Origin of the sequence: Cohaesibacter sp. CAU 1516, from assembly GCF_005771485.1 — a bacterium.
Lineage (GTDB): Bacteria > Pseudomonadota > Alphaproteobacteria > Rhizobiales > Cohaesibacteraceae > Cohaesibacter > Cohaesibacter intestini.
On record NZ_VANT01000004.1, the window covers coordinates 10,039 to 67,490 of the forward strand.

Sequence of the window (57,452 nt, forward strand, 5' to 3'; positions counted from 1 at the left end):
GAGTTACCTTGTTGCAAGGACCCACGCGTTTTTGATATCAAACGCCCGTTTCAGCTTCCAGGATGCGTTTGATGCCGTACAAATACAATGATGCCAACCGCAGCAAGTTTTCCAAAGCCAAATATCGGGTCACGAATTGGGCTGCTTATAATGAAAGCCTACGCCGACGTGGTGATTTAACTGTCTGGATAAGTCCGGACGCGCTTGCTCAGTGGTCCGCGCCACGTCGCAAATCGCCGGGCGGTCAGCCGAAATATTCTGACCTCGCGATTACGCTGTGCCTGAGCCTGCGGACCGTCTATGGTCAAGCGTTGCGTCAAACCCAAGGTCTGATGGGCAGCATTGCGAAACTGATGAGCGTTGAAATTGCCATTCCGGATTTCACCACATTGTCACGGCGGGGCAAAGGGCTGACTTTGCCAACCGTGCAGCGGCGCGTGACAAACCGGGATCCGATTCATCTTGTGATCGACAGCACCGGGCTGAAAATCTTCGGTGAGGGTGAATGGCTTGAAAACAAACATAAAATCAAAATGAAACGCAAGAGATGGCGCAAGCTTCACCTTGGTCTTGATCTTGCCAGCGGCGAGATTGTGTCTGGCGATCTGACCACAGATGATATTGGTGATCCGACAGCTTTGCCTGATCTTCTGGATCAAATTGATAGCCCAATTGCCAGGTTTATTGCCGACGGAGCCTATGATGGCGCACCAACCCGGGAGCTTCTCAAAACGCGTCTTGGCGAGATCGCCGAGGTCGTTATCCCGCCTCCCAAGAATGCAGTTCAAAGCCAGCAATCGGCACAGGGTCTAACGGTTCGTGATCGTCATATCGCAGAGATTGAAGCCAAGGGCCGCTTTGCCTGGCAGAAATCCACTGGCTACAATCAGCGCAGTCGTGTTGAAAGCCAAATGAACCGATGGAAGGTGGTCATCGGGCCGAAACTCAAGGCCAGACGCTTCGCAAATCAGCAAACCGAAGCAAAGATCGGCGTTCGTGTTCTCAACAAAATGACCGACCTTGGCCGCCCGAAATTCGAGCGCACCGCCTGAAATCCGTCTGGGGTAAGGGGAGCCTCAAACAAAATTTGGTCTCTGCAACAAGGTCCTATGCCAATCGGCCCTAGCGGAACCTCACGTACTCTCGACCGCGCTGCGGACTTCAGCGATGAGGCCGTCCAAACTGGGTTCCGACAGTTCGCGCCCGTTTAGAAAAAAGGTGGGAGTCTGACGGATACCCACCGCTTCGACATCTGCCTTATCCTGGTTCAGAATTGCTGTAATTCCGGGAAACAACCTGTCGCTCTTGGCCCGTTCCAGATCAAGACCGGCAGCCGCCGCGATCTGCCAGGCCAAGTCCATACGCGGTGCACCGTGCACAGCCCATGCTGGTTGCTGCTTCAGGATGGCATTGAGCACAGGTTCAAACTTGTCCTGCATTCGTGCGGTCTCCAGGATACGCACCGCCTCGTCCGATCCTTCATGAAACACAGTGTAGCGCATGACGACGCGCACCTGCTCCGGGAACTCTTCGCGTATTGCCTGAACTGCCGGATGAAAGGCCCTGCAGGCCTCGCAGGAGGGATCAAAAAATTCAACAAGGGTGACCGGAGCCTCATCGGGGCCGAAGCTTGGCGAATAATCTCGAATCAACTGCGCCTCATCAACTGCCGGGGTTACTGCCTCGGCCTCGGTCAATTGTTGGCGCCGGGTCAGGAAGAAGGCGCCGCTACCGAAAGCGGCTAGCCCGAGAGCCGAAGCTCCGATCAAGAGAGTGCGTCTGTTCATGCGCGTCTTCCTTTCGATAGAACAAGGCAACTGAGGATCGCTCCAAAGGCGATCAGGGATAGATAGGGAATGGGCAGGCCAAGGATGGTCTGTGCCTGATCGGTGCAGGACGGCCCGGTTTTTGCACAAGGCGTGACAGCCTCTTGGATCCAGCCGGAGTAAAGGCCGGAATGCCAACCCGCCAACATCAGGCCGGCCGCTGCCAACGGCAGGCCGTAGGGTCGGGCCATGCCGTCGGCGCGCCAGATCGAAAGGCCGACGATGGGCACCAGGGGAAACATGGCAATGCGTTGGTACCAGCAAAGAGTACAGGGCATCTGTCCGAGCACTTCCCCAATGAAGAGAGCGCCAAGTGTTGCGGCCAGAGCGATAACGAACGCCGCCAGCAAGGGCATATCCTCGCCGGACAATGATTGAGGGTCAGGATTGGTCAACGACGGTGTCCTTAGATCGGTGTGAAGCGAATGTGGCGAACACGATAAACAGAGCGCCAAACGTAATCGCAATATCGGCTGTGTTAAAAGTTGGCCAGCGCCAGCCCTGAAAAGAGAGATCTATGAAATCAGTGACTGCGCCTTGTCGCAACCGATCAACCACATTGCCAAGCGCGCCACCCACGATCAGAGAAAATCCGATCTGTTCGACCGGGTGACGCGCCCGAAATGCCATGATGGCGAGGATCCCGGTCAAGGTGCCGGTCAGCGCGGCCATGACCAGCGGTTTACCAGCCATGAGGTCAGAGAACAGACCAAAGCTCACCCCTTCATTAAAGCTGAGCGTCAGATCCAATCCGGGAAAAACTGCCACTGAATTAACCTGCGAGAGCAGCGACAAGGCCGCCGCCTTGGTCAGTTGATCAGCGGTTGTTGTGGCTCCGATCAATGCCCACACCCACCGGGCGTTCATGGCCTTATACCGCGACGCATGCTAACCCAACGCGGCACAGTTGCGACATACTGCTCATAATCCCGCCCCAACGCTTGGCTAAGTATAGCCTCCTCGGAACGAACCTGTATCGAGGCTGACCAGAAAAAGATCAGCGGGGCAAGAATCGTCGGGATTGCTGGAACCGCTAGACTGATACCGGCCAAGAGCATGAATTGACCGACAAAGGTGGGATTGCGGCTGAACCGATAGAGTCCGTCCGAGACGAGGTTGCCGGTCGCTCCCTCGGTTACGCCAACGCGCCACGAACTCCCCATCGACATTTGCGCCGCGAAGGCAAGCATCGCGCCAAGCCCCGCCACAAACACCCCGATCAGGCCGAGAAGGACAGCTTGCCCTTCGGTCCAAAGCGGATCGACCATTTGCAATTCCGGCACGGCGCGCCAAAGGAGCGGCCCGGCCAACGCCAGCGCAAATGCCAGACGGAAACCCATGGCGGCCAGCCTGTCGCGCCCTTTGGAGCGGGATAGCAGCCAGACGCTGTGACCTGCGGCTTGCGCTGCCAGCGAGCTGCCCCAGAAGAACAGCACCAGATACCCGGCCAAAAGGACCAACGCGGCCCACCCAAATGACGCGATCATGTCATTGCTCCTGCTTGAAGGTTTTTGAGATTGGGCCGGAAGGTTTTGGCCACCCCAGTATGCGATGTGTCGAACGACGGTATTGCTCGAACGTGTCCCCGTGTGTCGCCGCCAGCGCGCGTTCCTCAAGCGGAATCGCCAGTACATAGAGGATTGCCCAGGTCCCAAGTGCCGCCAGCACAGGTGGTTCCGGGATCAGTGCCGCCCAACCGGCAAGGCCAAGCCAGGTCGCCAGATAAATTGGATTCCTGCTGAACCTGAACACGCCATCGACCTTCAGTCCTTTGTCTTCTCCGAACGCTGTAGCCCAACCCAGGCTGTAGGTCGCCCCGAAAGCAACGCCAAAGCCCACAACGGCCAATACGCCGCCGATCAGTTCGCGCGGGCCGACGGAAAGGGGCAACCGCCCGGCCAGCGAGACTGCCGTCAGGACAACCAGCCCCCAGACAAGGCCTCGGAACAAGACAATGAATGACATGTATTCAGCACTGTCGCGCCCTTTGGGGGGCCAGATCCGTTCATCCGCGCGCCAAAGGGCAAGTGCTGATCTGGCAAGCAACGCACAGCCACATGCAAACGGTATCCATGCAAATCCAGCCGTCCACATATCCTATCCCTCCGGTTCCGGGTTGAACCGCAACAGGCGCAGCGCGTTCAGCGTTACCAGAACGGTCGCGCCTGTATCGGCCAGAATCGCGATCCAGAGACCGGTCAGCCCCAAAACGGATGTCACGAGGAAGACCGCTTTCAGACCGAGCGCAATGGTAACGTTCTGGCGAATGTTGGCCATTGCCGCACGGGTAAGCCGGATGGTCGCCGGAATGTCGGTCACCCGGTCACGCAGGATGGCCGCATCGGCCGTTTCGAGCGCGACATCGGTCCCCGATCCCACGGCTACGCCAACGCTTGCCTGCTTGAGGGCTGGGGCGTCATTGATGCCGTCTCCGATCATCATCACGCCGCCATGTTCGCTCATGTCGCGAATGGCTTTAAGCTTGTCTTCGGGCATCATGTCGGCCTGATATTCCATGCCCAGGTTTTGCGCTATTGCCGCTGCCGTACGCGGATTGTCTCCGGTCAGGATGATGGGTGTAATACCGATGGCTTTCAGCTGGCGAACCGCTTCGGGCGCATCGGAGCGCGGTTCGTCACGCACAGCGATAATGCCGAGCGGGGTCTTCTCGCGGAAGACCACCACAGCGGTCTTGCCCTCTTCCTCAAACGTTGTGGTCTGGGCGAGGTCAGACTCGTCAATGCCGGCGTTCTCCCTGGCATATCCGGGCGAAGCCACCCAAGCGGAAGCGCCGCCCACCGTGGCGGTCACACCCTTGCCCATCAGCGCCTTTGCATCGCGTGCCGGTGGGATCGCTATGTCTTCTTCCTCGGCCTTACGCAAAATTGCGACAGCCAAGGGATGGCTGGAGCCGCCTTCAACGCCCGCCGCGACAGAGAGAAGTTCGGCCTCGGTTGTTTTTCCCAAAGTCACGACATCTGTCACCACCGGTCGCCCATGGGTCAACGTCCCGGTCTTGTCGAAGGCCACGCGGCTCACCTTGGCAGTCGCTTCAATCACGGCGCCGCCTTTCAAGAGAAGGCCCCGCCGCGCACCGGTGGAAAGTGCCGAAGCGATGGAGGCGGGCACCGAGATCACGAGGGCACAGGGGCAACCTATCAACAAGAGCGCCAGCCCGCGGTAAACCCAGGTATCCCAAGGCTGGCCAAAAGCCAGTGGCGGCACGAGCACGACCAGCGCCGCGACAGTGACGATCGCAGGCATGTACCAGCGGCTGAAGCGGTCGATAAACCGCTCGGTCGGCGCGCGAGCCTCCTCCGCCTCTTCCACGAGGCGAATGATGCGTGAGATGGTGTTGTCTTCGGCGGCTTTGGTTACGGTAATCCGCAGGGCGGCTTCGGTATTGATCGATCCTGCAAATACAGGATCGCCCGGACCTTTGTTCACCGGCACACTTTCGCCAGTTACCGGACTGTCGTCCACCCCGGAGGTGCCTTCTTTGATCTCGCCGTCTGCCGGAATACGATCGCCGGGACGGACGAGCACGATCTGTCCTATAGCAAGACTTGCTGCCGGCACTTCGCGCGTGACGCCGTCCATTTCCAGAAGCGCCGTTTTCGGGACGAGATTGGCAAGCGCCCGTATCCCGTCGCGCGCCTTGCCTGCCGCTACGCCTTCCAGGACTTCGCCCACTGCAAAGAGGAACACAACCAGCGCCGCCTCTTCCGCCGCATTGATGAACAGTGCGCCGATAGCTGCAACCGTCATGAGGCTTTCGATGGTGAAGGGCTGCCCCATGCGCAACGCGGCAAACGCACGGCGGGCAATGGGGGTAACTCCGATCAGACACGCGGCGACAAAGGCCCAGTTTCCCACCTCTGGCACAATCAGTTCCACTCCCCAGGCTATCATGAGAAGCAAGGCGGTAAAGATCACCAGTCTGCCCTTGGCCGTCTGGTACCACCGCTTGCCTTGATCTGCGGGATCGTCATGTACGTGTCCGGGACTGCCATGACCGGAATGATCTTTTGCCTTGCCGCCGGCCTGGGAGTGGCCGGTACAGCTTGCACTCTGATCGACAGCTTCGTCCTGCACCGCCGTCGCGACGCGCGGTTCGATACCGTAACCGAGCGCACGAACAGTTCTTTCAACCTTGTCGCGGCCGGTTTCACCTTCGTCCAGCGTCAGGCGCAGGCGTTCGGACATAATGCCGACCTCGACGCCGGTGACTCCTGGCAGCCTTGCCACGGCGTCCTTGACCTTCGTCGCACAAGACCCGCAGTCCATGCCAGATACAGTCCAGTCGCAACTGATTCCCTTTTTTGCTTCCGTTTCCGACACATTTTTTCCTTCACTCAACAGGGGTTTCTCGGGCTTGATATCGTCAGTCACCCATTTTAATGTCTCTAGCTACTGTAGCTTCAAGAGAAAAGTTATGCTGACCATTGGAAAACTTGGGCAGGCGGCGGGGGTCAAGGTGCCGACCATCCGCTATTATGAGCAAATCGGCTTGTTGCCGGAGGCTGAGCGTAGCGCCGGAAACCAGAGACTCTACAGCCGTAAGGCGCTTGACCGTCTAATCTTCGTCCGACATGCGCGTGAACTTGGTTTTACGCTTGACGCAATCCGCGATCTGCTCAGCCTCTCTGACCATCCTGATCAGCCGTGCGCAGCAGCCGATGCGATAGCCAAAGCTCAATTGGCGGAAATAGAGAAACGCCTCGCACGTCTCGCCTCGCTGAAAGTTGAACTCAATCGCATGGTCGTGCAGTGCGCAGGTGGCAAGATCGCAGATTGCCGAGTTATTGAGGTGTTGAGCGATCATTCGCTTTGTGCGACCGATCACCGTCACTTGCAGGACGAAAAGGATCATTAATCCGTTTGGACTGTTTATCATCCATGCGGCGGCACCGCTGGTTGAAATGGGTGGCTTATTGCCTGCTGGGCTTCGATGGCGCTGGGGGGAGAGGGTCCTGTGGCCGCTGGCAGCGGCAGGACAACGGCTGGACACTCCGTTCTGAAAGGCGCTGAAAACAATGTTCTTGGGGCTGGCATGTATGCACCGCGGAAGCGAGAGAGTTCAGAAATATCCGTCGCTTAACGGTCGGCGAACAAGGTGAGGTTGAACAGCATGAGAAAAAACAGATTGTTAGCCGTTGACGCAGCACGAGGGACGGCAATTGCCGGCGTGGTTCTTTTCCATTTCGTCTGGGATCTGGAATTCACGGGATTTGTATCGGGCGTGGCTTTCCATCCGCTGTGGCTCGCATTCGGGCGTTTGCTGGCCGGTAGCTTCATGTTCCTTGCAGGAGTGAGTCTGGTTCTGGCGCATGGCACAGAGTTGAGAGCTCGGACGTTTTTCCGCCGGTTGGCCATCATTGTTGTTACCTTGTTGCAAGGACCCACGCGTTTTTGATATCAAACGCCCGTTTCAGCTTCCAGGATGCGTTTGATGCCGTACAAATACAATGATGCCAACCGCAGCAAGTTTTCCAAAGCCAAATATCGGGTCACGAATTGGGCTGCTTATAATGAAAGCCTACGCCGACGTGGTGATTTAACTGTCTGGATAAGTCCGGACGCGCTTGCTCAGTGGTCCGCGCCACGTCGCAAATCGCCGGGCGGTCAGCCGAAATATTCTGACCTCGCGATTACGCTGTGCCTGAGCCTGCGGACCGTCTATGGTCAAGCGTTGCGTCAAACCCAAGGTCTGATGGGCAGCATTGCGAAACTGATGAGCGTTGAAATTGCCATTCCGGATTTCACCACATTGTCACGGCGGGGCAAAGGGCTGACTTTGCCAACCGTGCAGCGGCGCGTGACAAACCGGGATCCGATTCATCTTGTGATCGACAGCACCGGGCTGAAAATCTTCGGTGAGGGTGAATGGCTTGAAAACAAACATAAAATCAAAATGAAACGCAAGAGATGGCGCAAGCTTCACCTTGGTCTTGATCTTGCCAGCGGCGAGATTGTGTCTGGCGATCTGACCACAGATGATATTGGTGATCCGACAGCTTTGCCTGATCTTCTGGATCAAATTGATAGCCCAATTGCCAGGTTTATTGCCGACGGAGCCTATGATGGCGCACCAACCCGGGAGCTTCTCAAAACGCGTCTTGGCGAGATCGCCGAGGTCGTTATCCCGCCTCCCAAGAATGCAGTTCAAAGCCAGCAATCGGCACAGGGTCTAACGGTTCGTGATCGTCATATCGCAGAGATTGAAGCCAAGGGCCGCTTTGCCTGGCAGAAATCCACTGGCTACAATCAGCGCAGTCGTGTTGAAAGCCAAATGAACCGATGGAAGGTGGTCATCGGGCCGAAACTCAAGGCCAGACGCTTCGCAAATCAGCAAACCGAAGCAAAGATCGGCGTTCGTGTTCTCAACAAAATGACCGACCTTGGCCGCCCGAAATTCGAGCGCACCGCCTGAAATCCGTCTGGGGTAAGGGGAGCCTCAAACAAAATTTGGTCTCTGCAACAAGGTCATAGAAATGTGTTCTCAATTTTGGACTTGATTGAGTCTGCGGCGCATCGATGTTACTTTCGAATGAAATCTTGTAAAATTTGGTTCTAACGAACTTGGCTTGATCGACGTTTTCACACAGCCTCGACCCTGAGCTGACTTTCGTGCCGGGCCAGAAAATTTCAGCTCCGAGCCCGTTTAGGTCCTTGAAATCGGCAGTTTTTTACTCACCCAAAATTGGCTCTTGGTATTCGCAGCCCGCAGCGGGCGTTGGGCAGAGAATATCGACCGCAAGCAGAATCCGTATTCCCGTCATTCGAGCGAAGTGCAAATTTTCAGCAGCAAGATGACGGTTGAGGTAAAAACGACAAAACAAGAATCGTCAGTGCTCAGTCTCACACTGTTGGTGATCTGCAAGTGTTTCAATAACGGCGCAGTTTGAAACGCTATCCGCATCACATTTTGATATGCGCATTAGTTCACGTTCCAAACGGCGAAGTTTGGAAATTCTATCCTGGACGTTTTTGAGATGCTGAACAGCGATATCGTGCGCATTTTGGCATGGCTTATCTGGTTGCAGGCTTAAGCTCAACAGCTCTTTGATATCTTCAATCGAGAAGCCAAGATCACGTGAGTGGCGGATGAACGAGAGCCGAGCTAGACCGTCTGCCGAATAGCGCCGTTGATTGCCTTCAGAGCGTTCGGGCGCATCAATCAACCCCATTTGCTCATAATAACGAATGGTCGGAATCTTCACACCCGTGCGCTTGGAAAGCTGGCCTATCGAAAACATAAAAATTCCTCTTGAACCTATAGCTACTAGAGAGACTATACTATGGAAAGTGGAAATTGAAAGTATAGAAAAATGAGTGTTCCTCCTGTTGCCTTACTAGCCATATGCACGGCAATAACTGTCGCTTTTGCCAGATATATTCCTATCATGAGTTTCAATGCGCCGATCTTGTTGGTGCTTGTTTGACGTCAGCGCGTATGGGTCCAAATAGGTTGATTTGCTAAGAGAGAGATTTTGTCTCATCGTAACCCCCGTAGGAGTGGGTATGAGACAGACATCAGGCAATGGGCGCAGCTCGTCCGAGAAGATCGTCAAAGACATTAAGCGCGCAACGCGCAAGCAGTACTCTGCTGAAGAGAAGATCAGGATCGTTCTTGATGGTCTGCGTGGCGAAGACAGCATCGCTGAGCTTTGTCGCAAGGAAGGTATATCCCAAGGCATTTATTACAAATGGTCGAAGGACTTCATGGAAGCAGGCAAGAAGCGTCTTGCAGGCGATATAGCCCGTGCCGCGACTACAGATGAAGTCAAGGATCTGCGCCGTGAATCTCGCGAGTTGAAGGAAGTTGTCGCCGAGCAAACCCTGGAACTCCGCCTGCTCAAAAAAAGCGTGATGGGAACTGGGGAAGACCAAGAATGAGATATTCCCAATCTGAGAAGCTCGAGATCATCAATTTGGTCGAAGGCTCGCATCTTTCTGCCCGCCAAACATTGGACAGACTGGGTATTCCGCGCACGACTTTCTATCGTTGGTATGATCGCCGTCGACTGATGGAGCTCATCGGAAATATTCCTCCGGCAGAAGCTGAGGAACAATATTATGCCATGCTGGACGAACCAGCCGTGGCAGCATAACTTAAACCAAACAGCCTCCGGCAAACTCGGCGCGGTTCAGGGCGCTATAGAATGAATAATCGCTCGGGCGAACCAAAAGGCATGCACAAATTCTTGACAAAAGACATCAGAGCGGCGTTCAGACCCCACTCTCAGCCCTCTTCTCCCTCTTGGCATCAAGGCGCGCCAACTCAGCTACGTAAACCTCATGGTGCCGCACAAAATACAGAGCCGCCTTCCCGTCAGCCAGCCGGAAACAGGTTCTTGAACCTCTCCTTGATCGGGGGCATTTCCCGGTTCTTAAAATGTGCTCTGGCGCATTCCGTCAAGTAGCTTTTCAGATACTCGTCTGGAGAAATCCTTTTCTTCTTCCGGCTTATGTTGTGTTCATTTTTCAAATGACAAGAATATTTTCGACCCTTGCCAGCCAATCACCTGTCAATGGTAACAAACACTATGCATTCCTTCTGCCGGACCATCATATTGTCGATCCCTGAGCTGATGTCATAACGCACCTTGCAATCGTCCTTTTCATCCACCGTGGCAGTCTCAATAAACCGGTCATGGAAATGTCGCCTGTGCTCGGCAGGTTCCAGGATCAGTTCCTTACACAACTCATGCTCTTTCACATGCCGCTCAATCTCGCGCCCCTGCCCATTGGCATTGAGATCTAACCGCTTTTCAGGTGCCCAGACCACCGTCAACCTGTCGACGACTACATCCAAAGATTTCAACTTCATCAGAAAACTCGCAAGGCGCTCGATATTCTGTGGTCTTGCCGCACACCACGGATCCTCAACATGCAAATCGACTTCCCTATTCGAGATATCCTTGAACACCATGGAGAAGTCACGAAGCATTCCCGGACGGAAATCAAACCTTTGGATCTTCGCGTTAAATGCATCGAAAATATTCACCCGTTTAGGAAGAGAGCCGAGATTGGTATGAAGCCAACTCTCGCCAGCCGAACGCTTGAACAAATGCGTCACTCCCGACAGAGGCCCGGATAAGATAGGCGTTTCAAATGCCTCCCCAAAATACTCCTCGACATCCCCGCCCTTGAGCACTGTCAACCGTGGCGCATCCTTCAGAAGGTTGGACGGGCCGACATGCATCATTATTTGCCCATTCCGTTCGTATTCCACAAGCCCATCGACTATGCGCCGATCCAGACCCGTAGCAGACGACCCAACATGATCACCCTCGGCAGAAAATATGAAGGTCAGCCTACGGTTCCTGTCATCATCAAGCCACCGCCTTACCCCCCTCAAACTGCTAAACGCTGCACGGGGATCATCTGCGCCCCAAAGCGCATCTGCTGTAATAACAACCAGATTCGCGTTCTCCAACCGGATCGGCAACGTCTCGGCCGAGACATTATCAATCGGCACAGCCCCAGACGGCGCATGATCGGGAACCGGTCTTGTCTTATCCAAGAGCCGGCGCAACCACCCTCTCACCGGATGACGGTCTAACTTGTCCCAATAAAGCTGGTTCGAGAAATCGTTCAGGCAGTGAGAACAACTCGTCTCACAACGGTCTCCACGCACGCAATTCAAGATTTCTAGCGCCTTACCTATCAATGACCTCGCAGAAAATCTCGGCTCGTCCTCACTCAATAGCCTGCGACAATAGCCTGCACCACCAGGAACTGCGTCCGATAAGACAATTACGGGCTTTCCATCCGGCATCTCCCCAGTTGCCCTAATGTCCCTTGGGTCAGTCTCCAAAAGATCTGCCGCCGCAAGTTTCATTGTCTCGGCAAGTGTCCGCATGAAACTCTCTCGGGCATCATGCTTTGCCTTAGCCTTTTCCGGCTGGGGAAGCGGAAAATCAAACCGTATCGCCCTAAGATCCGTCTCAAAAGCATGGGACAAATCCGTAGGATACTTCAGCTCCTCTACCGGACATTGATCCCCGTTCCGGGGATTCTTGTGCGGGGCTTTCTCCACCTGGTTCCCTATGAAACCACGAGGTGCAGGCATGGCGAATTCGCATTTCGGACAACAAAGATAACCCGTTCCATTGGGACCCCGATTGACGATGAACATCTGCCCGACTTTTTCTCCCGAGCGAGGCACCGCAGGAGCAAAGAAACTCTTCACCCCCATCAAATCAGAATCCTGGAAATCGCTTTCGCTTGCTTTCGTGAGCAAACGGGCCTCATCGACCGGACGCCCCCTCAACCGGGATGAACCAGGATCTCTCCCCTGCCTGTTCTGATAAGAAGTAAGAAACCCAATCGGCTCAATGAATTTTCGCTTCATCCCTCCCGGGACACCACCACATTGAGGGCAAAAATCATCAAAATCCTCCCATTCCTTCTCGATTTCGACATGCCCGCAACTACTGCATATCCGATAGAACCCCTTTTCCGTCCATGCCTCGTCGCCACCTATGTTCGACCGCCTCGATATGCCGGCACTTGTCCATATGCGCCCGCCAGCGACAACCTCCGCGCCGGGCGCATATTCCGCAATGGCCATGCTCGCGTCCCTATCCAACTGAAGCGCCCTGTCGTCTACCCCATGCGGGTCGCGCTCGGAAATTATGTCGAGATGAATGGAGTGAACCGGGAAACTATAAGTCGGAATGACCGCCCCCCTAGAAAGGGTCTCCACCACGAGCCTATCCAAATATTGCTTCATTTCGCGCCGACTTCCCATAGCCCGACCAAGCGCCCTTGTCCTCTCATTCTCGGTATCGGCACTCTCCTCCAATGCCCTTGCCGTCTCATATTGTTCATTCATCATGCGCCAGCGCGAAGCAATGTTGGCTATCCATCCTTCTACCTTGCGCAGGAAATGATCGGAGAGCTCCTCTCCCCGCAATGCAACCGTGGAAAGATTTGGATCGAGCGTTCCAGCCAGCGCATTCCCATTCGCCTTCGCATCAGCCCCCTCATCAGAGGCAAGCCAGTTCCTGAGATCAGTCAGAATCTCCTTCTCATCGGCACCCGTGAGCCGCTCACCCAGAATGTCTTTCAAACGGGGAGCGCCCGTCTTGTCCGATGATGCAAGACGATGATCTAGCCACCCCGCCAACAAAACGGAAACCTGATGACGCCTAAAGAAATCAGGATTGTCCAATGTCAGATAAGGCGGAGACGGCAATGCCTCCAGATATGCCTGAATATTCCTAAAGCTGGATTGGTCATACCGGCTAGATCTGGCCATCATCAGAGCAATGGGGGCAACCTGCGCTCTACGTCCAGCCCGGCCTGCGCGCTGCTGATAGTTCGCAATACCGGGTGGCACATTTCGGCAGAAAACGGCCTCCAGATCTCCCAGATCTACCCCCATCTCCATGGTGGTGGTGCAGCTGAGGAGGTTGACTTCCCCTCTTCGGAAATTTTCCTCTATCTCTGTCCTTTCAGTGACCCCGATCGCTGCCGTGTGCTCACGCGCAATGGCACTCGACGGCTTCGACCTGTAGCGTTCCACATAATGATTGGACCTCTCCATCTCATCGACGAACTCCTTCGGGATCGGTTCCGTCTCACCGGTGCACTTCCAAGCTGAGCATTTGCCATCAAAGTCATATCCCGACACAGCTCCGCAACTCTTGCAGCGATAACGGGGGCCGGTCACTGACGAAGACATCTTCAATTGCGCCAGATTTAAAACATGTCCAAATGCCTGAGAACGAAGCAGCTTGTATTTTGGCCTTGTCGCCGCCTTCCAGAAGGCGCTCAGGACCTCCTCCGCTTCCTGGCTCGAAAAATCAAGTCTATCCTCGAGCAACCACGAAATCCTGTTATTGGAACCCGGTGCAGGCCTCAACGTATTAAGCCATGAAGAGGAATTGGTTCGCGTCTCCGACCAGGAAATCTGCTTGTTATCCTTCCCAGGCCCCCAAATAGAAGAATCCGTCAGATCTATGATATCAAGATCGTTGATCGCCCGCGAAAAACGCATCCGGTCCAACAAGAACCGAACAATGGCACCCGCCAAGTGGATTTTATCATGGGGTAGAGCCTTTTCCAGATCCCGAACAATCCGCTCCTCGCCTTCATAACGGACGTCCATCAACCCGAGCGCCTCGAGAGACAGCCTCATATTGCCAGAACAGATTTCGGCGGCAATCAAAGCGAAAAGCCGATCCTTGACCTCATCATTGCCGAAGGGCTCCGGATTCCTTCGATCATATAGCCTAAACCCCTCTTTTCGCAGTTCACGCCAAACGCCGTCCTTAAGCCCCTGAAGGCTAAGGGCCTCTTCTCCGGCCCGATCCAAAGACCTCACCATCGCGGCACGCAGAGCCTGATCCCTGGAGGTCCTTTCAAAAAACGGCGCAAAAAACGCGGCATCCTGGCGGTTATCGGCGAACACAAGCAAGTTCCGTCCCTTCATGGGAGCATCTTCTTCCGCTCTCTGAGGTTCCGGCAATGCTTCCATCAAGGACTGTGCGATCACGGACCCCATGGCATCATCTCCAGGATTCACCATCGTAATCGGTTCAGCGAATCTTCCACCCCCCTGGCCGCAGGAGACGCATTTCTTGACATATTTGCGCTGTTCCTCCTGATCCTCCTTCATCTTGACCTCTTCGAGGCCAATAAATCCTTCATCTGGCCCGTCAGCGATCTCTCCCGTCTTTGGATCAAACCACAAGATCTCGCCAGATGGCTCCGTGTCATCATCCTCTTCTATATCGTCCTCGAACGCACTCTGGCCCGCAGCCACCAACCGCAGCACAATGCGTGACGCCTTCACCCCCGCGTCTGCTCTGGGATGCAACGTCCTTCCGTCATCCCATGCCTCTATATAAGGCTCGCCACAATTTCGGCAGACGAACAAAGGATAGGCAGGCACCCCACTATCATGTGTCCCAATTCGACTCACGATAAGATTCCCTGACCAATGTTCTGACGTATCTGGAGACAACTTCAGTGCAATACCCTCAAGGCCTGAAGCCGCTAAATGATACCTCGCCGGCAATAATGGAAATGCACCCGGCGTCTCCGGCTTGGCCAGAACACCCAAAGAGATGAGTGCGGTCAATGCCTGCCTAGAAAGATCCGGAGACACATCCCCGAAAACCTGTTTTGCCAACGCATCAAAAGGCAATGCTCTTCCCATCAGTGCACTCGAAACCCGTCTCACTTCAGGGAACTTCGCCATTTTGCCGATCAACCCCTCGCCAAAACGCAACCCCTCAAGCATGAGACCCGGAATTCCGGCCTCTTCAACCGCTTCGTTCCAGTCTTCCACCAAATAGGGCACATTCTCTTGTGAGAATGCTTCATCATTCCTCAGCCTGACAACGATCTCGCCCAGCTTGATCCAATCCTCCAGAGACAATCCATCAATCCCATCACCTGAAACAAGCAATGGATGCTGTTTTCTCTCTGAGGTTATGACCGCACCTTCCCCGCTTGGAAACGGTTCTCCAAAGAGTTTCTCTGCAAACCTAGCTAATTCCTCCCGCCTTGCCGGATCCAAGCTCGCAGACGTTCCCACACAACGAAGATGTCCGGGTTCGACCCCCAATCGGGTCTTCAGTTTGCGTAACAGGAAAGCAACCTCGATAGCCTGCGCGCCGGTATATGTATGGATTTCATCAAGAACAATCCATTTAAGCTTGGCATTCTCAAGAAGCCTGCGGTTCCGTGGAAGGAGCATGATATGCTCGAGCATGGCATAGTTGGTGATCAGGATATGGGGTGGAGCATCGAGCATCTCCTCACGTGACAACATCCAGTTCTTCGGTGCCTTAGTGATATCCGGAAAATCTGACTGAAATGTCGGCGTGTCCACCAACGCCCGTTCGATATCGATCCTTTTGGCACCTGACCCCACCTGACCCGTATACCGACCCATCGTAATTCTCGGATCCCCGAGATCATTGAACAAAAGCCTGGCCAATCTGTGCATTTGATCATTCACCAGGGCATTCAACGGGTAAATCAAAATTGCCCTTACCCCTGGCTCGGAAAGGTCCGGATCCCTCAAAAGACTGTCAACTAAAGGAAACAGGAAAGATTCCGTCTTGCCGGAACCCGTGCCAGTCGCAACAAGATAATTCTCGTCAAGCCCGATAGTCGCCGACTGATGAAGGTGCAGGGCACGATCATAAAGGCTTTTGCCAGCTTCTTTATCTTCAAGTCCTCCCCATGCAGGATGAAGCAGGCCTTCCTCAACCAATCCCCTCAACGACGGCCCTTTTTCAAAATCGGGAAGACTCTCAACAAATGGCCCCTTCACAAGATCAACATCGTTTACCATCCTCCGGATCGTTCTCGCCAATTCCGGGGCACGTGCAGAGGAAACAGCAGCAGCAGTTGTCGTATAACGTCCAAGAGTTTCCTCAAGACTGTTCTTGAATGTGAGAGGATCAAGTTCAAAAGTCATGGACGCACCTTTGCCAATTGCCATACAAGCAGATAATAGAAAAACAGTTCCGGAGCCAAACGAAGCAGAAAACCCATATTCTTCCGGACGTCGGAATTGCGCCAATCCAATGCTTGGGCAATACCGTAAACGAACGAATTCATTGTTCCGGCCCGACTAGCTCTTGCGAATTCCGACAATGTGGTCGCCACCCATCTATCCAATTCCGACGACCTATCATCATTCTCATTCCTTTTCGGGATTTCCGGTCTGCGCTCTGCTTTGCATTTAGAGTAGACATGGCTGATTAGAACTCGCAGATTCTCACGTCGGAGACTGTTGTTTCCAGTTTCCGGCTCATCTGAGACGAACATCCGTGCGATCTCGATACGATCCAAATACTGCTGGAATACATTGCGCAGATGGGCAGGGCCAAGCAATGGCCTACCTGTCCAGAACCATCCGCATGATGGATCAGTATCGAAAAATTTCTGCCATTCGAAGAATTTTACAGGACTAAAATGCTCCAACCTCTGGTCTTCCTTCATCGTCGGCCCAAAATTACCAAATGCCGCCAAGGCTTGTTCATGCAACAAGCCGTCCCGAAGCCTAACCCTTTCCAAAGACAGTAATTCAGCACCAACACTCAATCCTTTTTCCGCCAGGTTCGCCAAATGGAAATATGCCTCCGGTAAATGACCGAACAAATCATGATCTATTTCCAAAGGATGGTTAATTGGAACCCAAGTCGGAGAGGCTTCATCAGGAAAATCATCCAATGTCGCCTCGATAACAGCACCGGCGCCCATCGGATCCTCACAAATCCTACGCCCCAGATCCTTCCATCGATCCACCATTCCCCTTTCAAGAATTATCCAGCATTCAGGGGCATAACAATCAGAAATCCAACGGTTGACGGTCCGAAAACGCTCCACTTGGTTCACGGTTGAAGCCTCGGCAAGACAATCGTAGGCCATGCGCGGCACCGCATAGGTATCGCCCCGAGAATTGCGCAAAGGACACCATCTTTGGTTCGAATTAGCTGTTTCGGGGCGAATGTAAATCCTGCCGATCAGCATGCCTACACTGGATCTTTCCTCATCGATTTCCAGATTGATCCGGTCCGCAGAACCAGAGGAATAAGAAGCCTTCAGCCAGGCAGGCGGCGGATCATCAGTCGGCCTCCGGTTCAACGCGATCTCATAAAAATCGCGCTTGCCAAATTCATCCTCAACCTCCACCCCTATGGCACTGATGGGAATCCCCATATTGATGTCTGCCCTAATCCCACGTCCGCTTTTCATAATCGTGAAACTGACAGGTTCCAGCGCATCCACCAGTTCGAAAAGAACCACCTCAGACCCATTTCCCCTTCGAAGGATGACCATATTGTCATCCTTGTTTCCCAACAGATCAGAAACCGCCAAGTTCCTGGTCATCCCCATACCGAACGGCCTCTCCTCGATCCTCCCACAAGTCAAAAGGGAAGCCTCACGATCTGGACATCGGATGGAAATACTATCGAACCTATCCTCCTGACCCACACTTACCTTGGATCCGGTCCTTAACAATGATCGGGTTCCATCCAGCCGGCAGCGCGTCAACATCACATCAGGCCATGGCAAGCGAAAACTGACGATTTCATCTTCATGCTCAAATGCCATCGTCGCAAAATCATATCCCCCGGAACCGTCAAGAATGAGCCCCTTATCCCAGCCCGACACATTCGAGGATCGATCAGGCAAGAAATTCCTCGGCTCTTGGCTTGCAAGGATGCTGGTATCCTCTGTGCCCTCATATCCAGGCCAGATCCATAGATTGAAAGAAACACCTGATGGTATCGGCATCTCGCCACTAATGGATGGCCCCATCAGATCAATGCGCAGCGGTCGGGGGTCGGGTTCCGGCCTCTCAACAAAACAATCCTCTATGACAACCCGACCAGAACCGTTCTCGATCATGACATCCATGTCCCAGCACATCGAACCGGTCGTAAACCTCAATATCCTTGTTTCATCAACATCAAGACCGGTCTCGACATGAATGGAAGCACCAAGCCCAAATAATCTATATTTCGACCCTCTCGCAATCTCACCATCCTTGACTATCAATCTCCTGCGAGGCTTGGATCCCAAATCGAAGCATCGCCCATCCATCAACAACGCCTTACCCTTCGCGGACAAGCTCGCATCCATTGCGAATGCGCCCTCACCAATAGGCATCGCCTTTCGGCCATCAAATTCAAATGGCCTTCGAGCCAGAACAACCACATCAATGCAATCAACCGTCACAGTCCTGTCCGAGTTCATCAGAATCTGTCTGTCCATATGCCCGTCGACCGCATCAAAAACCGCGAAAGAACAACCCTTCCCGAGAAAATCTTCTGGAGGATGCCGATGGCCACTTACCTCGGCATCAATGCTAACCGGCCATGGCTGATCTAACACCCAATCTGTCCCTCCCTTCAGGCGCAATGGGCGAGCATCATCATCAATCCGAACCAAGATGCGCCCCTCAGCAGTTGGAAGCCTTAAAACGAGACCTTCTTGGCTCCAGCAAATCTTAGGTCGGGGAGGTAAGCGCACATGATCGGAGGGAGCCACTCCCCCTTTGCTTACATTCATGAAACAAGCATGGAATTCCTTTTCAAACTCGCTTCCAGGTTCAAACCTGTCAGGATCGGAAGCAATCCGGGCATATAAGGCGGCATGCCACGCAGTCTCGTCCCAAAGCACAGCACGTCCCAACGTGATGATGCCTGGCGGAAGAAATTCAAGAGCGGCATCCTCCCACCTGTTCAATGCAAAGGTAGTCTCAATCGGAGGTGGCCCATAAATCGCTTCCTGACGGGAAAAAGCGGAAACCAAGTGAGACAATTGGGCTTTGGAAACCCCAGCATGCAACAGGTACAGATCAACCCGGCGATCCATTCCTCTGCTGGGTAGGCCCAATTTATCGCAGACATCCCTAAACCCATCATAAAGATCATGACGATCAGCATTCTCGAACCGAACCCCCAGCTTCTCTTCCAGCACAGGCCAAACAGCATGCCCTTCCTTGCCGTATTGCTCCGTCAGTGAATGTGAGATCAACCATGCCGAAAAATATGGGTAGTTGCGAAACAATGCAGAAATCCGCCCCCCATCACCATTGAGGAATTTTCGGGCATCCTTTAGCGCTTCTTCCGCTATTTTGTCCGATAGTTTCAAGTGGCTTATGAATGGTGAACGGTTCGGCTCCTTCAAACCTCGAGCCAACATGAAATCAGCACCTCTACAATCCATCACTCACAAACCTCCAACCAAACAAATCAACAAACAGTGTATCCGGCCTGAAGATGCAATCATTCGAAATCATTACACTTTCTGATATTATTCACTAAAAAATTCCCGCAGAGAATGCAGCAACAAACTCTTGATTAGAAATTAGGGGGCAAAAACGCATCGGTTCCACCCCAATTTAAAAAATCCAATCAGTGTTCACCAAAACAACGCAAGTTCGGTGGGATCTATCGACCAAAGCTCCAACTAGCAAAATGGGATTGAGGTAATTTCCCGCAGATGCGAGAACTCCAGTGCCGGAGGCTAAAGAGGACATTCGGAGGAAAACAAATAGAACTGTCACCATCAGAACAGCTCGGCACTACCGTCATCGTGGATGCGCACAGCCGATCCAACACGGTTGTAAACTGTTGAGTTTGAAGAAAACCGGCTCCGAAATTGCTGCGCATGGGTATTATCCAAAAGTGTAAATGTAGCAGTCTCGCCAGCCCCCACGGCGGCTAGACCCGCTCCGACCATCAGACCGCCGACATCAGTTAGGAAGAAGCGATCGTGAAGGTCCTCTCCTCCTAGCACCTCTGTCCACTCATAGAGTTCCAGAGAATATCCTTGCGGCAAAATCCCATTGGTAAGAGCAGGAGCATTTTGCGCGAGAATATTCGGCGGAGGACGAGAGTCGTGTGACCGGAAGTTTACCTTAATCACCTTCGGTGTCGGCGTCGCAGCAGCTAGCTTGCCAAGCAATGATGTCAATGGACCGGTATAGTTACCTCTCGCTGGACGCAGATCAAAATAGGGGTCGACGATGTCAATTTCGTCAGCCACCAGCGCGATCAGCAATAGGGCCTCGGCGATATCATCCGAGGTTCTCGCTACGTCACGGCTGATCGGCGCGTTGAAGAACGCGTTCTCGTCAAAACAATCATCAGGCGCGAGTGCTTCTACGCAGGTCACGGCTCCCTCGCCGCAGACGATTGCGCGAAATGGTCTATGTCCGTGCTCGCGGATGGCGTTATCAACCCAACTCGTCTCGTGATTATAGGTTCGGTTGAAGCCCGCCACTTTGTGCCTGCCACTATGCAAACGCTCGACAACGCTAGCCAATTTCACTCCTGAGAGACCAGCGTCCTTCGCCGCTTGAATGACTTTCCTTTCCCATTTGTTGGGAAACCGGGATATCAGCCTGCCTTTGTCGGCTCCGAATTTCTCGATCAGATATCGAAATGTGTTCCAATCTGCGCCGATCGCTGCAGGCTCTACCGCGTACTCCGATAGCATCAGAACAGTTCCTCGGCCCGTTCCGCGTAGAAGCCATTTGGCCATCGGTCTGCGAAATCACCGTCGGGACTCACCCGGAGTGGACGGAAGCGGACCCCCTCAGCCGAGTTCTCTACATACACAACGGACATATCGTCGGCAGTGATACCGAGAACGCCTGGCGGCACCTCATCATCCGTCTGTTCTCTCACGCGACGCAGCAAACGCAACATGATGTGCTCGCTGTGCGTCTCGATCAAAAAGGCTGCGCTCGGGACCAACTGCCGGCTGTGGGCCTTGCGTCGCTTCGATGAAGAGATCGCCAAGTCCGACCTGGATGGCCGGGTGAATATGAAGCTCGGGCTGCTCAATCGCGATCAGGCCGTCAGGGTCCATCAGGCACGCGATAACGACTGGCACCATCTGAGAAATGCCCACACCTTAAGGCGCTGCCCAATGGCACACGCCAACGACATCAACGCTCGGTTCAAAGCGATGGCCAGCCAATATGTTTTGAACCCGAATTTTGCAATCCTGCGGCAGGTTGGGAAAAGGGTCACCCGCGATACGCACCCCTCCATCCATTCTCGCCTGATAAAAATCAATGAAGGACATTTTCGATTTTCGGATTAATGCGATAGACCTTACTTTTCCTGCGCCCGTTTCCCGTTTCTTCAAGCTTGATCCAATGATGCTCATCCATCCATGACAATAATTCATCGCGTTTTTTTGTATTACCCCGAATGCCTTGGGGACCACTTTGGGCAATCTCGTTTACGCTCCATGAACCGTGGGGGCCGTGCTTTTCAACCATCCAGTTTCCAAGCGCATTCAATTCGCTGCTTTTAAGAAAAGCATAACGATAGTTCACAATTGTCAAGTACTCACCCAAATAATAATCAGCAAATCTACACCCAGATTTCGCTGACTCGACTGAAATCGATGACATTTTTCCATGATCACAATTAAACAACTCAATAACAGCAGAAATACGAATAGCATGTTCCAAAGAACGGTCAGCAAAACTGGAAATTTGTTCGTATATCCCACCTCTCGCTAATTCTTCTTCAATTTTATTATAAAAATTTGCGAAAACACTTTTGGCTTCGAGAGAAATTTTTAGAACATTCTCTTCTTTACCCATATAAAGACTTAAATTTCTCCATAGATTTTTTGTAATTTTATCTTTAAAATCTTTAATATGACTATTTTCATCAAGAGTCTCATCTTCTTTAATAACTCGCATAGATATTGCTGTCCGTGGAAAACAGGGCAAAAAGCGATCTATTAATTCCAAAGGCAAAAACTCTGAATCTGAATACACATCATACAACAGATCTGGCTCGAGGCGCAGTGAAGCTGTTAAGGGCACGCCAGAAACTCGTAGACACTTATCGGAACTCACCAGACTGACTGCTTTGCCTCTATGCAACCTTATAAGGGCAGCAACAATAGCCTGCTGCTCTTCGTTCGATTGTATATATCTACCAAAGCAATCAATTGCATTGTCATTGGTCCAGAGTGTGGACCCTGGTCCTTGCGCCATCGTGGCAAGCAGGCTTTCAAAATCCGTTCGCTTGGCAACAATGGCCGAGCTTCGCCCACTTAATGGAGTTCCCTTACCTACCTTTTGCTGTTCCATAAGAGCAACAGTTCGTTCCTCCTGAAAATCCTCAACCCCGTCCAGCGTAAACTCCTCCAACCTGGACTTTCTTTCACCCTTGAACGCAATCGATAGGAGATACAAAGATATGGGGTATGTCTCACCACCCATAATCGACTGAACGCGACCAAAGGAACTCACCGATGTAGACATCGCGGCAAGAACGGCCTGCCCACAAAGAGCCAAGGGTGCTTGCACTTGTTGATGTAGCGCCTTTGCCGTCTCAGCACCAATACGCCCAAGTACATCTACCGGGTATTCAACGCTACTCGCCCGAAGACCCGCCAATGGAAACGGAACTGGATCCTTCATAGCCTCTTCAACCTCTGCACTTCCCTTCCCCTCTGTGGCCGACCTTGTAGCATCTACCATCACAGCACCCATTCTCACATTAGCTATATTCTCGATTAGATCATCATGCCATTTTCATGATATTTTCTAAGGAAAAAGCTCTTTATATGAATTATCTATTTTATCATTTTGTTTCAAATTAGCAAGTTAATTCCGTTTTGTCTCTAAACATCGATCTTGTCTGGTGCGCATGCCGTGATCCAAAATCGTAGATCTTTTGGGCATCCTATCGAGGAGCTCTGCCTTATTGCCCTTCTCTCGTTTAGTTTTATTATCTTTTCTATCCAAAGTATCAAAATTATCAATTTTTACTAACGTCGCCTTGCTAGAACGCGCTGCCAACACTCCTGTCCTTGCCGACGTGGACAGGAGCGTCGACCGTGCGTTCTGGACGAGCTCGGATGGCTGCAGGAGAAAGCCCCTCCAAGGGAGGTGATTACGCAAATATTACAATATCTTACAAAGATTTGATATTTATGATGCGTGCGAAAAAATTGCCGTCTATCCTGCGATTTTTTCCAACGATTGGCCAGCCTGAATTCCGATAAATATAAAAAACAAGACTCTCGTTGCCGATACCAACGGTACGTACCTAGTTCTCCTCTTGCCCAGCCCGCCGGAATAATCCGCCGGAGCGAAACCGTTACAGATTGGAATAGGAGACCCCTATGGTCGTGAAGCACGATAAGACCCTCGCCGACGTCAAGGCTTACATCTTGAGCCAGTATGCACAATCCCCCAGCAGTGCGCTGGCGAACGAGCGCGCCGCCATCAACAAAGCGCCGTTGTATTACGACGTCGCCTCTCTCCGAGATATCCCCGCTGACCCCAACGCGTTTTTGAAAAAGTGGGGCCGCGGAAAGGTCAGGATCTGCCCTCCTGATTTCGCCAACTTGATGCAGTTCAAGGCGTGGCGTAAGCATGCCAAGAGTGCGCTGAACCGCTACTGGCAGCATGTGCATCCTGCCATTAAATCCGACGCCGGCCTCCTCCCCGACTGGAAGAAGTTGATCTATTTCGCCAAAGCAAACGGTGGAGTCGATCAGCCGCTGCCTCCCCACCTGGACAAGTCGATTGGCGCCATCGGTCGGGCGGCCTCCGCTGCTGGGCTGCACATTTACGATCTGACTACCGAAAACACCCAACCATTGATCAATGCCCTCAGGGGATCTGCAAAGCGCAGTGCCAGGCTGGGCGTTGTACGTATCAACGATCTCATCAATCGCCGCGATGAATTTCCCGAAATTGCAGAGCTGCTGCCCACCGAAGAAATCATTGTCTCTCAAAAGCAGTCTCACCCTGCGGACAAATATTCTCGGCGGTCGGGTCATCCTCTGTCCAACGACCTCTGGTCGGATTACAAGGCGTTTGTCATTGCCAAACGTGGGACTGATGATCTCGGTCGCCCGATACCCGCCAAATACACGAAATTCAGCACGAGAACCGAACAGGCGTACGCCAATGTAATCCAGCAGGTGATCCGGGTTCTGATCAATTTTGAGTACTTGGTTGGCGATGAGGCTTTGCGCTTGCGCGATATCTGCAATGGAAACATGATTGAAATGTTTGCCCGTTGCTGGAACACCCGCCAGATTGAAGGCCAGGTAAAGATTGGAGGCCATAACCTCTATGCTATGGTCAACAAGCAGAAGGTAATGGCTACCTACCTTGGTGCCGACAAAACGGAGATCGACAAGATCAAGATCCTGTTGTCCAAAATCAAGAATTCAAGCCCCGATATGAGCGAGATGTCGGAGGAGCGCCAGGAATATCTCCGCAATTTCCTCAGGAACGAAGAGCTGCAGGCAAAGCTTTTCCGTTCTCCTGAATTGTTGATGAAATTGTCGCGGAAGATACTGAGTAATTGGGATAAGGCCCCTCAGCATCAACGCATGTTGGCCTTGAAAATGGGTAGTGCCGCTTGCGCCAACGCGATTCTGTACCGCGCCAGCCCTGTTCGTGCAGGAAACCTCATCACCCTGAAGTTCCGAGGTGAAGAGCGTAACATTTTCATCAATGACGATGATCTCCGCATCCAGCTTCAGAGTGCAGCGGTTAAGAATCGCAAGGCTATCAATCACGAGGCTGATGATGACGCCGCTCCGATCGTGCAATGGTACATCAGCCATATCAGACCGAAACTGATCAACGACCATCCTTACCGTGCCAAGCTTTGCGATAGCGACTACCTCTTCCCCTCGACAAGTTTTGCTCGTCCGTTGGATCTCACCACCTTCTACGATCATTACCGCGATGGCTGCGGAGTAATCGGGTTGGACCTCACCATCCACCTTGCCCGCCATATCAGCGCAACCATCATTTTGGCCGAGGATCCCAACGCATGGGCTCAGGCCGCTGCAGTGTTGGGGGACAACATCTCCACGGTCAAGAAATACTATGCCTTCCTCGACATGGATCGGGTTTCCAAAGAGGGAAGGGAAATACTTGAGCAGGCTGTGAAACGCGCTCGCGGTTACAAGAAAGGCCAGTATGATGTTTAACATTCACCAAACTCCAGAAGATTCTCGGCGATATGCTGACTGGAAGGCCTTCCTGCTTCGCAGGGGGGCCTCCATCCCCACCATCAATGATTTCCTTGCATACGGATCCTTGTCGACCCTTGAACGATTGCGGTCGCTGCTGGCCGAATTGGAACCGGAAAATGTAGGCCCGATTCGTTTGGCGATCGCTTCTCTGCGTGCCAAAAAAACAGCCAAAGCAGGCAGCAAGGCCAAGGGAGGGCGGCGTGGCCCTGCCTTGGCCTGCTCCATTCCGAAAGCGGACTTGCCGCTTCCCTGGAAGGGGACGATCCGCAAGTTACGGATGAGGCTGGAAAACAAGATGGCAGGCGGGATCGACTTCGACAACGAACTCAAGGCAATGCCGAAATCGTCTTTGGATGATGCGGAATACATCCTGCGCGCCATTGCGAAATCCAGCATGAATCGCGGAAAAGAACCGTCCTTGACCGTGCAGGGCATTGTCTACTGGATTGACGACGCGGAGGCACGTGGCTGCGGTCCCAGAGGCCTATCTTGCCAGATCGGTATCCTTAACCGTTTTCTCCTCCACCATGAAGGCACCGCTTCCGAACTCGCCAAGATTCTCGGAAAACTGCGGCGTGATTATATAAAACGGGGCGACTTGACCGACAAACGCAAAGATAGCGTTGCCTTGGCTGATTTTGATGATCTGGGAGAAGTATGGCTTCGAGCAAAGGCCCTCCTCGAAGAGGCCCAGAAGGCGCCGCACGGAACGTTTCGCCGCTATAAGCTGCACTTGGAAGCTGCTGCTATTGCCTTGTCGGTTGTCGTCCCTTTGCGTATCGGCGACCTCCACCGTATCGAAATCGGTACTCATCTCAAGCGTGATGCCTCCGGCTGGCAACTGTCCATCAAGACCCAGAAGACCGGCGGATACTATCATCGCGATAAATTATGGCCAAAGCTGACCCAATTCCTGGACGCCCTGATCATCGAAGACGCTCCCGGTCGCGATTTCTGGATAGGATATAGGGGGCGGGTTGGCACCCCTGTATTTTCGCGGGATGGGGGAGCAACAGGTTTATCCGGGGATTGGATCTCAGATATCTGGTTCGAGCATTTCGGCGTTGGTGCCCATTTCGTACGCACCCTTTGGCACGAAAATGTATTCGACGCCGATGATGAACGAGAATGGATCGCTCTTTCCCTATGCGGTCAAAGGTCCGATAAAACCGCAAAGGAATATCGCCGAAAAGCGACCGAGCGGCGCAGGCAAATCAAGGGACGCGGGGCAATGTCTCGGCGTCGGTGCCGCCTTCAAAATGTCGACATCGGGCTTTGAGATGGTGATGAGTGATCGCGCTTTATTCCGGAAAAGCGATACCGTTTCCAATGTCGAAGGCAGGACCGCAGAGACTATACTGCATCCTGCCTTTGACCATGTGATGGGACGCGTCATGCGTAAGAGGTATTCGCAAAGTTGCCCATTACTGCAAATCAAGTTCGACCTCGAACTCGCGGAAGAGGTGCTTGCCAATCGGCAGCTTTACACTGGGCAAGGTGCCGTTGGCGGCATCCCGCCGGAACGTTCGAGCCGACCGGCCCTTGTTATCCCTACTGGCGAGCTCCGTCACCGTCAGCAGCCTCTCCTTCATCCGGGACCAGTGCTTCGGCGGAACGTCCACACGGCCCTCCATTTCCCAAATATCTTCCCAACGATACCACCGCTGCTCGCGTGTTTTTATTTTGCCGTATTTCTTGGTTAGGGCCCGCTCCAAGCCCCGTTTATCCTCGAAATGGTCAGCGATTGCCTCTGCGACCTTCCAGCAGACATTCCAGTGTCGCATCAGGTCAGATATCGTTGCTAAACCTGGTCCTTCGCTCATGATGACGTTGCCTCCATTTCTCTTTAATTGAGAAATAGAAAAAATGCCGCGCAACGAAAAACTTGTTTGACCAAGGATGGGCCATCAACCAGAACGCCAACGTCGAATTGGAGCAAGCGGTAGATACCAGCCGGTCAATGCCTATCGAAGGCATGATAAAGAACAGGTTCCGGGTCAACTGCACTGGCACCCCATCATCGAAACTCCATGTTCCCGAGGCCATCCAGCTTCTGCTGCTGAAGGACCGAACCGACCAATCAGCCCTTTCACTAGCCGAGAGGCACCGCTTCAAAAACCGTCGGCAAAAGGTCGTCAAAGCCTGTTTCTTCGGCATGACTAAATTGCCGAAAATCACCCACTTTTCGGCCTTTTTGGCCGTTTCCCTGTCAAATCACCCTTACACACGCCCGTTGACATCGCTTGTCTACAGGCGTGTGTAAGGGTGATTTGGCCGAGGATTAATAACGCTGACCGCGGAGTTATAAACTGGCGGCCAAAAAGAGTGATTTCCCTCCGCGCCGAGGCACCCATGCAGCATTGGATTGCCCCGCGAATCCGGTGCTCTATCACACCGGACCTTCAATGTTTCATGAAACCTTTCTAGTCATAGCAACCCGGATTGATCGCGGCAGCGGGACGACGCCGCGATCAATCCGGGTTGCAAGATGCAAAAAGCGAAGGACTTGGTCAGACCAGGCGTCAAAATCAATCCCAACCATGGAGATCATGCATGATACATAATGATGCCACAAAAACCTGCGGCCAAGTGGCCGGCAACTGGGTCGATAACTTAGAACCCGGCGATGTCGTGTTGTTCGCCGATTACCCACGATATGGGGATTCCGACGAGCTTCCAGAGCCGTCCCCGCACCTCGTTTTCAGCAAGCATTTTATTGAAGACAGCACCTTTGCCATCCTTACAACCGGGACCTCAATTTCATCGCCCGAACAACGGCCGATTGATATTCATGTCGCACAGGCACAGGCACAGGCGTTGAATGCTGCTGGGCTCACATCGCCAACCTCGTTTAACTTGCACGACCGCGTAATCGTTTGCGGGGACCACGAGGGATATTGCCTGCAGCCGACCGGCACTGCGGTAATCGGCAAACTGGCAGGCGAGCAACTCGCCCGCCTGCAGGCATACCGGACGCAGGACAGAATCCAGACCAATTGGAAATCCTGCCAATGGGCCGCTCAACATCTTTTTCCTCGTGACGCCTCGGATCTGAAGGCCAAGCGGAAATGGATTATCCCCATTCCCTATGCCGTCTCCGAAATGGCCCAGTCTTCAACAGAGATCTAGGTGCGGTCTTTCCTGCCCTCTCAATCGGGGGCAGGACAATCCCTCCCTCGATCCCTTCCATTTTCAGGATATAGGAGAAATCCCATGACGGATATCCAGCATTCCTTCCGCCGTCCACTCGATATTTCGCTCACGCTTCAACAAGAGCGACGTGAAATTGATCAAGCCGACGAAACTCTGGCCAGCGCAATGACCAAGGCCTACGACGTGGTCGAAATTGTCAACGAGATGGCTTTCATCGGTACCGAAAATGCCGACACCGTTAATTCCTACCTCACCCAGTTCGCAGCCAAGATTGAAGCGTGCGACATGTTGGGCAGCGAATTCCAAGCCACTGGCACGGCATTGCATGACGCCATTCTTGCCGCCCGAGTTGGTCCTCAAGACAGAGATAATCGCGATTGCACCATTGAGCTTCTCCGGTCGATCGTCTTTTCGACGCGGCGCTTGATGTGCCTGATTGCCGCCGACAAGGCAACACAGGCCGTACGCGGCTCCAAAAACGTATAGGTGCTCGCCAGCGGGTCAAATGACCCGCTGGCATAGCTATTCGCACGGGACAGGGTCATGCGGGCCCACCGCCTATTACAAACCAACCGAAAAACATTTATCATGTTTATCTTGTTTATCATGATTATGAGGAGTATTGTCTTATGCTTTTCAAGCCCGACCAACCACTTTGCTACAGGAAGAGAAGATGGCAGGGATCGGTCCGCCCCGGCGATATTGTCATGTACCGGTTTCCGCTACCGGCCTTCGACGGCGAACCAGCACGCCCTTCATTCCCTTGCCCCTGTGTTATTCATGATGTGACCGCCCATTCCGGAATTCATCTCATCACGCTTATTTGTGGCACCACCGGATTGAAGGAACAAGGCCCCAACCTGATACTTGTCGCCTCCCCACAAGCCTTGATCCTCGCCGGCCTGACCACGCCGACGCGGTTTGACGGCAGCATAAGGCTAACCGTTTCTTCACATAATCAAGGGTTTGAAGCTGCTGCCAACGGATCTCCGATCATTGGCAGGTTGGCGGGCATTGAACGGGACAAATTCCGCAATATGCGCTCCCGGATCCAGGCAGGAATTGACGCAGCCGCGCAAGCGCAAGCCATGCGTCGTCTTCGACCCTAGCCAAGTCAATCGTCTGGTTAATCGCCGTCAGCATAATGCCAGATGTGCTCGTTCTTCACCTCTGACGGGCCACTATTATGCTTTGGACCACGGCACCAATGCTGCAGGCTTTCCCAGACTGGTCGTGCAGCCTGCCGATGCCGGCGATAATTATTTGTCCCGGGAAATGCCATTTACCATGACATCATTGACCGTGCTCAAACGCCAACGTGACGATCCGCCCAACTTGATCGGGCGCGGAAAATCGCCACGGGCGATATCGCGGTAGATACTCGCCGGCGAACGATTCAATATCCGACAAACGTCCTTGATGGCAAGCAGGCGGTCGGCGGGGCTATTGGATTGGTCCATTCAATCATCTCCATTATCTGTCCTGCAAGGGAGATTGGAAAGTTGAAACGGAAACCAAAGGAAAAAATAAAAATAAATTTTTGAGGTGATATTGCTACCCTTCGAGGAGGAGTCGCTTCCCCTGAAATGCTGCAAACTAAAGCGGCCTGCCATGTCAGGATAGTTGGCAGATCAGGCAAAAACAGGAAGCCTTAAAGATGGAGGCAACGGACCGTTCCGTGATGGCAGGAGAGGAGTTTCTGTGAAATTGGCTTCATTATATCTCTTCCAAATACCCGCCGCATTCAATGGGTAGCAATACGTCTGGAAGAGGTCGAACCTCAGAAGGACGCACAAGGAACTCTATCGGCGTTCAGCCGGCATATAGAAATACCGGAACTGTTATTCGTCATAGCCGATAGCTATCAGCAAAAAGGCATCGAGCAACTATCCGTGCTACAATGTAAAAGGCCTATGGAAATGTGTCATTTGCTATCGATCGCTGAACCCCAAAAAAGATGGAGGTACTTTCCCACCCGAATGAATGCAGGAGCAAACCTGTCACATTGCTTTATATCAACAGGCAGTACACTCGGAATTTTAGGGGGTACTAAAGGGGGTGGAAAAATCGATCAAATCGATTCTCATATAAAAATCATTATCTTGCTGACAATGAATGGTCGGAGTGAGAGGATTCGAACCTCCGACCCCCTCGTCCCGAACGAGGTGCGCTACCAGGCTGCGCTACACTCCGACATGTGTTTACTGGAGTATGACAATTCGATGACTTTTTCAAGCTTATCGCATGAATTTGCTGATGATTTACCTGCCTTTTGCTGAACGATTTCAACAAGGCGGATGTGACCTGACCGCATGGCTGCTGGTGGCAAGAGGAAATCACGGATTGAATGGCGGCGGCGTGGCCTATCACCTCTGCTATACTGGGCTTGCTGACAAACCCAAACCGGTTGCGAGCCTTGCCCCTGAAGCAAGAAGTTTGTCCTTCATTGCCTGCCACTTTCCCCCATTGCGGGCAAGGATCGCATCGTCGATCAGGGTGACGTCATAATGACGCTTGAGAGCTGCCTTGGCGGTTGCGTTGATGCAAGCCGTTGCATCCTGTCCTGTGATGTAGAGATGGCCGATTTCATGATCATCGAGATAGCGGGTGAACATGGGTGCAGTGAAACTGTCCCCCTCATGCTTCCAAACATGATAATTGGCCTCATAGGTCAGCGCATCGTCTCGCTTGAGCCCCAGAGAGCCTTCGATGCCAGCGCCACCTGCGATGATCTTGACGACAAGTTTTTCCAGCGGATCGGTGAAGGCATGACTGATTTCGATCACCGGGATACCGAGCTGATGCGCCTCGGCCGCCAGTTCATTGATCTGGTGGAAAGCAACAAGACGTCGCTCGGGATCATGGGCCAACTTGCCGCTGGCACGGGTGAAATCATGCTGCATGTCGATCACCAACAAAGCTGAGTTGGGTCGAGCAGTCTTGTCAATCGGCTTTGCCCGTGGGCGATTGATCACACGATAAAGCCCGTTGGCCATCAGAAAGACGATCAAGGCTAGCGTCAGTCCCAGTATCAGGTTCATCCGTCTTTCTCCCCTTTTGATGTGCATCCGGTGCAATGCCGCCGCCATTGTAGAGCCTCGCCAGACGTGTCTCAACCAAATGACGCCGGTGCGCCAATTGGCCTCTTTGGCGAGCGACAGAAAACCCGGCAGACATTGGCCTGCCGGGTTCGATACCAAACAACGAATGACGCTTATTTGACTTCGCTGATACGGCCGTCAATCACGGGCGCATAATCGGGATTGTTGGACAGATAATCTGCAACAAGCTGCTCAAGGCCCGGACCATAATCATAGGCATTCATGCCGTTGGTTTTGAAGACTTTATAGCCGTCGCCACCAGAGCGCATATAGTTGTTGGAGACCACACCATAGGTGGCTTCCATGTCGATGGGGGCCCATTTGCCATCTTGCATCACTTCAACTGCAGTGATGCGCTCGCCAACTGGCTTGGCACGGGTCCAGCTGAATTTCAGACCGGCGACCTGCGGGAAGCGGCCTTTGACTTCTTCCACCTGAGAGACGCCATTTTCCAAAGCGGCAACCACATCGGCCCCCTTCAACTGGAAGGTCGCAGCGGTGTTCTGGAATGGCAGAACGGTAAGAACTTCGCCCATGGTGATTTCACCATCATTGATGGAGGCACGCAGGCCACCACCATTCTGGATGGCGATGGAGATGCCCTGCCCCTTCATGCGCTCCAGCATGGCATCGGCGACGAGGTTACCCATTTCGCATTCCATCTGGCGGCATTTTTCGCGAGACCCGTCGATCAACGCCTTGGAGGAGCCGATCACCTTGACTTTCAGCTCTTCGATTGGCGCACCCAGCTCAGCAACGCGCTTGGCAAAGGCTTCGTTCGGCAGGACAGACTTGTCGAGCAGGATCGGATCGCCCTTGGCAGAGACGACTTCGCCCTTGTCATCAAAGGTCACTTCGATGTCGCCAACATATTTCGAATAGGCATAGGCCTGCACGATCGGCACGTCCTTGCCGTCCGGATTCTTGACCATCACCGGATAAGGGGCTGCGGCCTTCTTGTCGGTGTTGGAGAGCAAGGTGTGGGAGTGGCCACCAACAATCAGGTCGATGCCAGCAACCTTGGAGGCAAGATCCATGTCTTTTGGCAGACCTTCATGGGTGACAGCGATGATCTTGTTGACGCCCTGTTCTGTCAGTTCCTGCACGGCCTGTTTGAGATAATCCTCGGACGAAGAGAAGATGACCTTGTCGCCTGGAGACGAGGTTTCAACGGTGTCTTCTGCCAAGGTGGAGATGAGACCGATTTTCTCGCCACCGACTTCCTTGACGATGTAGCCCTTGATCTTGCCTTTGAGCAGCGGTTCGCTGGAGACGTCGATATTGCCGGAAATGACCGGGAACTCGGCCTTGTCAACAAAGTCAGAGAGGCCTTTCGGGCCATCGTCAAACTCGTGGTTGCCAACGGCCATGACGTCAAAGCCAATGCCATTCATGAACTCGACTGCGGCAGCGCCCTTGTAGGTGGAATAGAAGAGCGACCCCTGAAACTGGTCACCGGCATCGATGGTCAGAACATTCTTGCCTGCGGCTTTCAGTGCGTCGCGACGCTGGTCGATCATCGTTTTGACGCGCGCGATACCACCATAGCATTTGCCTTCTTCTTCGCCTTTGGCGTTGCAGGTCGAGTCATACTTGTTGATCGACTCGATCCGGGAGTGCAAATCGTTGATATGGAGAATGTTGAGAGAGAAATCCGCATTGGCAGAGCTGGCAAATCCTGCCGTCAGAGCCAAGGCAGCCACGCCAGTGAAAAGTGTTTTCATAATGGTTGAAACCTCCAAAAGAAACTATGTCTCCCCTCGTCTGGACACGTCCAGAGCCGCCATGCAAGTGAGCCCCGCTTCTTTGTATCTGAGCGATATGGACAGCATGGCTTAAGGAATTTCGTCTTCAGCGCACCGTCAGCCGTCTGAAGTGCGAGCCAAGTTAGCGGCCTGCGACAACTGTTTCATGACAATGGGGCGAAGACCAGACCCGCGATCAGGATCCCCACAAATATGTCGAAATAGCTCGACATACCCGTTTTGGTAGTCCCTGAGCGCTCAAAAACCAGTCAATCAGAGGTGCAAGCTGCCTTTCAAGACAGCATTGAATCAGTTCATCACAGGTTCGCTCGACCGCTTTTCCAAGTAAAAGCGTGCCCGCTCCGCGACAGCCTCATTGCGATCAGTGCATAATTGGAGCGCCAAAGCATCCAGTGCCGGGCTTGCAGTCTCCCGTCTGGCTATGAGGGCATCCGCCGCCAGTTTGCGCACACTGGCCGATTTGTCCGATGCGGCTGCCTCGATCCAGAAGTCGAGCTCGACCTTCAGGCCGAGAGGACGGCAGACAACATTGCGCTCCTGCATGAAGCGGCCACGATAATCTTCGATCAGGCCCGGCTTGTAACCGTCGATCCATGAGACTTCACCGCTGAGCAGTATCTGCATGGCCAGAGCCCGCAGATGAGGCTGGGAGGCTTCTGCTGCCAATGTCGGGATATGAGGGTCGAGGTCCTCGTTGGGCAAAAGAGCCTTCAATCCTTTCGCTCCGGTTCCATCACGGCTTTCGCAGATCAGCTCTATGATGGCAGCCAGACATTCGGATCTCTGCATTGCCGTATCAACCAACGCTCTGGCTTCTGGATCCCAACGGATGAGGTGCTTTGAATAGTCAAGAAGGAACAAAGCGCTGTCGGCGATGACCGCCGTGTCTGTCAGCGGCAACAGCCGTTTGGCGCTGTCAAGCGCTGCCTTGCGCACAGAAGCGACCCAGTCATTCATCCGATAGACAAGAGTGCCGACGTCAAATGGAGACGCAGGTGGCATATCGATCAGCTGCATCGCCATTTGCCGGACATAGCCAGAATCGTGATAGGCGAACAACCAACATAGATGCGGGTGGGTCTGCATCAAGCGCAGTTCCTTGGTGAGGAAAGGGGCTTTGACACTTAGCAACCCCTCCGGCAGATCCCTCTTGAGTTCATCAAAAACCGACCGCTCAGAGGGTTGACTGCAGGTGGACCAATCGACCCGCCAATTGAGCTTTGCACATTTGGAGATGACCCCGGCTGCATCCACGACCGCCGAGGCGGGCAGCTCTGCCAGTGCAACACGAAAGGCATCAATCTGCTCGGGATGCAGGGTTCCTTCCCGGATTGCCTTGCCCAACTCGAATAGCGCGGTCTGCAACGCCGGAGGCAGGCGAGAGCGATCTTTCAAGGTATAAAGATCCGGGTAAGGCAAGGGACGGGACAAGGCATGAGTTCCATTGCTGAGGGGGCACTGATCTCTGTGATGAAGCTTATGAAATAGCCAGAAGGAACTCAACCACTTGTCGCAATACCGAAAAGCCCACCTTGTGGTGGGCTTAACACGGTCTTTTCAGGCTTGGTAAAGGGCGGTCAATGCGCCCCGACCTTGATGACCATCTTGCCGAAGTTGCGGCCTTCAAGCAGGTCAATGAAAGCGGAGGGCGCTTTCTCCAAACCCTCGACCATATGTTCGCGATACTTGATCTTGCCGAGCTTTATCCATTCAGTCATCTGGCTGGCAAACTCGGGATAGACATGGCCAAAGTCATCAAAAACGATGAAACCCTGCAGTTTGACCCTGTTGACGAGGAGCATCGTCATCAGTTGGCCGGACAGATCAGGGCCTTCGGCCTGACCGGTTGCATTGTAGCGCGAAATGACGCCGCAAAGCGGAATGCGGGCCTTGGGATTGAGCAGCGGCAACACAGCCATCAAGACCTTGCCGCCGACATTTTCGAAATAAACATCGATGCCCGCAGGGACTGCGGCGGCCAGTTGGGCTTCAAAATCATCCGCATAGCGGTCAATGCAGGCGTCAAACCCCAACGCTTCAACCGCATAGGTGCATTTTTCCGCGCCGCCGGCGATGCCAACCACATGACATCCCTGCAATTTTGCGATCTGACCCACCTGTGCACCAACTGCGCCGGTGGCAGCGGCAACAACAACCGTTTCCCCTGCCTGCGGCTCGCCAATCTTTAGCAAACCGGCATAGGCCGTCAGTCCGGGCATACCCAAAACACCAAGGGCCCAAGAAGGATTGATCGGATCCTTGCCCATATTCTGCACCATCGTGCCATCGGACAGGGCATAATCCTGCCAGCCGCTGAAGGACAGCACCCAGTCCCCAGCCTCAAACCCATCAAGGTGGGAGGTCACGACACGTCCAACAGTGCCTCCGACCATAACCTGTCCCACTGCCACCGGTTCGGCATAGGATTTGGCGTCACTCATTCGTCCGCGCATATAAGGGTCAAGGGAGAGATAGACCGTGCGAATGAGCATCTGCCCCTCTCCCGGTGTAGGGATTTCTTCCGTGACCATTTTCAAGGTCTTGTCATCGGGCGACCCGACAGGGCGTTCGGCCAGAAGCAGCTGGCGGTTGGCTTTATCTGATTGTGTCATCTTGTCTTATTTCCTGTTAGACCAGTTCTATTAGACCAGTCGTCTGTGTTTTTGATTGCAAAATTTCTATCTCACCATTCCGTCTCGTGAAAGGAGATCTTCGGGTGATGTGTTGGGTTACTAAGGACGAGGAAGCAGGGATTCTGTGTTTTTCAGGGCAGACTGAAATGGTTGAATCGACTGGTCAAGTTTTGCCAGCAAGCTGGCCCCCAGCCACATTTGATAAAGATGGTTGGCCAAGGAGCGTGGTTCAACATGGCTCGGGATCGACCGATCGGTGATGCCAATCTTGATCTGGTCCACCATTCGCTCAACAATCGAACTGGTGCCTTCGGCGAGGATCCTGCGCATGCCATCTGACATGTCGGAGATCTCAGCTCCCAACTTGACAATCAGGCATTGCTGCGCGCTCTGGCGGGTCGATTGCCGGATCATCCACATGTTAAAGAAGGACATCAGATGGTCGCGACCGCTTACGGCCTTGTCCACCCAGAGTTCATCCAGACGCTGGTGATAGGATTCGACATACCGCTCGAGCAAAGCGCAGCCGAAATCTTCCTTAGATTCAAAATAGTGGTAGAAGGAGCCCTTCGGCACCTTGGCGGTCTTGAGCAATTCGCCCAAGCCAAGCGCATTGAAGCCTCGCTCGGACATAAGATCCCGTCCGATGGTGAGTATGTGATCGCGCGTGTGGGTGCCTTTGTTCTGCATGGAATCAAGCTAAGCATCAGATAGACCAATCGTCTAGTTGGTACTTACCCGTATTTTTGCACATTTCACAGTATTTTCAGGTCTCTTCCACTGCTTCGACATAATACCATCGACCGGATTTCTTCTTGAACAGGCTATTCTCACGGTGAGTTTGCAGTGATCCCCCGGCCAAATAGCGGGCCTCGAACAAAACCGTTCCCTTTCGGTCTTTCGCCCCGCCCGAATTTTTGCCCAGAATGGTTAGGCCAACCCAATGATTGTCGGCGGCCCATTTGGCGGTGGCAAAGGGGTCAAAACCGGCTTGATAGGCGGGCCAGAGGGTATCGCGCAGATAGTCGATCCGCTGCAAGGCAAAAGCGGCATAGCGAGAGCGCATCAGCTGTTCAGCGGTTTGCGGCAGGGCTGCCCCATCATGAAAGGTGCCGCAACAGGCAGAGAGTGGCTGGCCAGTGCCGCATGGGCAGAGTGCGTTGCTCATAAGTGCATTAATCCTCTTCTACCATCTTTTCTTGCCTCCTGCTTCCTTGTATTAAAAAGACCGGCTGAAGCAAAGCCTGTCCTGATACCCTTTCCCCTTTCCTGCCCATTGCCAAGGAGCACCATCATGCGCCGCATCTGTTTTGTCGGAGCCTCCACCGTTGAAGGGATGGGGGATGAGGCCGGTCTGGGCTGGCCGGGGCGGTTGTGGCAGGCCCATCGGGGCGAAGACAGTGCCTTTGTCTCCTACAATCTGGGTATCCGCGGCCAAACATTGAACCAGTTCAGGAAACGCGCGCGCCAGGAGTGCGAGCAGCGATTTCAGCGCACGATGGGACCAATCATCATTTTGGGAACAGGCGCCAATGATCTCAGCCGCTTTGCCGAAGGGGACTACCAAGGCAAACCACGCACGCCTCAGGCCAGCCTGTTGCGCAATTTTCGCGAGCTGGTCTCAGATCTCAGCGCAATTGCGACGCTTCTGGTGATCGGGCCGCCACTGATTGAAGAAGACCGGATGCCTTTCAAGATGGAGAAGCAACCGAGCCTTGACTTCCGCCTTGAGGATATCGCAGCGGTTAGCCTCCTGTATCGGGACATCTGCAAGGACAATGACATCGCCTTCTTCAATCTTTATGAGGCGCTCAGCCAAAGTCCTGTCTATCGCCGATCCTTGAGTGAAGGAGCGGATGGTCTGCACCCGACCGGCATGGGCTATCAGGTGATTGCCGATCAGGTCGGGGCATGGAGTGCCTGGAAGGCTGCGTTGGAGAAAGGCTGGGCCTAGCGTGTCTTGCGCTTGAGGATCTTTTCCTCGATATAGGCCGCACCGATAAACATGAAGACCGAAGCGATGACCATCACCTGCATGATGCGCTCCGACTGTCCCTCGGCAGCGGTGATGATCTCGGCGACATTCCAGAATTCCAGATAGATCGCCAGAGCGACAAGAATGCTGACAACAGCAATGGCACGCAAAATCGTGATGAGTAGAGACATGTTGGATCCTTGGGGCTGGTTGTCCTGGCCAATAGACTAGCATCCCCTCCCCCAAATGGGGCAAACGGGGAAGCCAGTTGGCTCTTCTGCCTCGCGGTTATACTCTGATCGAGCCATTCGCGCTACCAGCTCAATGTTCAGGTTTGTGCGTATCTCGCAGCCCACCCCATTGCTTTTTGCCGCTTCAACGCCTAATCCATGACTGAGCTCAGACCAAGGAGACGCGTATGCCTTCCCTACCCGGCATTTTTCAGATCGGCAGTTACGAGATGATCGTTCTGCAGGTATTGATTCTGGCTGGCACCATAGGCGCCATCACCGCCAAGGCAAAGGGACGCTCGGGCTTTCTCTGGTTCGTGCTCAGTGTTGTGACCTGCGGTTTCGGCATTCTGGTGGTGTTGTTCATGCCAGCTGTCACGAAAGGTCCGACAAACGCGCCAGATACTGAGAATAAAGGCAAGCCGTCAGAAGACTGACCTGCCCTCTTCGGTCTCATTTCCTATTGAGGAAAGACGCAAAGGCGGCCATCGCCTCGCTTGATTTGAGCTGTTTGGCAAAACAGTCCGCTTCTTCGCGGATGCGGGCCTTCACATCGGCCACATGGCTCTGGCGCATCAGATCGCGGGACAACTTCATGGCCCCCACCGGTTTGGATGCGATTTTTTCTGCTGCTTGCAACGCGGTCTGTTCCAGCGCCTCGGCAGAGGTCACCTTGTTGACCACACCTGCCTTTTCCATTGCGGCAGCATCAAAGGCCTCGCCCATGCACAAAAGCTCGAAGGCGCGCGCATGTCCCATTATGCGAGGCGCCAGCAAAGTGCTTGCCGCTTCGGGCACAAGAGCGAGGTCCGTGAAAGGCGTCTTGAACACAGAACGGTCAGACGCCACCACATAATCGCAATGGAGCAACAGGGTGGTGCCAACTCCGATTGCCAATCCATCGACACCCGCAATCAGTGGTTTGCCGCACTCAGCCAATGTGTCGAGAAAGGCGATGATCGGCTCGCCCAAGGCACCGCTCTGAGCCATGTTGACGAAATCACCGATGTCATTGCCGGCGCTGAAGGCCCCCGGCACGCCAAGCAGGACCGTCACGCGGGTTGCGTCGTCAAGATTGGCCTCGCGCAAGCCTTTGGCGATGGCATCATACATATCGGCGGTCAGGGCGTTTTTCTTTTCAGGGCGGTCCAGCCGGATCGTGCGGATACCGTCCTTCACCTCAACCTTGACCCAAGCGCATTCACTCATTTGTCTCTCTCCCTCAGAGCCATCACATCTACACCTAACGTAAACGGAACAATTCGTTCAAACAAGAGCGAAACGCTAAGACAGCGCTTTTGCCACCATCGCGCATTGCGTCACAGAAGAGAGGTGTGGCCGTGCAATCGGTCGGCGAGAAGTCAGTCAGTCGACGTCGAGGGGCTCGGTGCCTGCTGCCTGCCCTTCGGTGGACAGGCGGATTTTCTCGACCTTCTCTTCTGCCTTTTTCAGCAAAGTGTCACAGTGGCGCTTGAGTGCTTCGCCCCGCTCATAGGCTTCGATGGACTTTTCCAGTGCGACATCGCCCCGCTCGAGGCGCTGCACGATCTGCTCCAGCTCAGCCAATGCGGCTTCGAAGGTGAGATTGGAAAGGTCGGACATGGTGAAGTTCCTTTGATGACGGGGTAGCCTTGAAACGCCAGAATCACGAATGGGTTCGCGATTCTTACTCTCTTTCTTACATGGAAAATTCGGCTTGGAAAAGAGAACATCAGGCAAAGAAAAAGGGCCCAGTGCCTGCCAGAACGTGGACCCCGGAGTCGGCCTTGTGTCTTTCCGCCTATTATCGCAATCGCACGAACAGGATCGCAGGATTGCTCTTGGTCAAGATGTCGCCAACTTTGCCCCGCTGGCAGAATGCCCTATCCATGCATCAGCCTGTCGACATGCACAGCCACTGACCGCGCAAGCGCCGTCAGGTCGTAGCCGCCTTCCAGCAGGGAGACAATGCGATTGTTACAGCATTTGTCAGCCACGTCCATCAACTTGCCAGTCATCCACGAGAAATCTGCCTCGGTGCACGTAAGATCCCCTAGGGGATCGCGGATATGAGCGTCAAATCCGGCGGAAATGATCACCAGATCGGGGCTGAAATTGTATAGGGACGGGAGAATCCGGGTCTCGAATGCTTCACGAATGTGATCGGAGCCATTGCCTGCGGCAAGGGGCGCATTGACGATGTTGCCCTCGTCATCCTTGCCGGTCTCGTTCCATTCACCGGTGCCTGGATAAAGAGGCATCTGGTGCGTGGAGCAATACATCAGACTCGGATCATCCCAGAAAATGTCCTGCGTGCCATTGCCGTGATGGAGATCAAAGTCGATCACAGCGATCCGCTCGGCGTCATACTTGGCCTGAGCGTATCGGGCTGCAACGGCCGCATTGTTGAAAAAGCAAAAGCCCATAGCCCGGTTGATTTCCGCATGGTGACCCGGAGGGCGAATACCGCAAAAGGCATTATGGGAATGCCCCTGCATTACCTCGTCGACGGCCTGCGTCGACGCGCCTACGGCATAGAGGGCAGCATCCAGCGTGCCCGGCGACAAAGTGGTGTCGCCGTCGATCGAGACCAGACCAGTTTCGGGCGATACACTTTCCAGCATGCCAACATGATTTTCCGGATGGCAGCGCACAATGTCTTCACGCCGTCCCATCTGCGCCTCTTCGCGCGGCATGAAGTGGAATTTCTCATGTTCAAGCGCCATATTGACCGCTCGCATGCGATCGGGGCGTTCGGGATGCCCCTCCGGGGTCTCGTGCTTGAGAAAAGACGGGTGCGTGATATAGACCGTGGACACAGTCGGATACTCCTCCAAGGGGCTCGCCAATCTTTGACTGCTGGCTGAGATTCCCCGCTATCCGTAATTTTCAGGATACCCTATCCAACGGGAGGACGGGCATGCAAGTCAATGCAACATTTGGGGCAAGACGATGACAATACAAGCATTGCGAGATGATCCACGCCCCGATCCTCGCCAAAGGGAGAGGCCTTGCTGCTCACAGGGTGCCCCTTTTTTGGCCCCTCGCCTTGCGTAAGAACGAGATGTGATGGCTCACTCGTCCACCGCATTAACCATGGGCGGCAAAATAGTTCCCTTAAGAATTGATTAACCATAAGCTCCTGACTAGAGTTCGCTTACCAAGCAAGGCGACCGGAGCCAGCCGATGTTTTCTTTCTATCAGAAGCTATTCATGATCTTTCGGGCGACATTCCTCTATTCGGGACGCGCGCCTCGCAGAGAATTCTGGCTGTTCCTGACGGTTTATGTGCTGATGTTCTTTGCCGCGATTGGTGCTGACGTAACCTATTTTCGCGAGGCACAGCCAACGGGCTTGCTGATCGTGCTGAGAGACCTGTTTGGAGGGCGCGAACCATTCGTGCCTTTGTTCCTGCTCGTCTTCACGCCACCACTGGTCTCTCTCACCGTGCGCCGCCTGCACGATCGGGGGTTTGATGGCTGGTGGTCGCTGCTTGGCCTCTTGCCGCTGTTGGGCTGGCTGCCGCTGGCCTATCTTTTGGGTCGCAAGGGACAGCAAGGATTCAATCGCTTTGGGGCCGACCCTCTGGCGCTGGCCCATGTGGTGCAGTCCGAGACGAACAACCAGAACACCCATAGCGAAGCGACCGGTTCGTCTTACGCACCCGCTGAATAAAATTGTCCGTCTACTTGCCAGACACAATGATCACTGCAATGCTTGACCATATGTCTTTTGCTGGATGGTCATCATGCATTTCACGACAGCGGTTCAAACAGTCTTTTTCAAGAAATATGGCACCTTCAAGGGCCGCGCCCTGCGTTCGGAATATTGGTGGTGGACGCTGGCGATAATTCTGATCGCGACTGCGGCGCAGATCGTCGACATCTCATTTCTGGCGACCCAAGTGCATATGATGCGAGGTCCGGGCGCCTTTTCCGTGGAGCATAATGGCCCACTTTCAACGATTGTAACACTGGCAACCATAATTCCCAATCTGGCAGTCATGGTGCGTCGCCTGCATGACAGCGACATGAGCGGCTGGTGGTTCTTTATCGTCTTTGTGCCCCTGTTGGGGATGCTGTTCTTTCTTTATCTGTTGATCCGACGCGGCACCGATGGCCCCAACCGGTTTGGTCCCGATCCGCTTGACCCGACCTCTAATCTCCAACAAGACTGGCAGCGCGGGACAAGCGATGCGCCAGCCCAGCATGAGGGACGACGCTATCGAGGCCTGCCAAGGGATGAGGATGCGGTGCCAGACGACCGTATGTCAGAAGATATCGTTGAGGACGAAGCATCAGGACGGCGCCCTCCATCCAACCCCGAACCCGAACCCAAACCCGAACCGAGGGCTAAGGAGACAGCTCCGTCTCGCCCCTCATGGCGAACCCCATCCACCCGCAAGGATGGGTTCCAGACGACGCAGGAACGGTTCAAGGACAAATAGGACAAAAAACCTGACTTTGCGTCTCACGGGTTGAAGCGCGCCAGGGTGTTCTTTAGCGAACCGGGCCGCATACTGCTCTGTTGACGCACAGGCCAAACCGTGTATTGACTTGAAACAACAAATCAATTTCATCTCTTTCATACAGCAGGTCTCGCCATGAACAGCAAGGATGTTGGCTCCCCATATGCCATCCCGCAACCGAGCGTTCCCACGCTGCCAATCACCGGATCAGATCAGCTTTTTCCCATCAGGCGGATTTACTGCGTTGGTCGCAACTATGCCGCCCATGCCATCGAAATGGGACATGATCCCGACCGCGAACGGCCTTTTTTCTTCCAGAAAAATCCGGACAATATCCTGTGTGATGCGGACTTTCCCTACCCGCCCCTGAGCAAGGACGTGCATTTTGAGGTCGAGTTGCTCGTCACCTTGAAGGCAGGTGGGTGCGATATTCCGGTCGATGAGGCTGAAAACCTGATCTTCGGCTATGGCGTCGGGGTCGACTTCACCCGCAGGGATCTTCAGGCTCAGGCAAAAAAACAGGGTCGCCCTTGGGCCGCAGCAAAGGCGTTTGAAGCCTCAGCGCCCGCTTCGTCCATTGTGCCTGCCAGCGCTGTTTCCTCGCTTACGGGCAGGCGCATCTGGCTCAAGAGGAATGGCGAGCTGCAACAGGACAGCACGCTCGACCACTTAATCTGGAGCGTACCAGAGGTCATCAGCGAACTGTCAAAGCAATTTGAACTTGCCGCCGGGGACGTAATTTTCACCGGAACACCAGCCGGGGTCAGCTCTGTTCAGATCGGCGACCGCATTGACTGCGCGGTGGAGGATATTGCCGCGCTGTCTTTTCGCGTCGTCTGAGCCGTCATCCTTGAGAGCAAAACACAAAACCCCGATGCACTGCACCGGGGTTTTGTTTGTTTTTTGGCGTATTCAGGCCCGATCAGCTGACCGTGATATCGAGGCCCAAATCGAAGTTGGGGGCCGAATGGGTGATGTAACCGGCGGAAATGAAGTCAACGCCAGTTTGGGCCACCGCACGGATGGTCTCAGGGCTGACACCACCGGAAGCCTCGGAAATGATGCCCGTGCCTTCCATCATGGCAAGCGCCTCGCGAATGGTCTCCGGGCCCATATTGTCGAGCATGACAACATCGGGCTTGGCTGCGATGGCTTCTTTGAGCTGCTCGAGGGTATCAACTTCGATTTCCACCTTGACCAGATGGCCGACATAATCGCGGGCACGACGGATCGCTTCGGTAACAGAGCCGGAGACGGCAATATGGTTGTCCTTAATCAGGATCGCGTCATCAAGGCCAAACCGATGGTTCGAGCCGCCGCCGCATTTCACGGCATATTTTTCAAAGGCCCTGAGACCCGGAGTGGTCTTCCGGGTGCAGGTCACCTTGGCGTCGGTGCCTTCGGTCAGCTTGACCATCTGGTTGGTTGCCGTGGCAATGCCAGACATGCGGCCCATAAAGTTGAGGGCGATGCGCTCGGCTGACAGCACCAGACGGGCGGGGCCAAAAATGCGGGCCACCACGTCACCCTTTCTGACTTCCGTGCCATCTTCCATTTGTGGGCTGAAGGTGACAATTTCACCATGCCATTTGCCGATCAACCGGAAGGCGCTGTCTGCCAGCGGGATACCGGAAATGACTCCTTCGTCACGGGCGGCAATCACGGCTTTTGCGTGGGCGGTTTCGGGGATCGTCGACAGGGTCGTGATGTCCCCGGCCAGTCCCAGATCCTCTTTCAGCGCCGCCAGCACTGCCTCGTCAATGATGGGTTGTGGCAGATAGAGCTTGTCTGCTGAAAAGCTGGTCGCTTCGCTCATGGGCGAGATATCCTCCTAGTCGACGCTCCGGTCGAGACAAATTGCTATGGCTCATTGGTGGGTGGGTAGATGTCAGTTGGTCCGATTGACGTGCCGCTCAGTCCAGATCTTCCTCACCGTGATGCTTCTCAAGAACGGCTGCCACGATGGCATCGGCTTGTTTCAGGGTCATGTAGGTCCGCTTTTCCCACGCCTTATCTGGCGTAGGATAATCAGTGCGATAATGGCCACCCCGACTTTCGGTGCGTTGCAAGGCAGAGGCCGTCATCAATTTTGCTGTGATCAGTTGATTGCGAAAGCTGTTGCTGACTGCTTTTTTCTCCAGTTTCACAATGATCTGCAAGGCCTTTTCCAGCCCTTCCCCATTGCGCTCCACGCCAACATAGCGGCTCATGGTCTTGCGCAGCTTTTTCACATCTTTTGCCGGTTGAGGCACGCCGGGCAACTGGTCCTGATTGGCCAGTGGCTCGCGGACGTGAATTTGGGGGCTGTTGACCTGTCGATTGATGTCTTCGGCAACAAAGGACGCAAAGACGACGGCTTCAAGCAAGGAGTTGGAGGCCAAACGATTGGCACCATGCGCCCCGGTCGAGGTTACCTCGCCTGCGGCCCAAAGACCGTCCAGCGTCGTGCGCCCCATGGCGTCGGTCAGCACGCCGCCCATATGATAGTGGGCCGCTGGCGCAATGGGCAGCGGGTCCTTACGCGGATCGAGCCCTGCCGCCTGGGCATAGGCAAAGACCGTCGGGAAGTCTTCGGGGAATTTCTCACCGATCGCCGCTCGGCAATCAAGAAAGGCGCCTTTGCCTTGTTCCACTTGTCGATGGATGGCGCGGGCGACAATATCCCGTGGGGCCAACTCGGCATCGGGATGCTCATCAAGCATGAAGCGATGGCCATCATTGTCGATCAGGTGAGCGCCGTGGCCGCGTAGGGCTTCGGTTGCCAAAGGGGCCGGATCCTTGTCAAAGTCAAGCGCTGTGGGGTGGAACTGCATGAATTCCGGGTCCGCAATAACAGCACCCGCCCGGGCAGCCATGGCGATGCCATCGCCTTTGGATTCGATTGGGTTGGTGGTAACCCGATATAGGTGGCCACAGCCCCCGGACGCCAGCACAACGGCGCGGGCGGGGAATAGAACGGTGCTGATGCTTTCGGTCTCGGAACTGGTGCGTGCACGGGCAATGACGCCCTCAACATAGCGGCCATTCATGTGCAGTCGTTCGGCCTGATAGTCCGAGACGATACGGATGGATGGCAAATCCTGAACCCGCTTGATAAGGGCACGCATGATGGATGCGCCTGCCATATCGCCGGACACCCGCACGATGCGGTTAGCGGAATGGGCTGCCTCACGGCTCAGTTTGAGGGTGCCGCGCAAATCCTTGTCAAACGGCACGCCAACCTCCAGCAGATCGAGAATACGATCCGCCGCAGATGAGACCATCAAACGGGCAATCTGCTCGTCAACGATGCCAGCACCGGCCGAAACCGTATCCTTGAGGTGGGCCTCGACGCTATCGCCTTCGGACACGGCGGCGGCGATGCCTCCCTGTGCCCAGACGGAGGACGAGCCTTCGCCAATGGGGGCCGCCGAAATGACGGTGACCGGGCGCGGGGCCAGTTTGTAGGCACAGAACAGGCCAGCCAAGCCACCACCGACGATGATCACATCATCGTTGGTTTGCCAGCTTGCCGGACGGAAATCATCGGGCGCGGAGAAGATCATCGCGAGGTGTCCCTGACTTGTGAGACAATGGCTTGTGAGACAATTGAACCAGTGAAAACACAATCACAGGAACCAAGGGCACGCAAACGAAAAAGACCCGGTCATACCTCTGCAAAAGGCGAGTAGACCGGGCCGCGGCTCGGTTAAGATTTCAGATTGATCATCCGTTCAACCGCCAAACGGGCCTTGTCGGAGACCAACGGATCCACGGTAACCTCCTCCTGCATATAGAGCAGGCTGTCGAGGATTTTCGGCAGGGTGATCTTCTTCATGTGCGGACACAGATTGCAGGGACGGACAAAATTCACGTCCGGCGCTTCGCTGGCCACATTGTCGGCCATCGAGCATTCGGTGATCATCATCACCTTTTCCGGCCGGTTGTTGAGCACCCAGTCAATCATGCCCTTGGTGGAGCCGGAGAAATCGGCCTCTTCAACCACTTCTGGCGGGCATTCCGGGTGCGCAATGATCTGTACATCCGGCATCTGGCGACGGTAGGAGCGGATTTCATCTGCCGAGAAACGCTCATGCACTTCGCAGGATCCCGCATAGGTCAGAACTTCGACATCCGTCTGACGGGCAACATTCTTGGCCAGATACTGATCCGGGATCAACAAGACCCTGTCAGTGCCCATGCTCTCTACCACCTGCACGGCGTTGGAAGAGGTGCAGCAGATGTCACATTCGGCCTTCACGTCGGCACTGGTATTGACATAGGTGATGATCGGAACACCGGGATATTTGTCACGCAAGGCGCGCACATCAGCCGCGGTGATCGAGGAGGCCAGCGAACAACCTGCCGTCGCATCGGGAATCAACACCGTTTTTTCCGGGCAGAGAATCTTCGAGGTTTCGGCCATGAAATGAACGCCACACTGGATGATCAAATCCGCGTCCGAGCGGGCCGCCTCAATAGCCAACTGCAGGCTGTCGCCCTTGAAGTCCGAAACGCCATGGAAGATTTCCGGGGTTTGGTAATTGTGGGCCAGAATGACCGCGCCGCGCTCTTTCTTGATCTTGTTGATGGCGGAGATGTAAGGCGCATGGAATGGCCATTCAATCGGAGGAATGACATTCTTGACCAGCTCATAGATGGGCGCGGTTTCGGCAGCCACTTCGTCGGTATATTCGAGCGAAGGCATCGGCAAAATACCGCGTTCCTTGGCGGCTTTGCTCGGATTACGGGTCGCAAAATCGGTCGCGCTTTGTGCAGGCATCATGCTTTGAGCCTCCTCTCTTTTGCGGAACGGATGGCCGGAGGATGATGCCTCCCGCCTTCGGGTCTTGCCGGTGTGATTGCAACCCGGCTCGACTGTCTGGTGTTTGATGGCTTATCGGCACATGTAATGACACTGGTAAATTGCCAACTTGCGCTTCATTACTTATACTCAACTTGAGCATAAAGGGGGCCATAAAACAACCAGCGCTCCGCTGGTCCTCCTGCCGCATGGCAGGTCTCGATTGTTTTTCGAATGCTAATATAGGTGCAGACTATTGAAAATTCCAGACCCCACCGAGCAACAGGGGATAAGTGCTACCTAAGTCGGAGCCGTAAGTATGCATGACGGAAGGGCTGCTATGACGCCATCAAGGACGCTGTTTCAAGAGGCTGGAAGGTGAAAAACCCGTATCTCTTGAAAGGGATACGGGTTTTTCGAAGAGTTTCAAATATACTGTCGCTCTGAAAATCGGATGATAGCAACCATGTAAAAAAAGCTTGGCTTCAAAGTTCTTGATGATCACTCAATGGCTATGACCATAAGACCGTGACGTGACAGATACATGACAAATTTGCCTATGAGACAGCGCTTATTGATGAAAGAATTTGATGCATTGATCATGAATAATCACTTTTCCTGAGGCCTTTTGACGCTTAAACTGGCGCCTCTTGGGAATCGGCAGCACTCTTCATGCCTTGTGATTCCATCCGATATTGGGAGACGGATCCATGACCGAACTACCAAAAAGCCGCCTACCCTATGGCCTGATCATATTTTTGGGTTGTCTTGTCGCGATCATTGGCTTTGGGCCGCGCTCAACCATGGGCTTTTTTCTCAACCCCGTCACTGTCGAGAATGGCTGGAGCCGTGAAGTCTTTTCATTGGCCATCGCCATGCAGAATCTGGTCTGGGGCGTCGCACAACCAATTGTCGGCATGATCGCTGACCGGTTTGGCACGGCCAAGGTCCTGACTGCCGGGGCGTTGACCTATGCGGTATCGCTTTATTGGATGTCCGGCGTAACCGATCCCACCTCTTTCACCATGAGCGCAGGCGTCCTGATGGGGATCGGCATTGCAGGGTCAGGCTTCTTTCTGGTGCTCGCTGCCTTTACCCGCCTCTTGCCCCCACATTATCGCTCCGTTGCTTTCGGTCTGGGAACCGCAGCAGGCTCGATGGGTCAGTTTCTGTTTGCGCCGATCAGTCAAGGCCTGTTGGCGGCCTATGGCTGGCGTGAGACCCTTGCCATCATGGCGGTGATCGTGCTGATCGTGCCGCTGATTGCACCGATCTTTCGCGGCAAACCTGCTGCATTCGCGACAGGTGGTCAGGCGGACCAGAGCCTGCTCGACGCCTTGCGGGAGGCCTTTGGCCACAATTCCTACATTCTGCTGGCCTTCGGTTTCTTTGTCTGCGGCTGGCATGTGGCCTTCATCACGACCCACCTGCCGCCCTTCATCGCCGACTATGGCATAGATGCCAAATGGGGTGGCTGGGCTATTGCGCTGATTGGCCTGTTCAACATGATCGGGGCCTTCACGGCAGGCATTCTTGGCGGGCGGGTGCAGCTACGCTACATGCTCAGTTTCATTTATCTGGCGCGGGCGGTCGTGATTACCGGTTTTGTAATCCTGCCAGTCTCCGTTCCGTCGATTCTTGTATTCTCTGCCCTGATGGGGCTGCTGTGGCTTTCCACCGTGCCGCCAACACAGGGGCTGGTGATGAAGATGTTTGGCACCCGCTATGTGGCAACTTTATTCGGGTTTGTCTTCCTGTCCCACCAGATTGGTGCCTTTCTTGGCGTCTGGCTTGGCGGTGTGCTCTATGATGCCTTTGGCAGCTATGACGTGATCTGGTTCATTTCTATCGGACTGGGGGTGTTTGCCGCTTTGGTTCATTGGCCGATCAAGGAAGAAGCTGTTGCTCGCCTTCAGACCAACGAAGCCTGAGGCACAAACAACAAGAGCACCCATCAGGTGCTCTAATGCCCTTTCGTTTGCATGTCTGCTTCTGCTGAATCAGGCCGGCGTGCCACTGGCAAAACCGGTAATCTGCCAATCGCCGTTTGGCACACGGCAGATTTCACCCTGAATATTCTCAACCCCGGTCACACGATGCATCGAGCTTTTGAAGAAGCGGCATTCCTGATCGACCAGAGTGGGCAGCATTTTGACTTGCGTGATGCGTCCCTTTGATCCGGTCACGGGATTGTCCCAATTGCCGGTCGCCAAATCGGTGTTTAAATCCCCTTGATCGAAGGATGAAATCTTGGCCAACAAAATCTGCCAGTCAGACGGATCAATGCCCGCCAGAAGAGACGGGGTGGTGCCGATGGATCCGGTTGTCGCTGTATCCACCTCAGGGCCACCAATTCCGATGGATGCGCAGGCGCCAAGCGAGCAACAGGCGGCCAAGGCACACATCCGAACACCCTTCTTGAGGATGGTGGGTATAGATGTATGGTAGCTCTGACCAATCACGTTGCTGTCCTTTACAATAGCCGGGCAAAGCTGCATTGTCGCAACGAAACCCGCCTGTCACACCTCGTTTTATTTTCTGCTAGGAAAGTTAATGACTGGTAACTTTATTGAGGCAAACAAGCCTCTGGAGCTGTTTTCTGCTTGGCTGAAGGATGCTGAAGCCAGCGAACCGAACGACCCGAACGCCATGGCCGTTGCGACGGTAGACGAAAGTGGTATGCCGAATGTCCGCATGGTTCTGTTGAAGGATTTCTCTGAAGAGGGATTCGTCTTCTATACCAACTTCGAAAGTGCCAAAGGACGGGAATTGCTGGCCTCACAAAAGGCTGCCCTGCTGTTTCATTGGAAGAGCCTCAGACGCCAGATCCGCATTCGCGGCCCGGTCAGTGTGGTGACGCAGGAAGAAGCGGATGCCTATTTCCATTCCCGCGCTCGTGGCAGCCGGATCGGTGCCTGGGCGTCGAAACAATCCCGCCCCCTTGAAAGCCGCTTTGCGCTGGAAAAAGCTGTTGCGGAATATACCGCCAAATATGGCTTGGGCAAGGTGCCACGGCCTGACTATTGGTCCGGCTTCATTGTCAAACCAGAGCAGATGGAATTCTGGCATGATCGCCCATTCCGCCTGCATGACCGCGTTCAATTCAACGCCGTTGAAGGTGGCTGGCAAAAGAGCCAGCTCTATCCATGATCTGACGGACTGCTGTCAATCCGGTACACATAGCAAAAGCCCGGACGAGCCTTGCTTGTTCCGGGCTTTTGCTTGTCTGAGCAAACGCGACTTCACGGCGGTGTGACCAACACGGACGGAACGTTATCTCCCGGCTTTCCGCTTGCGTGGTAAGTATGGTCAAACTTGCTATCTGAAGGGTGCAGTGCATGGTCCTTGTCCGAACGATCCTTGTTTCTTGTCTCACGGGTTTGCTGTGTCTGCCTCTGACAGCCGAAGCAGCAGAATCCCTGCGACTCAACCGCATCGGCACAGCGCCGGCCGCCGTTGTCCCTGTAGGTCCTGCCTTGTCTGAAAGTGAGCGGCGCGCTCATGGTGACCCATTGCCTGACGGGCGCGTCGCCAAGGCCAATGGCGACATTCGAGCAGTCTGGCTCAGCCAACCCACAGACCGCTATCGCCACGGAGTGTTGGGAGATGCCATCGAGGCCGGAGCGGTTACGGTTCGGCGCAAAGATGGCATGCTTGTCAGCTTTGTTCTGCCTGGCGATTCCGTCTTTGAGGATCTGCATCCCCGCCTTGCGGATCTCGATGGAGACGGGCGCACAGAAATCGTTCTGGTGCGGTCCTATCTGACCAAAGGGGCGGCGCTTAGCATTTTGGGGTTGCGCAACGGCAAGCTTGAAATTTTGGCCGAGAATACCGCCATTGGCACGGCGAACCGCTGGCTCAATCCGTCCATTCTGCTTGATGCCCCTGACACCGGGGAGGTGCGGGTCGGGCTGGTGCGCACACCGCACATCGGCGGGCAGTTGCAGATTTGGCGCTATGCTGGAGGCACATTCCGCCGCATCGCCGTCGCTGAGGGATTTTCAAACCATACCATCGGCAGCCGGGCGCTTGGGCTTTCAGCCGTGCTTTCCAAAGGCAAGGCCCGGCGCATCTTGCTACCAGACGCCCGGCAAAGGCGGTTGTTGCTGCTGGATGGGGATCAACTCACTATTCTGGCCTTCGTGCCTCTGCCTGCACGGCCTGTGCGCGATTTCGGCGTCCAAAGGGACACCAGTGGGCATCAATCTGTCATGCTGGTTTTGGCAGACGGGCAGCTTTATCAGTTGGATGATCCCAGCGGCCACTGGTTCGATTGAGGCCTCACAGCGTGCGGAGGTCCCCACGCCACATGCATCCGATATTGGCGAAGGCGTGTTATCAACAATGGAGGGGAGACGAGGCAAGTCAGTGACTGATTTGCCCACGGAAATGGAGTATGAAGGGGATCCCTGCCCTCACCTCATTTCCAATCATCACAGATCTCAGGCCCATGACTTTTTCCCTTGCCCCGCTCATTCAGGGCTTCATCATCGGTGCGTCCCTCATCATTGCCATCGGCGCGCAAAATGCCTTCGTTCTGAAACTGGGCCTGCAGAGACAGCATGTCTTGCCTGTGGTCCTCGTATGTGCCTTGTCAGACGCTCTCATGATCGCGGCTGGCGTCGCTGGCATGGGGGTGCTGGTCAAGCAATCAGAGATGATCCTGACGATCATCACCTGGGGTGGTTTTCTGTTCCTTGCCGTCTATGGCGGTCAGGCCTTTCTGCGTGCCTTCAAAAGCGAAGAGATGCATGTCGGCAATGGAGGTGAAATCAGTCTGAAACGCGCCATCCTGACTGTGCTGGCCTTCACCTATCTCAACCCGCATGTCTATCTCGATACGGTGCTGCTGATTGGCAGCCTGTCAGCGCAATGGGAAGGACATGCCCGCTGGATTTACGGCATCGGGGCAATGTCAGCGTCATTTGTCTGGTTTTTCGCGCTGGGCTATGGCGCCCGCATTCTCACGCCGTTGTTCGAAAAACCCCTTGCTTGGCGCATTCTTGATTTCTTCATTGGCCTCGTCATGTGGACGATCGCCTTGACATTGATCTGGAGCTTCATCGCAGACTGACCATCACCGTTGATGCCATCAGGCATGAAACTTCTGGGAACTTCTGGTCATTCCGGGGCATGCAGGGGCGCGCCGGGGTGGCAACAAAAAAAGCGCATCCGGCAGGCATGCGCTTTTTTGATAATCTGTAGCCGATGATCTTGCCCAACAGCCCTGTTCTGTCAGTGACCGACTGCAGGCATGCGCTCCGGTCATCCGGCGATCGATCGAACAGGCCACCAACTGGCGTAGATGACAGGACGTCACCCAGCTGTCAGCACCAACATGGGAAAACTTAGTAGTTTTCCGGATGCGGATCGTAATCGGTGTGCTTCTGTTCGTGATGCTTCTTGACGCAAGATGCTGCGGCAATCGCACCAATACCGATTTTGTGGTATTCTTTTTCCAGTTGGTCTTCTTTGACGTAGTTTTTGGTCTGTTCAGTCATGGCTTTCTCTCACGCACTTTTGCCAAGGTAACAAGGGTTGAACGAACTATACCGCATGATGGTAGGGCATCAGTTTGACTCAAACCTGACACCGCTTTTCTATCCCCGAAAAATTTCAGTCCCAATTTTGGATGCAGCATGGCTCACATTTCAGCTTTGCAAATTTAAAGCCAGTTTCGATCACTCCATCATGGACAACAAATATTAATCATCAATGCATTAATTGAAATATTGTTTAAAATATTTCCACATATAAGTTCATTTGTTTCATTCCACCCCTTTAGACTTCACCGAAGCTTTGCGAGAGATGGGACTGACGAACGGATTTTTCCAGATTTATCGACACATATGCAAAAATTTCATGCGCGATATGCGCTAGAGGCATACGACTGAAGTCGTAATTCGTGGGGGAGCTGTCTTTTTTTGACCACTCTTAGGGCGGTTGCCCCAAGATTAAGCAGTCGCACGGAGGCAAGCAATTCCGCTCCCTGCTCTTTTCTTGGGCAGAAATACAGAAATGCTCACGATGTAGCCAGTAAATGGTTCGAGGTCGCGTGCTGATCAGGACGGCGTGATATAGAGGGAAAGCAGGCGGTTGGATTCTCGCTTGATCCGCTCAATCACTTCGGGATCGCGGACCATCTCCTTTTGCTCACTGTTGCCACGCATGAAGAGAGGAAACAATGTCACCCCCATCCGGAAGGACAGGAACAAGTCAGGTGGAATGTCCCTCACGGTGCCTTCGGCAATGCCTTGCTGAATCGACTGGTTGATGATTTTGATCACACGCCCGATTTTCACGTTGGTTTTGTTGAAGATCGAATGATCATAGGGGGCGGGGAAGTCCGCCAGAAGCAGGCGGGCATAGCCCCGTTTCGCGACATAGAAATCGATTGTCCGATCTGCGCTGGCCAGCAAGGCTTCGCGTGGCGGCAAGCCGTCAAGCTGCTTGTAAACTGCAATCAGCTCATCCATCAGTTGATCAGCCAGCGCCTCAAGCAGTTCCTTGCGGCTGGCAAAGTGGGCATACAGAGAGGGCAGCTGAATGCCAACCTGATCCGCAATGTCCCGCAAGCGCAAGCCTTCGACACCTTTTTCCGCAATCTCGACCTCCGCGATATCGAGAATCAAATCGCGAGTCTTGCGGGCCTCATTGGTAAAATTCTTGCGTTTGTGTGGCATGATGTCGTCCGGGTTTGCCTTGCCTGTTTATGCTGGGCGGTCAAGAGATGAACCTACTGGCAATTGGCGATCCCGTTTCGGGTCTTCGATTGCTCTTATGTCTCGTTCACTCACTTTCCATATGCGCCCTAGCTTCTTTCTATGCAATTGCCTTGTGAGTGATGCACCCAAACGCCATCAAAGGTTGGCATTTGCATCAACTCTCGCGTCCATTGTTCATTTTTTTAAAATCTGAACAAGCAACAAGTCTTTGCTCATTGGTCTTAGTGACAAAATGAAAAACGGAATGTTAACTGCATCTCCCTCCCTTATTGCAGGTCGCTTTTGATGCAAAAATGGTCGCCAAAAGCGACCATTTGCTTTTGTTTCGATAGTCTAGACGCGGTTAGGCACCGATATTGACAATTACACGACCTCTCACACGACCCTCAACGATGTCTTCGGCGGATTGGATGACATCATCGAAATTGACGGTCTTGGTCAGGCTTTCCAGCTTTGCCAGATCGAGATCTGTCGCCAGACGTTGCCATGCGGCGATCCGCTTGGAACGTTCGACCATGACCGAGTCGACACCCAGCAGGCTGACACCGCGCAGAATGAATGGCATCACCGTCGTCGGCAGGTCAAAGCCTTGAGCCAGACCACAGGCTGCCACAGCACCACCATACTTGATCTGTGAAAGCACATTGGCCAAAGTCTTGCTGCCAACCGCATCGACTGCGCCAGCCCAGAGTTCCTTGCCCAGCGGTCGGCCTTCTCCCGATAGTTCGTTGCGATCGATCAGCTCTGCCGCACCGAGACCTTTCAGATAGGCCTCCTCGGTTAGCCGACCGGTCGACGCGACCACATGATATCCGAGTTTTGAGAGAATAGCTACTGCTACCGAGCCAACACCACCTGCGGCCCCAGTGACCAATACAGGCCCCTTGTCCGGGGTGACACCAGCATTCTCCAACGCCAACACACAGAGCATGGCAGTATAGCCCGCTGTGCCGATGCCCATGCATTGAGCCGGGGTCAGCGCGTCAGGTTTGTGGATCAGCCAGTCACCCTTGACGCGGGCCACTTCACTGTAAGCACCCATATGGGTTTCACCGACGCCCCAGCCATTGAGGATCACCGCGTCGCCTTCTTTGAAATCCGGATTGTCGGATTTCATAACCGTGCCAGCCATGTCAATGCCAGGCACCATCGGCCACCGGCGAACGACGGGGCTTTTGCCGGTAATGGCCAGCCCGTCCTTGTAGTTGACCGTGGAATGGCTGACCTTGATGGTCACATCGCCTTCCATCAGGTCTGCTTCTGTCAACTGTCGAACGGAGACTGTCTGCTTTTTGTCTTCACCGCGATCGATAACGATGGCTTTGAATGAGCCCATGGGGACGTTTCCCTTCCAATATTCTATGCCGCAAGGCGTTGTTTTTGACAGAAATCTAGAGCGCAATTATGACGGGTTATCCACGAACTGCCATGCAACTCGCTTCCCTCGCATTCGACGTGCATCGAAACACTTTTTCTAAAGGTCTGTCAAAGGGAAGTCACGCATACAGGCCATGCTTTTGGGGCATGCTTTGCAGCATTGAAAGTACAAACGACGCACCTACAAGATTTAGTCTTGTACGCCTCAAAGTGCATAGAAGTTGATTTTAGTTCCGGTTTTATGGCTCAATAGTAGCACGAATGGATGTGATCAAACGATTCTGGGAAGCAGTCGAATGATTTATGAAAGTCCATCTGACCCAGCTTTAACGGACTGGCTCAACATCTGCGATTTTGAAGCGCTGTTTTGGGAAGAGAGCATCCGAATACAGAATTTCGACCGCGCGTTGGCCAACGAACGACCGAGTTTTGTCCAGCAACATCCATCCACTTCCCACGTCGGCCCGGGAGCCAAGCATGTTGATGAGTGGCTCCCTTTGCTTTTGTTTGGCAAGCATATTGCCGGAGACATGCGTTATTGGGATTCGACTGTGGAGGTCTGCACGTGTCGAACAGGCTGCGCGGACCCCAAAACGCAGAATGGCTGCAGCTTTGACGCCCTTTATCGCATTGTCTCCAATCAACCGCATATTTCGCCGGACCGGGAAGGGTATCTGGAAATCACCCGCGCGATGAATCCCCGTCAGGGCGCGGATCTGGTGCGACGTGACCGGGAAATCTCGCGCATCGGCATGCATATGGGAATCGCTTCGAAGTTTGGCTATGAAGTTCATGAAGTTGAACAGGAAGTGTTGCGTGCGGTGTTGCGCAAGGCCGCCAAGCATTATGAACCGCACACCACCCTGATCATCTGGTTGCGCGAGGAACCGCGCGCCCTCTCCTATCGCCTGGATGATCCGCAGTTCCTCAAGGATGTCAAACGCGCCTGCAATGGTGTCTTTGCCGGGATCTGTGTCGTCGGTTTTCGCACAGGGGTGAAGTGGTTGCTGGGGGATGGGGTATAAGTTCCATTAGTTCGTCTACCAGTCAGTAAAATCCAGAATATTTTTTAAACGAATAATTTCAGCCTCATCGTGTATTTTGTCGGACCAATATTGATTTCTATTTCCTTCAGCACCTTCCCATTCTACGATCCTCAACTTCGTCACCTTCTTAACTTTAGCCAATCTTAAGTTGAGGTGATCATCATTCCCTGAATATCCAAAAAGAGTGACTTCATCACACTCTTTAAAAGCATCCTCTAGTCTTACCCAGTATTCCGATAAAATCGGAGATGACGATATAATAGAGCTTTTGTGCTTAACATGGGTAAGAACGATGTGGGTGCTTTCGTTAGCCCCTCCATCAAATTCACCCCGTTCTCGTTTTTTTATAACTGGCCCTTCATTGTAATACAAAGGAGAGCCGTGCAGGTGCATATACAAACCAAAATCCCTGCCATACTTTTGATCAAGGTTTTCAGGATCAAACCCTCGCCCTATTACCCCATCAACCAGCGCCCCACAGTATCCTTTAAGTACCTCCTCTTCAACAAATGGATCGTACAATAACTGATCATAGTTTAGCGTTGCCACATGCGGCTTGTTTTCTTTGACATATCCGACCAGAGGTTCAATGAATTTTTTGGGAAGAGAGTAATTATCAGTATGGAAATAGCATGCAACTCGATGCACAAACATTCTAATTGCACGAGGAAACTCTCGGCCATCATCGGTCAACCAATGATAGTTTTCTCTCGGCTGAATACTCTTCAATGTATCACAAGCAGCGAGAACCCTTTGAAGCAGATCTAGATCGTCTTCATTTGTTGGTCTACGAATTTCGTTGGCTGCAGGCAAACATGCTTCAATCAAAGCTTTTTCTTTTTTCTGCAAAAATCCTTCGTCATCCCA

General features: G+C 53.7%; 51 protein-coding genes, 1 tRNA gene and 1 pseudogene (1 of these 53 running past the window's edge). 21 read left to right on the forward strand and 32 right to left on the reverse strand.

Going from position 1 to position 57,452, the window contains the following annotated elements; genetic code table 11:
- The first annotated feature begins 71 nt into the window (after positions 1-71).
- The gene (locus FDK21_RS11655; protein ID WP_138148651.1) at positions 72-1,052 is read left to right on the forward strand and encodes an IS5 family transposase; all 981 of its coding nucleotides are present in this window, start codon (positions 72-74) and stop codon (positions 1,050-1,052) included.
- An 81-nt stretch (positions 1,053-1,133) separates the two neighbouring features.
- Here the strand turns inward: FDK21_RS11655 and FDK21_RS11660 are convergent, their stop codons facing one another.
- The 6 genes from FDK21_RS11660 to FDK21_RS11685 all read right to left on the reverse strand — a co-directional run bounded on the left by FDK21_RS11660 (position 1,134) and on the right by FDK21_RS11685 (position 6,218).
- The gene (locus FDK21_RS11660) at positions 1,134-1,787 is read right to left on the reverse strand and encodes a thioredoxin domain-containing protein (RefSeq protein ID WP_024706459.1); all 654 of its coding nucleotides are present in this window, start codon (positions 1,785-1,787) and stop codon (positions 1,134-1,136) included.
- Positions 1,784-2,221 carry a disulfide bond formation protein B gene (locus FDK21_RS11665; protein ID WP_244435495.1) on the reverse strand — a complete coding sequence of 146 codons (438 nt, stop codon included), beginning with the start codon at positions 2,219-2,221 and terminating at the stop codon, positions 1,784-1,786. Before FDK21_RS11665 ends, FDK21_RS11660 begins: the two co-directional genes overlap by 4 nt.
- A complete protein-coding gene (gene lspA, locus FDK21_RS11670) occupies positions 2,208-2,693 on the reverse strand; it encodes a signal peptidase II (protein ID WP_138148652.1) in 486 nt (161 codons plus the stop codon). The genes FDK21_RS11665 and lspA overlap by 14 nt, the downstream gene beginning before the upstream one ends.
- Entirely contained in the window at positions 2,690-3,313 is a 624-nt protein-coding gene (locus FDK21_RS11675) for a methyltransferase (protein ID WP_171022048.1), read from the reverse strand. The genes lspA and FDK21_RS11675 overlap by 4 nt, the downstream gene beginning before the upstream one ends.
- A 1-nt stretch (position 3,314) precedes the next feature.
- Positions 3,315-3,791 carry a methyltransferase gene (locus FDK21_RS11680; protein ID WP_171022049.1) on the reverse strand — a complete coding sequence of 159 codons (477 nt, stop codon included), beginning with the start codon at positions 3,789-3,791 and terminating at the stop codon, positions 3,315-3,317.
- A 132-nt stretch (positions 3,792-3,923) separates the two neighbouring features.
- Entirely contained in the window at positions 3,924-6,218 is a 2,295-nt protein-coding gene (locus FDK21_RS11685; RefSeq protein ID WP_348639246.1) for a heavy metal translocating P-type ATPase, read from the reverse strand.
- Between the two features lie 43 nt (positions 6,219-6,261).
- Here FDK21_RS11685 and FDK21_RS11690 point away from each other — a divergent pair, with 43 nt between their 5' ends.
- The 3 genes from FDK21_RS11690 to FDK21_RS11700 all read left to right on the forward strand — a co-directional run bounded on the left by FDK21_RS11690 (position 6,262) and on the right by FDK21_RS11700 (position 8,259).
- Positions 6,262-6,702, forward strand: a complete 441-nt coding sequence (locus tag FDK21_RS11690) for a helix-turn-helix domain-containing protein (protein ID WP_138148655.1) — start codon at positions 6,262-6,264, stop codon at positions 6,700-6,702.
- Between the two features lie 255 nt (positions 6,703-6,957).
- On the forward strand, positions 6,958-7,242 hold the full coding sequence (locus FDK21_RS11695) for a heparan-alpha-glucosaminide N-acetyltransferase domain-containing protein (protein ID WP_246657559.1): 285 nt from the start codon (positions 6,958-6,960) through the stop codon (positions 7,240-7,242).
- 36 nt (positions 7,243-7,278) lie between these two features.
- The gene (locus FDK21_RS11700) at positions 7,279-8,259 is read left to right on the forward strand and encodes an IS5 family transposase (protein WP_138148651.1); all 981 of its coding nucleotides are present in this window, start codon (positions 7,279-7,281) and stop codon (positions 8,257-8,259) included.
- A gap of 415 nt (positions 8,260-8,674) precedes the next feature.
- Here the strand turns inward: FDK21_RS11700 and FDK21_RS11705 are convergent, their stop codons facing one another.
- Positions 8,675-9,085, reverse strand: a complete 411-nt coding sequence (locus FDK21_RS11705) for a helix-turn-helix domain-containing protein (RefSeq protein WP_138148656.1) — start codon at positions 9,083-9,085, stop codon at positions 8,675-8,677.
- 265 nt (positions 9,086-9,350) lie between these two features.
- Here FDK21_RS11705 and FDK21_RS11710 point away from each other — a divergent pair.
- A pseudogene (locus tag FDK21_RS11710) lies at positions 9,351-9,847 on the forward strand (transposase); the annotation flags it as partial.
- Between the two features lie 503 nt (positions 9,848-10,350).
- Here FDK21_RS11710 and FDK21_RS11715 read toward each other — a convergent pair.
- The 3 genes from FDK21_RS11715 to FDK21_RS11725 form a co-directional block, all read right to left on the reverse strand.
- On the reverse strand, positions 10,351-16,272 hold the full coding sequence (locus FDK21_RS11715) for a DEAD/DEAH box helicase (protein ID WP_171022050.1): 5,922 nt from the start codon (positions 16,270-16,272) through the stop codon (positions 10,351-10,353).
- Positions 16,269-19,538: a hypothetical protein gene (locus tag FDK21_RS11720; protein ID WP_138148658.1), complete on the reverse strand. Its 3,270-nt coding sequence runs from the start codon at positions 19,536-19,538 to the stop codon at positions 16,269-16,271. The genes FDK21_RS11715 and FDK21_RS11720 overlap by 4 nt, the downstream gene beginning before the upstream one ends.
- Positions 19,539-19,877: 339 nt before the next feature.
- Positions 19,878-20,810 (reverse strand): hypothetical protein, encoded by a 933-nt coding sequence (locus tag FDK21_RS11725; protein ID WP_138148659.1) that lies wholly within the window; start codon positions 20,808-20,810, stop codon positions 19,878-19,880.
- Between the two features lie 276 nt (positions 20,811-21,086).
- On the opposite strand from FDK21_RS11725, the gene FDK21_RS20630 reads away from it, so the two are divergent.
- Positions 21,087-21,422: a hypothetical protein gene (locus FDK21_RS20630; RefSeq protein WP_171022047.1), complete on the forward strand. Its 336-nt coding sequence runs from the start codon at positions 21,087-21,089 to the stop codon at positions 21,420-21,422.
- On the opposite strand, the gene FDK21_RS11730 is transcribed toward FDK21_RS20630, so the two are convergent.
- Positions 21,391-22,764: a DUF3987 domain-containing protein gene (locus FDK21_RS11730; RefSeq protein ID WP_171022051.1), complete on the reverse strand. Its 1,374-nt coding sequence runs from the start codon at positions 22,762-22,764 to the stop codon at positions 21,391-21,393. The two genes, FDK21_RS20630 and FDK21_RS11730, sit on opposite strands and share 32 nt — an antisense overlap.
- 707 nt (positions 22,765-23,471) lie before the next feature.
- On the opposite strand from FDK21_RS11730, the gene FDK21_RS11735 reads away from it, so the two are divergent.
- Together FDK21_RS11735 and FDK21_RS11740 are read left to right on the forward strand one after the other, a co-directional pair.
- The gene (locus tag FDK21_RS11735) at positions 23,472-25,304 is read left to right on the forward strand and encodes a hypothetical protein (protein WP_138148661.1); all 1,833 of its coding nucleotides are present in this window, start codon (positions 23,472-23,474) and stop codon (positions 25,302-25,304) included.
- Positions 25,294-26,628, forward strand: a complete 1,335-nt coding sequence (locus FDK21_RS11740; RefSeq protein WP_138148662.1) for a hypothetical protein — start codon at positions 25,294-25,296, stop codon at positions 26,626-26,628. The genes FDK21_RS11735 and FDK21_RS11740 overlap by 11 nt, the downstream gene beginning before the upstream one ends.
- Before the next feature lie 145 nt (positions 26,629-26,773).
- On the opposite strand, the gene FDK21_RS11745 is transcribed toward FDK21_RS11740, so the two are convergent.
- A complete protein-coding gene (locus FDK21_RS11745) occupies positions 26,774-27,172 on the reverse strand; it encodes a hypothetical protein (RefSeq protein WP_138148663.1) in 399 nt (132 codons plus the stop codon).
- A 730-nt stretch (positions 27,173-27,902) separates the two neighbouring features.
- On the opposite strand from FDK21_RS11745, the gene FDK21_RS11750 reads away from it, so the two are divergent.
- From FDK21_RS11750 to FDK21_RS11760, 3 genes are all read left to right on the forward strand, one after another.
- Complete coding sequence (locus FDK21_RS11750) at positions 27,903-28,478, forward strand: hypothetical protein (protein ID WP_138148664.1); 576 nt, start codon at positions 27,903-27,905, stop codon at positions 28,476-28,478.
- A gap of 84 nt (positions 28,479-28,562) precedes the next feature.
- Positions 28,563-28,988: a hypothetical protein gene (locus FDK21_RS11755; protein ID WP_138148665.1), complete on the forward strand. Its 426-nt coding sequence runs from the start codon at positions 28,563-28,565 to the stop codon at positions 28,986-28,988.
- Positions 28,989-29,131: 143 nt separating this feature from the next.
- On the forward strand, positions 29,132-29,611 hold the full coding sequence (locus FDK21_RS11760) for a hypothetical protein (RefSeq protein WP_138148666.1): 480 nt from the start codon (positions 29,132-29,134) through the stop codon (positions 29,609-29,611).
- A gap of 150 nt (positions 29,612-29,761) precedes the next feature.
- Here the strand turns inward: FDK21_RS11760 and FDK21_RS11765 are convergent, their stop codons facing one another.
- The 8 genes from FDK21_RS11765 to FDK21_RS11800 all read right to left on the reverse strand — a co-directional run bounded on the left by FDK21_RS11765 (position 29,762) and on the right by FDK21_RS11800 (position 37,170).
- Positions 29,762-29,962 (reverse strand): AlpA family phage regulatory protein, encoded by a 201-nt coding sequence (locus FDK21_RS11765; RefSeq protein ID WP_138148667.1) that lies wholly within the window; start codon positions 29,960-29,962, stop codon positions 29,762-29,764.
- A gap of 656 nt (positions 29,963-30,618) precedes the next feature.
- A tRNA-Pro gene (locus tag FDK21_RS11770) sits at positions 30,619-30,695 on the reverse strand.
- Positions 30,696-30,877: 182 nt separating this feature from the next.
- Complete coding sequence (locus tag FDK21_RS11775) at positions 30,878-31,543, reverse strand: cysteine hydrolase (RefSeq protein WP_171022052.1); 666 nt, start codon at positions 31,541-31,543, stop codon at positions 30,878-30,880.
- Positions 31,544-31,716: 173 nt separating this feature from the next.
- Positions 31,717-33,327 (reverse strand): bifunctional metallophosphatase/5'-nucleotidase, encoded by a 1,611-nt coding sequence (locus FDK21_RS11780; RefSeq protein ID WP_114009985.1) that lies wholly within the window; start codon positions 33,325-33,327, stop codon positions 31,717-31,719.
- Positions 33,328-33,657: 330 nt separating this feature from the next.
- A complete protein-coding gene (locus tag FDK21_RS11785; RefSeq protein WP_138148669.1) occupies positions 33,658-34,800 on the reverse strand; it encodes a hypothetical protein in 1,143 nt (380 codons plus the stop codon).
- Positions 34,801-34,946: 146 nt separating this feature from the next.
- Positions 34,947-35,981 (reverse strand): NADP-dependent oxidoreductase, encoded by a 1,035-nt coding sequence (locus FDK21_RS11790; RefSeq protein WP_138148670.1) that lies wholly within the window; start codon positions 35,979-35,981, stop codon positions 34,947-34,949.
- A gap of 120 nt (positions 35,982-36,101) precedes the next feature.
- Positions 36,102-36,692 carry a TetR/AcrR family transcriptional regulator gene (locus FDK21_RS11795; RefSeq protein ID WP_114009982.1) on the reverse strand — a complete coding sequence of 197 codons (591 nt, stop codon included), beginning with the start codon at positions 36,690-36,692 and terminating at the stop codon, positions 36,102-36,104.
- A gap of 76 nt (positions 36,693-36,768) precedes the next feature.
- Positions 36,769-37,170, reverse strand: a complete 402-nt coding sequence (locus FDK21_RS11800) for a YchJ family protein (RefSeq protein WP_138148671.1) — start codon at positions 37,168-37,170, stop codon at positions 36,769-36,771.
- A gap of 126 nt (positions 37,171-37,296) precedes the next feature.
- Here FDK21_RS11800 and FDK21_RS11805 point away from each other — a divergent pair, with 126 nt between their 5' ends.
- Complete coding sequence (locus FDK21_RS11805) at positions 37,297-37,956, forward strand: GDSL-type esterase/lipase family protein (protein WP_171022053.1); 660 nt, start codon at positions 37,297-37,299, stop codon at positions 37,954-37,956.
- Here the strand turns inward: FDK21_RS11805 and FDK21_RS11810 are convergent.
- Positions 37,953-38,168 carry a hypothetical protein gene (locus tag FDK21_RS11810; protein ID WP_138148673.1) on the reverse strand — a complete coding sequence of 72 codons (216 nt, stop codon included), beginning with the start codon at positions 38,166-38,168 and terminating at the stop codon, positions 37,953-37,955. The two genes, FDK21_RS11805 and FDK21_RS11810, sit on opposite strands and share 4 nt — an antisense overlap.
- A gap of 227 nt (positions 38,169-38,395) precedes the next feature.
- Here FDK21_RS11810 and FDK21_RS11815 point away from each other — a divergent pair, with 227 nt between their 5' ends.
- On the forward strand, positions 38,396-38,644 hold the full coding sequence (locus FDK21_RS11815) for a hypothetical protein (protein ID WP_138148674.1): 249 nt from the start codon (positions 38,396-38,398) through the stop codon (positions 38,642-38,644).
- Between the two features lie 16 nt (positions 38,645-38,660).
- Here FDK21_RS11815 and FDK21_RS11820 read toward each other — a convergent pair whose 3' ends face one another.
- The 3 genes from FDK21_RS11820 to FDK21_RS11830 form a co-directional block, all read right to left on the reverse strand.
- On the reverse strand, positions 38,661-39,416 hold the full coding sequence (locus tag FDK21_RS11820) for a crotonase/enoyl-CoA hydratase family protein (protein WP_138148675.1): 756 nt from the start codon (positions 39,414-39,416) through the stop codon (positions 38,661-38,663).
- 156 nt (positions 39,417-39,572) lie between these two features.
- The gene (locus FDK21_RS11825) at positions 39,573-39,809 is read right to left on the reverse strand and encodes an exodeoxyribonuclease VII small subunit (protein WP_114009977.1); all 237 of its coding nucleotides are present in this window, start codon (positions 39,807-39,809) and stop codon (positions 39,573-39,575) included.
- A 260-nt stretch (positions 39,810-40,069) separates the two neighbouring features.
- The gene (locus FDK21_RS11830) at positions 40,070-41,005 is read right to left on the reverse strand and encodes a histone deacetylase family protein (RefSeq protein WP_114009976.1); all 936 of its coding nucleotides are present in this window, start codon (positions 41,003-41,005) and stop codon (positions 40,070-40,072) included.
- A gap of 367 nt (positions 41,006-41,372) precedes the next feature.
- On the opposite strand from FDK21_RS11830, the gene FDK21_RS11835 reads away from it, so the two are divergent.
- From FDK21_RS11835 to FDK21_RS11845, 3 genes are all read left to right on the forward strand, one after another.
- Complete coding sequence (locus FDK21_RS11835) at positions 41,373-41,861, forward strand: DUF805 domain-containing protein (protein ID WP_138148676.1); 489 nt, start codon at positions 41,373-41,375, stop codon at positions 41,859-41,861.
- A 73-nt stretch (positions 41,862-41,934) separates the two neighbouring features.
- Positions 41,935-42,633, forward strand: a complete 699-nt coding sequence (locus FDK21_RS11840) for a DUF805 domain-containing protein (protein ID WP_138148677.1) — start codon at positions 41,935-41,937, stop codon at positions 42,631-42,633.
- Positions 42,634-42,789: 156 nt separating this feature from the next.
- Entirely contained in the window at positions 42,790-43,494 is a 705-nt protein-coding gene (locus tag FDK21_RS11845; RefSeq protein ID WP_138148678.1) for a fumarylacetoacetate hydrolase family protein, read from the forward strand.
- An 82-nt stretch (positions 43,495-43,576) separates the two neighbouring features.
- On the opposite strand, the gene nadC is transcribed toward FDK21_RS11845, so the two are convergent.
- The 3 genes from nadC to nadA form a co-directional block, all read right to left on the reverse strand.
- On the reverse strand, positions 43,577-44,470 hold the full coding sequence (gene nadC, locus FDK21_RS11850; RefSeq protein WP_114009973.1) for a carboxylating nicotinate-nucleotide diphosphorylase: 894 nt from the start codon (positions 44,468-44,470) through the stop codon (positions 43,577-43,579).
- A gap of 97 nt (positions 44,471-44,567) precedes the next feature.
- Positions 44,568-46,199 (reverse strand): L-aspartate oxidase, encoded by a 1,632-nt coding sequence (locus FDK21_RS11855; RefSeq protein ID WP_138148679.1) that lies wholly within the window; start codon positions 46,197-46,199, stop codon positions 44,568-44,570.
- A 143-nt stretch (positions 46,200-46,342) separates the two neighbouring features.
- Positions 46,343-47,419, reverse strand: a complete 1,077-nt coding sequence (gene nadA, locus FDK21_RS11860) for a quinolinate synthase NadA (protein ID WP_114009971.1) — start codon at positions 47,417-47,419, stop codon at positions 46,343-46,345.
- A 728-nt stretch (positions 47,420-48,147) separates the two neighbouring features.
- Between nadA and FDK21_RS11865 the strand changes: the two genes are divergently transcribed.
- A complete protein-coding gene (locus FDK21_RS11865) occupies positions 48,148-49,368 on the forward strand; it encodes an MFS transporter (RefSeq protein ID WP_114009970.1) in 1,221 nt (406 codons plus the stop codon).
- A 69-nt stretch (positions 49,369-49,437) separates the two neighbouring features.
- Here FDK21_RS11865 and FDK21_RS11870 read toward each other — a convergent pair whose 3' ends face one another.
- Positions 49,438-49,899, reverse strand: a complete 462-nt coding sequence (locus FDK21_RS11870; protein ID WP_157967684.1) for an RT0821/Lpp0805 family surface protein — start codon at positions 49,897-49,899, stop codon at positions 49,438-49,440.
- 91 nt (positions 49,900-49,990) lie between these two features.
- On the opposite strand from FDK21_RS11870, the gene pdxH reads away from it, so the two are divergent.
- The 3 genes from pdxH to FDK21_RS11885 all read left to right on the forward strand — a co-directional run bounded on the left by pdxH (position 49,991) and on the right by FDK21_RS11885 (position 52,511).
- Entirely contained in the window at positions 49,991-50,587 is a 597-nt protein-coding gene (pdxH, locus tag FDK21_RS11875; RefSeq protein ID WP_114009968.1) for a pyridoxamine 5'-phosphate oxidase, read from the forward strand.
- A gap of 188 nt (positions 50,588-50,775) precedes the next feature.
- Positions 50,776-51,714 (forward strand): hypothetical protein, encoded by a 939-nt coding sequence (locus FDK21_RS11880; RefSeq protein WP_138148680.1) that lies wholly within the window; start codon positions 50,776-50,778, stop codon positions 51,712-51,714.
- A gap of 173 nt (positions 51,715-51,887) precedes the next feature.
- Positions 51,888-52,511: a LysE/ArgO family amino acid transporter gene (locus FDK21_RS11885; RefSeq protein WP_138148681.1), complete on the forward strand. Its 624-nt coding sequence runs from the start codon at positions 51,888-51,890 to the stop codon at positions 52,509-52,511.
- 274 nt (positions 52,512-52,785) lie between these two features.
- Here the strand turns inward: FDK21_RS11885 and FDK21_RS20635 are convergent, their stop codons facing one another.
- From FDK21_RS20635 to FDK21_RS11895, 3 genes are all read right to left on the reverse strand, one after another.
- Complete coding sequence (locus FDK21_RS20635) at positions 52,786-52,938, reverse strand: hypothetical protein (protein ID WP_157967683.1); 153 nt, start codon at positions 52,936-52,938, stop codon at positions 52,786-52,788.
- A gap of 561 nt (positions 52,939-53,499) precedes the next feature.
- Positions 53,500-54,120 carry a TetR/AcrR family transcriptional regulator gene (locus tag FDK21_RS11890; RefSeq protein WP_138148682.1) on the reverse strand — a complete coding sequence of 207 codons (621 nt, stop codon included), beginning with the start codon at positions 54,118-54,120 and terminating at the stop codon, positions 53,500-53,502.
- A 385-nt stretch (positions 54,121-54,505) separates the two neighbouring features.
- The gene (locus FDK21_RS11895; protein ID WP_138148683.1) at positions 54,506-55,498 is read right to left on the reverse strand and encodes an MDR family oxidoreductase; all 993 of its coding nucleotides are present in this window, start codon (positions 55,496-55,498) and stop codon (positions 54,506-54,508) included.
- 337 nt (positions 55,499-55,835) lie between these two features.
- On the opposite strand from FDK21_RS11895, the gene FDK21_RS11900 reads away from it, so the two are divergent.
- On the forward strand, positions 55,836-56,564 hold the full coding sequence (locus FDK21_RS11900) for a hypothetical protein (protein WP_138148684.1): 729 nt from the start codon (positions 55,836-55,838) through the stop codon (positions 56,562-56,564).
- A 15-nt stretch (positions 56,565-56,579) separates the two neighbouring features.
- On the opposite strand, the gene FDK21_RS11905 is transcribed toward FDK21_RS11900, so the two are convergent.
- Positions 56,580-57,452: the 3' portion of an SIR2 family protein gene (locus FDK21_RS11905; RefSeq protein ID WP_138148685.1), read on the reverse strand. 87 nt of this gene lie beyond the right edge of the window; 873 of the gene's 960 nt are visible here — the last part of the coding sequence; its start codon lies beyond the right edge, outside the window; the stop codon is at positions 56,580-56,582.

Excerpts from the sequence above, each read along its gene's own strand:
- FDK21_RS11655 (WP_138148651.1), top strand. The coding sequence starts at position 72 with ATGCCGTACAAATACAATGATGCCAACCGCAGCAAGTTTTCCAAAGCC.
- FDK21_RS11660 (WP_024706459.1), bottom strand. The coding sequence starts at position 1,787 with ATGAACAGACGCACTCTCTTGATCGGAGCTTCGGCTCTCGGGCTAGCC.
- lspA (WP_138148652.1), bottom strand. The coding sequence starts at position 2,693 with ATGAACGCCCGGTGGGTGTGGGCATTGATCGGAGCCACAACAACCGCT.
- FDK21_RS11675 (WP_171022048.1), bottom strand. The coding sequence starts at position 3,313 with ATGATCGCGTCATTTGGGTGGGCCGCGTTGGTCCTTTTGGCCGGGTAT.
- FDK21_RS11680 (WP_171022049.1), bottom strand. The coding sequence starts at position 3,791 with ATGTCATTCATTGTCTTGTTCCGAGGCCTTGTCTGGGGGCTGGTTGTC.
- FDK21_RS11690 (WP_138148655.1), top strand. The coding sequence starts at position 6,262 with ATGCTGACCATTGGAAAACTTGGGCAGGCGGCGGGGGTCAAGGTGCCG.
- FDK21_RS11695 (WP_246657559.1), top strand. The coding sequence starts at position 6,958 with ATGAGAAAAAACAGATTGTTAGCCGTTGACGCAGCACGAGGGACGGCA.
- FDK21_RS11700 (WP_138148651.1), top strand. The coding sequence starts at position 7,279 with ATGCCGTACAAATACAATGATGCCAACCGCAGCAAGTTTTCCAAAGCC.
- FDK21_RS11705 (WP_138148656.1), bottom strand. The coding sequence starts at position 9,085 with ATGTTTTCGATAGGCCAGCTTTCCAAGCGCACGGGTGTGAAGATTCCG.
- FDK21_RS11715 (WP_171022050.1), bottom strand. The coding sequence starts at position 16,272 with ATGACTTTTGAACTTGATCCTCTCACATTCAAGAACAGTCTTGAGGAA.
- FDK21_RS11725 (WP_138148659.1), bottom strand. The coding sequence starts at position 20,810 with ATGCTATCGGAGTACGCGGTAGAGCCTGCAGCGATCGGCGCAGATTGG.
- FDK21_RS11730 (WP_171022051.1), bottom strand. The coding sequence starts at position 22,764 with ATGAAGGATCCAGTTCCGTTTCCATTGGCGGGTCTTCGGGCGAGTAGC.
- FDK21_RS11735 (WP_138148661.1), top strand. The coding sequence starts at position 23,472 with ATGGTCGTGAAGCACGATAAGACCCTCGCCGACGTCAAGGCTTACATC.
- FDK21_RS11740 (WP_138148662.1), top strand. The coding sequence starts at position 25,294 with ATGATGTTTAACATTCACCAAACTCCAGAAGATTCTCGGCGATATGCT.
- FDK21_RS11745 (WP_138148663.1), bottom strand. The coding sequence starts at position 27,172 with ATGAGCGAAGGACCAGGTTTAGCAACGATATCTGACCTGATGCGACAC.
- FDK21_RS11750 (WP_138148664.1), top strand. The coding sequence starts at position 27,903 with ATGATACATAATGATGCCACAAAAACCTGCGGCCAAGTGGCCGGCAAC.
- FDK21_RS11755 (WP_138148665.1), top strand. The coding sequence starts at position 28,563 with ATGACGGATATCCAGCATTCCTTCCGCCGTCCACTCGATATTTCGCTC.
- FDK21_RS11760 (WP_138148666.1), top strand. The coding sequence starts at position 29,132 with ATGCTTTTCAAGCCCGACCAACCACTTTGCTACAGGAAGAGAAGATGG.
- FDK21_RS11765 (WP_138148667.1), bottom strand. The coding sequence starts at position 29,962 with ATGGACCAATCCAATAGCCCCGCCGACCGCCTGCTTGCCATCAAGGAC.
- FDK21_RS11775 (WP_171022052.1), bottom strand. The coding sequence starts at position 31,543 with ATGAACCTGATACTGGGACTGACGCTAGCCTTGATCGTCTTTCTGATG.
- FDK21_RS11780 (WP_114009985.1), bottom strand. The coding sequence starts at position 33,327 with ATGAAAACACTTTTCACTGGCGTGGCTGCCTTGGCTCTGACGGCAGGA.
- FDK21_RS11790 (WP_138148670.1), bottom strand. The coding sequence starts at position 35,981 with ATGACACAATCAGATAAAGCCAACCGCCAGCTGCTTCTGGCCGAACGC.
- FDK21_RS11795 (WP_114009982.1), bottom strand. The coding sequence starts at position 36,692 with ATGCAGAACAAAGGCACCCACACGCGCGATCACATACTCACCATCGGA.
- FDK21_RS11800 (WP_138148671.1), bottom strand. The coding sequence starts at position 37,170 with ATGAGCAACGCACTCTGCCCATGCGGCACTGGCCAGCCACTCTCTGCC.
- FDK21_RS11805 (WP_171022053.1), top strand. The coding sequence starts at position 37,297 with ATGCGCCGCATCTGTTTTGTCGGAGCCTCCACCGTTGAAGGGATGGGG.
- FDK21_RS11810 (WP_138148673.1), bottom strand. The coding sequence starts at position 38,168 with ATGTCTCTACTCATCACGATTTTGCGTGCCATTGCTGTTGTCAGCATT.
- FDK21_RS11815 (WP_138148674.1), top strand. The coding sequence starts at position 38,396 with ATGCCTTCCCTACCCGGCATTTTTCAGATCGGCAGTTACGAGATGATC.
- FDK21_RS11820 (WP_138148675.1), bottom strand. The coding sequence starts at position 39,416 with ATGAGTGAATGCGCTTGGGTCAAGGTTGAGGTGAAGGACGGTATCCGC.
- FDK21_RS11825 (WP_114009977.1), bottom strand. The coding sequence starts at position 39,809 with ATGTCCGACCTTTCCAATCTCACCTTCGAAGCCGCATTGGCTGAGCTG.
- FDK21_RS11835 (WP_138148676.1), top strand. The coding sequence starts at position 41,373 with ATGTTTTCTTTCTATCAGAAGCTATTCATGATCTTTCGGGCGACATTC.
- FDK21_RS11840 (WP_138148677.1), top strand. The coding sequence starts at position 41,935 with ATGCATTTCACGACAGCGGTTCAAACAGTCTTTTTCAAGAAATATGGC.
- FDK21_RS11845 (WP_138148678.1), top strand. The coding sequence starts at position 42,790 with ATGAACAGCAAGGATGTTGGCTCCCCATATGCCATCCCGCAACCGAGC.
- nadC (WP_114009973.1), bottom strand. The coding sequence starts at position 44,470 with ATGAGCGAAGCGACCAGCTTTTCAGCAGACAAGCTCTATCTGCCACAA.
- FDK21_RS11855 (WP_138148679.1), bottom strand. The coding sequence starts at position 46,199 with ATGATCTTCTCCGCGCCCGATGATTTCCGTCCGGCAAGCTGGCAAACC.
- nadA (WP_114009971.1), bottom strand. The coding sequence starts at position 47,419 with ATGATGCCTGCACAAAGCGCGACCGATTTTGCGACCCGTAATCCGAGC.
- FDK21_RS11865 (WP_114009970.1), top strand. The coding sequence starts at position 48,148 with ATGACCGAACTACCAAAAAGCCGCCTACCCTATGGCCTGATCATATTT.
- pdxH (WP_114009968.1), top strand. The coding sequence starts at position 49,991 with ATGACTGGTAACTTTATTGAGGCAAACAAGCCTCTGGAGCTGTTTTCT.
- FDK21_RS11880 (WP_138148680.1), top strand. The coding sequence starts at position 50,776 with ATGGTCCTTGTCCGAACGATCCTTGTTTCTTGTCTCACGGGTTTGCTG.
- FDK21_RS11885 (WP_138148681.1), top strand. The coding sequence starts at position 51,888 with ATGACTTTTTCCCTTGCCCCGCTCATTCAGGGCTTCATCATCGGTGCG.
- FDK21_RS20635 (WP_157967683.1), bottom strand. The coding sequence starts at position 52,938 with ATGACTGAACAGACCAAAAACTACGTCAAAGAAGACCAACTGGAAAAA.
- FDK21_RS11890 (WP_138148682.1), bottom strand. The coding sequence starts at position 54,120 with ATGCCACACAAACGCAAGAATTTTACCAATGAGGCCCGCAAGACTCGC.
- FDK21_RS11895 (WP_138148683.1), bottom strand. The coding sequence starts at position 55,498 with ATGGGCTCATTCAAAGCCATCGTTATCGATCGCGGTGAAGACAAAAAG.
- FDK21_RS11900 (WP_138148684.1), top strand. The coding sequence starts at position 55,836 with ATGATTTATGAAAGTCCATCTGACCCAGCTTTAACGGACTGGCTCAAC.